This window comes from Bradyrhizobium liaoningense (assembly GCF_018130785.1).
Classification (GTDB): domain Bacteria; phylum Pseudomonadota; class Alphaproteobacteria; order Rhizobiales; family Xanthobacteraceae; genus Bradyrhizobium; species Bradyrhizobium liaoningense_A.
In genome coordinates this window covers 1-45,101 of the sequence record NZ_JAFCJT010000039.1, presented here as the reverse complement: position 1 = coordinate 45,101, position 45,101 = coordinate 1, and the positions used below count along the sequence as shown (strand labels likewise).

The 45,101-nt window shown below is 59.9% G+C and carries 41 protein-coding genes, 8 pseudogenes and 1 riboswitch; of the genes and pseudogenes, 23 read left to right on the top strand and 26 right to left on the bottom strand.

Going from position 1 to position 45,101, the window contains the following annotated elements:
• On the bottom strand, positions 1-167 hold a 167-nt coding region (locus JQ627_RS37515; RefSeq protein WP_212489354.1), incomplete at its 3' end, for a LysR family transcriptional regulator.
• A 472-nt stretch (positions 168-639) separates the two neighbouring features.
• On the opposite strand from JQ627_RS37515, the gene JQ627_RS37510 reads away from it, so the two are divergent.
• Entirely contained in the window at positions 640-1,596 is a 957-nt protein-coding gene (locus JQ627_RS37510) for an AraC family transcriptional regulator (protein ID WP_212489346.1), read from the top strand.
• A 129-nt stretch (positions 1,597-1,725) separates the two neighbouring features.
• On the opposite strand, the pseudogene JQ627_RS37505 reads toward JQ627_RS37510, so the two are convergent.
• Both JQ627_RS37505 and JQ627_RS37500 read right to left on the bottom strand, forming a co-directional pair.
• Positions 1,726-1,902: pseudogene (locus JQ627_RS37505) on the bottom strand (NADP-dependent oxidoreductase); the annotation flags it as partial.
• Between the two features lie 96 nt (positions 1,903-1,998).
• On the bottom strand, positions 1,999-2,925 hold the full coding sequence (locus JQ627_RS37500) for a hypothetical protein (RefSeq protein ID WP_212489345.1): 927 nt from the start codon (positions 2,923-2,925) through the stop codon (positions 1,999-2,001).
• Between the two features lie 148 nt (positions 2,926-3,073).
• Positions 3,074-3,154, top strand: a riboswitch (ZMP/ZTP riboswitch).
• A gap of 18 nt (positions 3,155-3,172) precedes the next feature.
• On the opposite strand from JQ627_RS37500, the pseudogene JQ627_RS39485 reads away from it, so the two are divergent.
• From JQ627_RS39485 to JQ627_RS37465, 8 genes and pseudogenes are all read left to right on the top strand, one after another.
• Positions 3,173-3,321, top strand: a pseudogene (locus JQ627_RS39485) (LysE family translocator); the annotation flags it as partial.
• Between the two features lie 539 nt (positions 3,322-3,860).
• Entirely contained in the window at positions 3,861-4,592 is a 732-nt protein-coding gene (locus JQ627_RS37490; protein ID WP_249143721.1) for a heme ABC transporter permease, read from the top strand.
• A gap of 7 nt (positions 4,593-4,599) precedes the next feature.
• Positions 4,600-4,755 carry a heme exporter protein CcmD gene (gene ccmD / locus JQ627_RS39570; protein WP_283817170.1) on the top strand — a complete coding sequence of 52 codons (156 nt, stop codon included), beginning with the start codon at positions 4,600-4,602 and terminating at the stop codon, positions 4,753-4,755.
• Positions 4,752-5,372 carry a DsbE family thiol:disulfide interchange protein gene (locus JQ627_RS37485; protein ID WP_212489342.1) on the top strand — a complete coding sequence of 207 codons (621 nt, stop codon included), beginning with the start codon at positions 4,752-4,754 and terminating at the stop codon, positions 5,370-5,372. The genes ccmD and JQ627_RS37485 overlap by 4 nt, the downstream gene beginning before the upstream one ends.
• A 214-nt stretch (positions 5,373-5,586) precedes the next feature.
• Positions 5,587-6,705, top strand: a complete 1,119-nt coding sequence (gene ccmI / locus JQ627_RS37480) for a c-type cytochrome biogenesis protein CcmI (protein ID WP_312015857.1) — start codon at positions 5,587-5,589, stop codon at positions 6,703-6,705.
• Between the two features lie 3 nt (positions 6,706-6,708).
• On the top strand, positions 6,709-7,161 hold the full coding sequence (gene ccmE, locus JQ627_RS37475) for a cytochrome c maturation protein CcmE (protein WP_212489341.1): 453 nt from the start codon (positions 6,709-6,711) through the stop codon (positions 7,159-7,161).
• A gap of 43 nt (positions 7,162-7,204) precedes the next feature.
• Complete coding sequence (locus tag JQ627_RS37470; protein WP_212489340.1) at positions 7,205-9,202, top strand: heme lyase CcmF/NrfE family subunit; 1,998 nt, start codon at positions 7,205-7,207, stop codon at positions 9,200-9,202.
• On the top strand, positions 9,199-9,675 hold the full coding sequence (locus JQ627_RS37465) for a cytochrome c-type biogenesis protein (RefSeq protein WP_212489339.1): 477 nt from the start codon (positions 9,199-9,201) through the stop codon (positions 9,673-9,675). The genes JQ627_RS37470 and JQ627_RS37465 overlap by 4 nt, the downstream gene beginning before the upstream one ends.
• 98 nt (positions 9,676-9,773) lie before the next feature.
• On the opposite strand, the gene ccmB is transcribed toward JQ627_RS37465, so the two are convergent.
• From ccmB to JQ627_RS37435, 6 genes and pseudogenes are all read right to left on the bottom strand, one after another.
• Positions 9,774-10,436, bottom strand: a complete 663-nt coding sequence (gene ccmB, locus JQ627_RS37460) for a heme exporter protein CcmB (protein WP_212489338.1) — start codon at positions 10,434-10,436, stop codon at positions 9,774-9,776.
• 124 nt (positions 10,437-10,560) lie between these two features.
• Positions 10,561-11,187 (bottom strand): heme ABC exporter ATP-binding protein CcmA, encoded by a 627-nt coding sequence (ccmA, locus tag JQ627_RS37455; RefSeq protein ID WP_212489337.1) that lies wholly within the window; start codon positions 11,185-11,187, stop codon positions 10,561-10,563.
• Positions 11,188-11,667: 480 nt separating this feature from the next.
• Positions 11,668-13,026 carry a 5-aminolevulinate synthase gene (gene hemA / locus JQ627_RS37450; RefSeq protein ID WP_212489336.1) on the bottom strand — a complete coding sequence of 453 codons (1,359 nt, stop codon included), beginning with the start codon at positions 13,024-13,026 and terminating at the stop codon, positions 11,668-11,670.
• A gap of 394 nt (positions 13,027-13,420) precedes the next feature.
• Positions 13,421-14,009: pseudogene (locus JQ627_RS37445) on the bottom strand (HAD family hydrolase); the annotation flags it as partial.
• Positions 14,000-14,887 carry an oxygen-dependent coproporphyrinogen oxidase gene (hemF, locus tag JQ627_RS37440; RefSeq protein ID WP_212489352.1) on the bottom strand — a complete coding sequence of 296 codons (888 nt, stop codon included), beginning with the start codon at positions 14,885-14,887 and terminating at the stop codon, positions 14,000-14,002. The gene hemF and the pseudogene JQ627_RS37445, both read right to left, overlap by 10 nt.
• A 25-nt stretch (positions 14,888-14,912) precedes the next feature.
• On the bottom strand, positions 14,913-15,146 hold the full coding sequence (locus JQ627_RS37435) for a hypothetical protein (protein WP_409363843.1): 234 nt from the start codon (positions 15,144-15,146) through the stop codon (positions 14,913-14,915).
• 557 nt (positions 15,147-15,703) lie between these two features.
• Here JQ627_RS37435 and JQ627_RS37430 point away from each other — a divergent pair.
• From JQ627_RS37430 to JQ627_RS37420, 3 genes are all read left to right on the top strand, one after another.
• A complete protein-coding gene (locus JQ627_RS37430; RefSeq protein ID WP_212102326.1) occupies positions 15,704-16,342 on the top strand; it encodes a cytochrome P460 family protein in 639 nt (212 codons plus the stop codon).
• An 11-nt stretch (positions 16,343-16,353) separates the two neighbouring features.
• Positions 16,354-16,923, top strand: coding sequence for a cytochrome P460 family protein (locus tag JQ627_RS37425; protein WP_212489335.1), 570 nt, complete (start codon positions 16,354-16,356; stop codon positions 16,921-16,923).
• 124 nt (positions 16,924-17,047) lie between these two features.
• Complete coding sequence (locus JQ627_RS37420; RefSeq protein WP_249143719.1) at positions 17,048-18,142, top strand: hypothetical protein; 1,095 nt, start codon at positions 17,048-17,050, stop codon at positions 18,140-18,142.
• A 696-nt stretch (positions 18,143-18,838) separates the two neighbouring features.
• Here JQ627_RS37420 and JQ627_RS39475 read toward each other — a convergent pair.
• Positions 18,839-18,922 (bottom strand): annotated as a pseudogene (locus tag JQ627_RS39475) (class II aldolase); the annotation flags it as partial.
• Positions 18,923-18,942: 20 nt separating this feature from the next.
• Between JQ627_RS39475 and JQ627_RS39470 the strand changes: the two are divergent.
• Positions 18,943-19,150: pseudogene (locus tag JQ627_RS39470) on the top strand (pyridoxamine 5'-phosphate oxidase family protein); the annotation flags it as partial.
• 19 nt (positions 19,151-19,169) lie between these two features.
• On the opposite strand, the pseudogene JQ627_RS37415 reads toward JQ627_RS39470, so the two are convergent.
• The 14 genes and pseudogenes from JQ627_RS37415 to JQ627_RS37350 form a co-directional block, all read right to left on the bottom strand.
• Positions 19,170-19,522 (bottom strand): annotated as a pseudogene (locus JQ627_RS37415) (bacterioferritin); the annotation flags it as partial.
• A gap of 98 nt (positions 19,523-19,620) precedes the next feature.
• Positions 19,621-19,872, bottom strand: a complete 252-nt coding sequence (locus JQ627_RS37410; protein ID WP_212489334.1) for a bacterioferritin-associated ferredoxin — start codon at positions 19,870-19,872, stop codon at positions 19,621-19,623.
• A 138-nt stretch (positions 19,873-20,010) separates the two neighbouring features.
• Positions 20,011-20,898, bottom strand: a complete 888-nt coding sequence (locus tag JQ627_RS37405) for a caspase family protein (RefSeq protein WP_212489333.1) — start codon at positions 20,896-20,898, stop codon at positions 20,011-20,013.
• A gap of 637 nt (positions 20,899-21,535) precedes the next feature.
• Positions 21,536-21,847 (bottom strand): hypothetical protein, encoded by a 312-nt coding sequence (locus JQ627_RS37400; protein WP_212489332.1) that lies wholly within the window; start codon positions 21,845-21,847, stop codon positions 21,536-21,538.
• Positions 21,848-22,262: 415 nt separating this feature from the next.
• A complete protein-coding gene (locus JQ627_RS37395) occupies positions 22,263-22,793 on the bottom strand; it encodes a hypothetical protein (RefSeq protein WP_212489331.1) in 531 nt (176 codons plus the stop codon).
• Positions 22,794-23,027: 234 nt separating this feature from the next.
• On the bottom strand, positions 23,028-23,183 hold the full coding sequence (gene ccoS / locus JQ627_RS37390) for a cbb3-type cytochrome oxidase assembly protein CcoS (protein WP_212489330.1): 156 nt from the start codon (positions 23,181-23,183) through the stop codon (positions 23,028-23,030).
• Entirely contained in the window at positions 23,180-25,459 is a 2,280-nt protein-coding gene (locus JQ627_RS37385; protein WP_212489350.1) for a cation-translocating P-type ATPase, read from the bottom strand. The genes ccoS and JQ627_RS37385 overlap by 4 nt, the downstream gene beginning before the upstream one ends.
• Before the next feature lie 47 nt (positions 25,460-25,506).
• Positions 25,507-26,304 (bottom strand): DUF2189 domain-containing protein, encoded by a 798-nt coding sequence (locus JQ627_RS37380; protein WP_212489329.1) that lies wholly within the window; start codon positions 26,302-26,304, stop codon positions 25,507-25,509.
• The gene (locus tag JQ627_RS37375) at positions 26,301-26,555 is read right to left on the bottom strand and encodes a hypothetical protein (RefSeq protein ID WP_249143718.1); all 255 of its coding nucleotides are present in this window, start codon (positions 26,553-26,555) and stop codon (positions 26,301-26,303) included. Before JQ627_RS37375 ends, JQ627_RS37380 begins: the two co-directional genes overlap by 4 nt.
• On the bottom strand, positions 26,552-27,433 hold the full coding sequence (ccoP, locus tag JQ627_RS37370) for a cytochrome-c oxidase, cbb3-type subunit III (RefSeq protein ID WP_212489328.1): 882 nt from the start codon (positions 27,431-27,433) through the stop codon (positions 26,552-26,554). The genes JQ627_RS37375 and ccoP overlap by 4 nt, the downstream gene beginning before the upstream one ends.
• On the bottom strand, positions 27,424-27,594 hold the full coding sequence (locus tag JQ627_RS37365) for a cbb3-type cytochrome c oxidase subunit 3 (protein ID WP_212489327.1): 171 nt from the start codon (positions 27,592-27,594) through the stop codon (positions 27,424-27,426). The genes ccoP and JQ627_RS37365 overlap by 10 nt, the downstream gene beginning before the upstream one ends.
• Before the next feature lie 2 nt (positions 27,595-27,596).
• The gene (ccoO, locus tag JQ627_RS37360) at positions 27,597-28,328 is read right to left on the bottom strand and encodes a cytochrome-c oxidase, cbb3-type subunit II (protein ID WP_212489326.1); all 732 of its coding nucleotides are present in this window, start codon (positions 28,326-28,328) and stop codon (positions 27,597-27,599) included.
• Positions 28,329-28,333: 5 nt separating this feature from the next.
• Entirely contained in the window at positions 28,334-29,992 is a 1,659-nt protein-coding gene (ccoN, locus tag JQ627_RS37355; RefSeq protein WP_212489348.1) for a cytochrome-c oxidase, cbb3-type subunit I, read from the bottom strand.
• Between the two features lie 372 nt (positions 29,993-30,364).
• The gene (locus JQ627_RS37350) at positions 30,365-30,742 is read right to left on the bottom strand and encodes a cytochrome c family protein (RefSeq protein ID WP_212489325.1); all 378 of its coding nucleotides are present in this window, start codon (positions 30,740-30,742) and stop codon (positions 30,365-30,367) included.
• 977 nt (positions 30,743-31,719) lie between these two features.
• Between JQ627_RS37350 and JQ627_RS37345 the strand changes: the two genes are divergently transcribed.
• From JQ627_RS37345 to hemA (JQ627_RS37310), 7 genes and pseudogenes are all read left to right on the top strand, one after another.
• Positions 31,720-32,787: a sensor histidine kinase gene (locus tag JQ627_RS37345; protein ID WP_212489324.1), complete on the top strand. Its 1,068-nt coding sequence runs from the start codon at positions 31,720-31,722 to the stop codon at positions 32,785-32,787.
• A gap of 31 nt (positions 32,788-32,818) precedes the next feature.
• On the top strand, positions 32,819-34,687 hold the full coding sequence (gene nhaA, locus JQ627_RS37340) for a Na+/H+ antiporter NhaA (RefSeq protein WP_212489323.1): 1,869 nt from the start codon (positions 32,819-32,821) through the stop codon (positions 34,685-34,687).
• 178 nt (positions 34,688-34,865) lie between these two features.
• Positions 34,866-35,033, top strand: a pseudogene (locus JQ627_RS39880) (host cell attachment protein); the annotation flags it as partial.
• A 64-nt stretch (positions 35,034-35,097) separates the two neighbouring features.
• Positions 35,098-35,619, top strand: coding sequence for a redoxin domain-containing protein (locus JQ627_RS37330; protein WP_249143717.1), 522 nt, complete (start codon positions 35,098-35,100; stop codon positions 35,617-35,619).
• A 140-nt stretch (positions 35,620-35,759) separates the two neighbouring features.
• Entirely contained in the window at positions 35,760-35,993 is a 234-nt protein-coding gene (locus JQ627_RS37325) for a DUF6894 family protein (RefSeq protein WP_212489322.1), read from the top strand.
• 7 nt (positions 35,994-36,000) lie between these two features.
• Positions 36,001-36,675, top strand: coding sequence for a hypothetical protein (locus JQ627_RS39465; RefSeq protein ID WP_249143716.1), 675 nt, complete (start codon positions 36,001-36,003; stop codon positions 36,673-36,675).
• Between the two features lie 305 nt (positions 36,676-36,980).
• Positions 36,981-38,210 (top strand): 5-aminolevulinate synthase, encoded by a 1,230-nt coding sequence (gene hemA / locus JQ627_RS37310; RefSeq protein WP_212489320.1) that lies wholly within the window; start codon positions 36,981-36,983, stop codon positions 38,208-38,210.
• A gap of 1,899 nt (positions 38,211-40,109) precedes the next feature.
• Here the strand turns inward: hemA (JQ627_RS37310) and hemC are convergent.
• Complete coding sequence (hemC, locus tag JQ627_RS37305; RefSeq protein ID WP_212489347.1) at positions 40,110-41,045, bottom strand: hydroxymethylbilane synthase; 936 nt, start codon at positions 41,043-41,045, stop codon at positions 40,110-40,112.
• 1,413 nt (positions 41,046-42,458) lie between these two features.
• Between hemC and JQ627_RS39455 the strand changes: the two are divergent.
• The 3 genes and pseudogenes from JQ627_RS39455 to JQ627_RS37295 all read left to right on the top strand — a co-directional run.
• Positions 42,459-42,709, top strand: a pseudogene (locus JQ627_RS39455) (IS110 family transposase); the annotation flags it as partial.
• 1,016 nt (positions 42,710-43,725) lie between these two features.
• On the top strand, positions 43,726-43,950 hold the full coding sequence (locus JQ627_RS37300; RefSeq protein ID WP_212489319.1) for a hypothetical protein: 225 nt from the start codon (positions 43,726-43,728) through the stop codon (positions 43,948-43,950).
• Positions 43,947-44,156 carry a hypothetical protein gene (locus JQ627_RS37295; RefSeq protein WP_212102307.1) on the top strand — a complete coding sequence of 70 codons (210 nt, stop codon included), beginning with the start codon at positions 43,947-43,949 and terminating at the stop codon, positions 44,154-44,156. The genes JQ627_RS37300 and JQ627_RS37295 overlap by 4 nt, the downstream gene beginning before the upstream one ends.
• Positions 44,157-44,600: 444 nt before the next feature.
• Here JQ627_RS37295 and JQ627_RS37290 read toward each other — a convergent pair.
• A partial coding sequence (locus JQ627_RS37290; protein ID WP_283817169.1) for a TCP-1/cpn60 chaperonin family protein occupies positions 44,601-45,101 on the bottom strand: 501 nt, incomplete at its 5' end.

Genomic DNA, 45,101 nt, shown 5'->3' with positions numbered 1-45,101 from the left:
AAGTGACGTTCACGGTGAATCAGCGCGCCACCGAGTTCTTGCTCCAGCTTGTGAACGGCCTTTGTCAGCGCCGGCTGGGTCACATTGCATTGCTTCGCCGCCCGCGTAAAATTGAGTGTCCTTGCTAGGGCTAGGAAATATCGCACCTGATAAAACTGCAGCTGCATACTCATACTCGAAAGATTTGCCGCGGTTCGGACCGTTCTGGTTTTTTGCCATAGTAGGCACGGGCGATGGCTAAGCGGCTTGTCGCGGAGTTTCCGCGGAAACAGATATTGTGGGCCAGCTCAGAACTGTCGACCCGCGTCTTGCGGATAGTGTTCTTACCGATGCTGTCGCCTATTAACGTCGCCGTTGCGTAGAACATCATAGGCGCGACCAGTTAAGTGTAAGGGTTTGCAGCGGGATCGGCTCGACCATCTTCATCAGACGTTGTTTTCTGCTCACTTAGGATCTCCTGAGGGCTTAGTTCTGGACCGCTGGAATGGGGGCCGCTGCGAGCGCGGCATGCTCACGCTCGTCAGGGAGATTCCCAGCTTCTGCCCAGGCCGCACCATCCCAGCTATAAAGCAGTACCAAGATTTGCAATTATCCTGTCCCACGACTAGGACACCAGCTCAATTCGAGGGTCCGAAACACATGTCCGACCGTCCGAATCTTGCATTGCCTCGATCCGATCTCGATGTGCTGATGGCAACCTTGGATGTCGACGTCATTGGGCTCATTGAGTGTTTGGTCAGTCCAGGTTGGCGCCTATCATTTGGGAGCGCAGTCGCACCGGCTATCCACTACAATCTTTCCGGGACCGGACGAATGGTCGTGAGTGGTTTCTCCGCATTTCCTCTGGTGCCTCACACCCTTGTCATCACACCGGCCAAGAAGCCGTTTCACATCGAGGTCGATGACCCGACAGCGGCCAGGACAGTGAATGTGGTGGACGCGCAATGGGATCCGCGGTTCGGCGAGCGTGTCCAGCGATTCGTCGCCGGGGACGTGGATCCGATGCTCATGCTGATCTGCGGGTACTTTCGCGCCAGTTACGGCTCGTCGATCGACCTCTTTGCAAGCCTTTCCACGCCGATTGTCGAGCGCTTCGAACCCGCCGATGACTTGGGGCCAAAGTTGCAGGCTGCGTTGGCAGAAATCAGCGGCCGGCAGGTTGGAATGCAGGCAATGACGACCGCCATCCTGAAGCAGGTACTCGTCACTCTTCTCCGTCGGAGTCTGAATTCAACCAGCATTTGGCTCGAACGCTTTTCAATCTTACGCGACCGTCAAATCGCTCTTTCGTTCGCCGATATGCTGGCGCGGCCATCGGCCGATCACTCCGTCCTGTCCTTGGCGCAGAAGGCCTGCTTGAGCCGATCCGCATTCATGGCGCGCTTTGTGCGCGCGATGGGATGTTCGCCAATGGTCGCGCTCCGGCGAATACGGATGAAGCGTGCGGCCGATATGCTCGCGGCGAGGACATTTTCAGCTGAGCAGATTGCGCGGGCAGTCGGCTATAGGAGCTACAGCAGCTTTCTCCGCGCCTTTCGTCAAGTGCATGGATACGTTCCGGCGGACTCTGAGGGAGATGGACCGAACTCCGATTGAAGATACGGCGAGGTGCCCGCGGCAGACAAGCCCGCCGCGACGCGATCGGGTCTAAATTACTCATCGCTCGAAAATTAAGGAAAAGACTATTGATATCGCCGCCAGGCCACGATTCAAGGCGCATGTCGTTCACGGACGAATGCGGATGATCGTCTTCCCGCTGATCCGCTTGGTCGGATTGAAAACAGCGATGGCATCATCGAGGGTCGTAATGTTGCCGATGTTCGTCCGCAACCGTCCGTACCGCACCCGCTGGACGATCTTAGTCAGTTTGGCGCGATCGGGCACGAGAACAAAATCGATCGCCGCGGTGCAAGCGTGGGCGGTTGAGCGAGCCGCAGTTGCTCGTCTCAAGCCTGCACCCGGGCTGATCCGGTCATTCTTTAGAGCGCCGAGTGTCGCCTATATTACCGGCTGATGAGTAATAAAGCTGTATACTCTGGTAGAGGCGATGAGCGCAGCGGCGCCCGAGAACACCGAGATCGGATACCAAAAGGTGGGATGGTCGATGACGAACGGTATCAAACCAACGGCGAGGGCAGGCGGCATATGGACTTTAAACATCCGTAAAATAGCAATCGAGCAAAGCATGGTAACCGTCACGCCCAAAAATTCTGTGTGAAAGCCCGTGCTCAAGAGTAAGCCAACGGATGCGGTCAGAAAACATACGAGAGGAAACAATACCGGCCGTGACATCCAGCCAGGAAGGTCCGGGTGACCAAATAACTCATAGGCCACAACGATCAGCGGAGGGAATAACAGGAAGCGCAATCCCGTTGTTTGAGCCACCGCTCCCAGCGCGAAGACGAATGCCGTCAGTGCGAAGATCCAGAACCGATCTCTCGGCGGAGTTTCGGCGGTCTCAATAATCCGGCTCTCCTTGCCCCCCTCAGATAGGTAACTATCGGGATCAAGGCGCTTCCAGAACGTCAACGCAATGGCGAGTACGGCGAGTCCCGCGAGAATGGCGGCGGGGTAACCCCAACTCATCACGCCGAGGGCCATTGGAAGCACACCGGCAGAGATCGCAGCTCCGATGTTCGATCGGAGCAGTTTAATAACAACTAGGCTCAGGAGGGCAACAACAGTTACCGCGAGGCCGCTGTATTCCCAGTGGCGAGTAATCATCACCCCCAGGATCGCGGTGATCGTAGGGGTAGCAATCAGTCTGATTGGTTGGCTTGCCCATTTTCCGCGGGGGCGCGTGAATACATCATACGCTAAAGCGGCCATCTCGGGAAACAGGATAAGAGATATACCCGTGGTATCGACCGCAAGCCCAATTCCTCCCACGAAGGTAACCGCAAGAAATTCGGCAAATAATCTCATTGTGTATTTCACAATAGTCTAATCTTCCGAATTCCTTTGCAGACGAGACGAAAATAGGAACGCGAAACTCGACGTCTAATGACCATCGGTTATTGAATCGATGCCATCGACGCGGTTTACCACGTCGGGCTTGCTGGTCTATTCTGTGCCTGCCTCGCGCGACTGACGCTGAAGAAGGATAACCGTCGGGAAGCGCGAAGGCTTTGAGCCGCGCGTCTGGGTTTCCTGGTCGTAGCGGAGATAGCAGATGCCACCAATCACCAGCTTGCTCACCTTCGCGGCGATTACGCCGGGCGTGGTCCCGACGCCAGGGCCTAACATGGTCTATCTTGTCTCGAGATCGATCTGCCAAGGCGGACCGCCGGCCCGATTTCCCTGGGCGGGTCGCGCTCAGGTTCTAGTCCTCCCTTGCTCGCCGCGGGCGCAATGGACCTCAGGATCAGACGTAGCCGACGAAACTAGAAATTCTCTTTGGACATGCATTCTTTCGGTAGACTGCGGGAGCGTACGCATCGCGTACGGAGGGGGCGCCTCACGCTGATTGCGGCCATCGTATAAAGCCTGCAGATCAGTGGGGACGACGCTTTACCGCTCGCCCAGACCCAACGAGAGAAGGCCTTGCCGACGACGTCCCGGGAGATTGTAGGCGAGCAGTCATCGAGGGTAGCCGCCGCGATGAGTGTGTTGCAATCGGCCTGACCACGCGATGGAGATATCGAATCTCTGAGCGCCTACTTGGCATCGAAACGATAACTGACGGCAATTTGCGAGGTCGTCTCCGGTGTGATGCAATACTCATCGGCTCGCAGACCCCCCCAATGGCACGGTCGCGAGCCGCAATCGGAAGCGAGCGAATTCCCTGCGCGCGAGTTGGCTGTGAGGAGATCGTAAAGTTGAAGCTGAGCTTCACCGCCTACAGTAATCCTGGTAATTTCATGCGTATCGCCGCAAAGCTGCTGCCTTGGCTTTGGGGGTCGACAACCTTCGCCTTCGCGCTCGGTCTATTTGGAGCATTCGCCGCGCCACCCGACTACCAGCAGGGCGAGACGGTGCGCATCATGTACATCCACGTCCCTGCCGCATGGATAGCGATGCTTGCCTACACGTTCATGGTGGCGTCTGCGCTCGGATCCTTAGTTTGGCGTCATCCGCTTGCCGATGCGGCCCAAAAGGCGGCTGCGCCGCTTGGCGCAACTTTCACCTTCATCTGCCTCGTCACAGGCTCCCTTTGGGGCAAACCGATGTGGGGCACATATTGGGTCTGGGACGCCCGGCTCACCTCGATGTTGGTTCTCTTTCTCATCTATCTCGGTCTGATCGCGCTTTGGCAGACGATCGAGGAGCCGAGTAGAGCAGCACGAGCAGTTTCTATCATGACCTTGGTGGGATTCATCAACATCCCGATCGTGAAGTTCTCGGTTGATTGGTGGAACACTCTCCACCAGCCGGCCTCGGTATTTCGAATGGAGGGCTCGGCGATCGCGAGCTCGATGTTGTGGCCGCTAATCGTTATGGGGCTCGCATATACGCTGTTGTTCATGACTCTCCACGTAATGGCGGTCCGTAACGAGATCATGCGACGCCGAGCCCGGCGGCTTAGGGGCACGCTAGCGGCTGCGGGCGAACCCGCGATTGCTCGCATGCTGCCTGCCGAAATGGCGTCCTGAGCAGATCATGGTGCAGCATAGCGGATTCATCACGGCGGCATTTCTGGTGGCGGGCTCCGCCTTGGCCGGGATGATCGCGGCGGTCCTCATCGACTATCGCGTTCAGCTCCGTGCCTTGCGTCGCCTGCTACTTGACCACTCGGATCCACGTGGACGCGTATGAGCAACATCCCAGCCTCGCATTTCCCAGCGAGCCCCGCGGCCCCTCGACGCGCACTGGCCCGCCTGTGCGTGATTATACCGCTTCTGATCTTCTTCGGAATTGCGGTGCTACTGCTAGTGCGGCTTGGCGCGGGAGACCCGTCGCGTGTGCCCTCGGCTCTGATCGGCAAGCCTGCGCCGCACTTTGTGCTGGAGCCACTCGATGGGCTTTCGACGTCCGGTCTACCCGGCTTGTCGAGTGCCGATCTTCAGAGGGGGCACGTGACCATCGTGAACGTGTTCGCGTCGTGGTGCGTCGAGTGCCAGGAAGAACAAGGGGCGTTGATGGCGTTGGCGAACGACCGGGCGCTGCAGCAACAGGGGGTGAAGCTTACCGGCATCGCCTACAAGGACGACCCCAAAAACGCGCTGGCCTATCTGGCCGCCAACGGGAACCCCTTCGCACAGGTCGGCACCGACCGGTCAGGTCGAACGGGGATCGATTTCGGCGTCTATGGCGTCCCCGAGACCTATGTGATCAAGGGCGATGGCACGATCGCCTACAAGCTGATTGGTGGCATCTCCGACGCGAGCCGACCTGCTTTGATGGCCGCAATTGCCGAGGCGGAGCACCCATGACGACTGCCTTGCGAGTTCCCCATCCCAGCGCGACGGATGCCAAAAGGGTTTTTCTAGCCTCGGCGGCGCGGGATTCCGTCCACTTACATTATTCAGGAGTGACCGATCAGACCAAGCAAGCGGCACACTCAGAAGCAGTCCGATTTTCAAGAGCGGCGGATGTCGGACACGTGGCGCGTTGCATAATGGCGACAACGGACGGAGGCTTTGAAACGTGACCTGGGCCGTCTTCGCAATGATGACCTTAGCGGTCGTACTAGCACTGGCCCGGTCGCTCTCTGAGCGGCGCGAGGGCTTTGGCGTTGACGATTCCGACGTTGCCTTCTACCGCGGGCTTCTAGCCGAGGCGAATGATGACGTCCGCTGCGGACTCGTAGCGCCCGAGGATGCCATGTCGACGCGTGCCGAGATCGGGCGCCGACTGCTCGCGTCACTCGACTCCGCGTCGGGGAACCTGCTGCGTGTTTCGCGACGCCGGCGGCCGAGACGCGCTTCCGCGGTCTTGGCGATCGTCCTGGTACTACCGCTCGTCGCGCTCGCGTCGTATCTTAAGGTCGGCGCTCCCAGCCAGCCTGATATGCCGACCGCATCGAGGCGCGCGGGCGGAAACTTCACCCCCGCTGCCGCGATTTCCGAAGTCGAAACGCGTCTCGCGGCTGACCCCGACGATGGCCGCGGATTCCAGGCAATCGCGCCAATTTACCTGCGCATGGGAAGGTTTCAGGACGCTGCGCGTGCGTATAGGGCGGCGCTACGGCTGCTCGGCGAGAATGCGCAGGAGCGCGCGGCTCTTGGGCAGGCCCTGACGATGGCCGCCGACGGCGTTGTGACTGCAGAAGCACGCGCCGCCATTGACCAAGCGCTTGCAGACGATCCAAAGCAGCCCGTAGCGCGATACTTCCATGCGGCCGCAATAGAGCAAGACGGCGACAAAGATCGGGCAAGACAACTCTGGGAGGCGCTGGAGGCGGATACGCCGGCCGGTGCCCCGTGGATGGATGCTGTCCGCGAACATCTGGATGGGCTTTCTGGGGCGACGCAATCAAACGTGGAACCCCGCCACTCCAGCCAAACCCGGGATGACATCGCAGCGCTTTCTCCGGAGCAGCGAAGCGACGCGATCCGAGGGATGGTGGAAGGACTCGCCGAGAAGCTCTCGAAAGACGGCCTGAACCTTCAGGGATGGCTGCAACTGATAAGGTCTTACGTCTTCTTGGGTGAACGTCAGAAGGCCGAGGCGGCAGCTGCAAGCGCGCGTGCCCACCTCGCGGGTGATGCGCAAGCGCTGGCACGCATCGATGAACTTGTTGGGCAGCTTGGTTTGAAGGGATAGATCTTGACTAGAAAGCGCAGGCGCCTCGCGATCATCAGCGCAGCAGGGTTCACTTTGGCCATCGCGGTAGGGCTCATCCTGTTTGCACTGCGCGACAGCGTCGTCTTCTTCTACGGCCCGACCGAGATGGCCGAAGAGGCGCCGGCGCAAGGAACCCGTCTGCGCATCGGCGGCCTGGTGAAGCGTGGCTCACTTACCTATGGTGGATCGTCGACTGTCGTCTTCGCGGTGACCGACCTGAAGCACGACATCAAGGTCAGGTACACTGGATTGCTGCCGGATCTGTTCCGTGAAGGACAGGGCGTCGTGGCCGAGGGTACGGTGGAGGGGCCAGGCCTTTTTCAAGCCGATACCGTGCTCGCCAAACACGACGAGCGATACATGCCGAAGGACGTAGCCGACAAACTCAAGCAACAGGACACTCGGCGCAGCGAGATATCCGCGCGAGCGCAATAACGCCGCCTTCACGAAACATCGCAGCCGATGGGATCGAAAAAGGATGATCGTCGAAACCGGACATTACGCGCTCGCTCTGGCTCTCGCCGTCGCGTTGCTTCAGTCAATTCTGCCGCTCTGGGGAACCCGCAGTCGTGATTCCGGACTCGCTTCCATTGCGGTCCCGGCCGCAATCACTCAGTTCCTATTGTTGGGCTATGCCTTCACGGCACTGACTTACGCCCACGTGGTGTCCGACTTCAGTCTCGTAACAGTCGCCGAGAACTCGCTGACCACCAAACCACTCGTATACAAAATCGCCGGCGTCTGGGGCAATCACGAAGGATCTATGCTGCTTTGGGTTCTTATCCTCGCGACTTTCGGAGCGACAGTGGCGATTCTCGGGCACGGCATGGCGAGCGAACTTCGCGCCAATACGTTAGCGGTCCAAGGCTGGATATCCCTTGCCTTCCTCTGCTTCATCCTGTTCACGTCCGATCCCTTCATGCGGCGGTTTCCGGCGCCCATCGAAGGTCAGGACCTCAATCCGCTGCTTCAAGACCCGGGCCTTGCGATTCATCCGCCGCTTCTTTACCTCGGTTATGTCGGTTCTTCGATCGTGTTCTCGTTCGCGGTGGCGGCGCTGATCAGCGGCAGGCTGGACGCCGCTTGGGCGCGCTACGTTCGGCCTTGGGTACTGATTGCCTGGATCTTTCTGACGCTTGGTATCGCCATGGGCTCATACTGGGCCTATTACACCCTAGGCTGGGGCGGGTTCTGGTTCTGGGATCCGGTCGAGAACGCATCGCTCATGCCCTGGCTTGCGGGTACGGCGCTCCTGCATTCGGCTGCCGTCATGGAGAAGCGCGAAGCCCTCAAGATCTGGACGCTGTTCCTGGCGATAGTTACGTTTTCACTATCGTTGCTGGGCACCTTCCTGGTGCGCTCAGGGGTGCTGACTTCCGTCCACTCCTTCGCCAGCGACCCGGCGCGCGGCGTCTTCATCCTGGTCATCCTGACGGTGTTCATCGGCGGGTCCCTTGCGCTTTATGCTTGGCGCGCGCCTTCCCTGAGCCAGCGTGGTCTGTTCGCGCCCGTGTCACGTGAGAGCGCGCTCGCAGTCAACAACGTGCTGCTTGCCGCCTGCTGCGCTACGGTGCTGACCGGCACGCTCTACCCCCTCGCGCTCGAGGCCCTGACCGGGCACAAGATCTCGGTCGGCGCACCGTTTTTCAATTTGACGCTCGGTCCGCTCCTGGCGCTGATCGTTCTGCTGATGCCGCTTGGTCAGTCGCTCGCCTGGAAGCGTGGCGACCTCCTCGGCGCGGCGCAACGGGTGACGGTCGCAGCCTTGGGAGGCCTCGTGGCAGCCCTCTTGCTCGTCGCTGTCGTCCGAGGCGGCCCCGTCCTCGCCGCGGTCGGCCTTGGACTCGCGGTTTACCTCATCGTGGGTTCGTTCACCGATGTGGCATCGCGTATCTGGGCGCGTAGGCAGCCCGCTCGGGTGATGCTGGCCCGAGCAGTAGGGCTACCGCGCTCAGCCTGGGGTGCTGCGATCGCTCACGCAGGCCTCGGCCTAGCACTCATGGGCTTGGCGGCGACCGGTTGGGGCGTGGAGCGGATCGCGACCGTCAAGCTGGGCCAGGCGATCAATCTAGGCCCCTATCAAGCCACCGTCGAGAATCTTCGATCGCAACAGGGCCCGAACTATTCTGAAGTCCTGGCCCATACGGTCATCAGCAGGGGCGGCGCGGCCGTGGCCACCGTCGAGCCCGCCAAGCGCACCTTTCCTGCACGACAGATCACTGTCACCGAGGCAGGCATCGTGACGCTGGGGTTTGGCCAGATCTACATTTCGCTCGGGGAGCAGCACGCCGATGGTTCGATCGATGCACGCATGTTCTGGAAACCGCTGGTGACGGCCATCTGGATCGGCGCCGTCATCATGGCGTTCGGAGGAATCGTGTCGTTGTCCGATAGACGCCTCAGAATCGGCTTCGCACGCCGCGCGGCGCGCGTCCGTGCCGCCGCCAACCCCGCAGCGCCGCAGCCCGCCGAATGATTTCGCTTCGTGGCATTCTTCTGCTTTCGATCTTGCTTGCGGGCCTCGCGCCGAGCTTGGCAAGGGCAGTACAGCCAGACGAGGTCCTGTCCGACCCGAAACTTGAGGCACGCGCGCGGGCCATTTCCGACGGGCTGCGCTGCCTCGTCTGTCAAAACCAGTCGATCGACGATTCCAAAGCAGAGTTCGCGCGAGATCTCCGGCTGCTGGTGCGCGAACGCCTTAATCTCGGCGAGAGCGACGAGCAGGTCCGCGCCTTTCTGGTGAATCGTTATGGGAACTTCATCCTGCTGAAACCACCATTCGAGTGGGAAACCGCCCTCCTATGGGGAATGCCGGCTTTGGTGCTCGCAGCGGGCGGCATTGCGCTCCTGTTCGGGTTGCGCCGCCTGCAGTCCACGCCGATAGCGCCCTTGAGCCAAGCCGAGCGGGATCGGCTCGCGGCGGTGTTAGACTCAGATACTTCGCCATAGGCATTTCGTGACGGTCAAGCCGTCTTAGTTTCGGAGGCGTGCGGAGTCATTCAGCGGCGGTGATCCACGAAGCAAACCTTTTTCGCTGCAGGCGCTCGTCATTCTCCCGCTCCGCGAAGTGCTGCGGCTGCGGCGATTGGGGCGAGGGCGACGGATGCTAGTCCGAGCGCGCAGAGGACCAGAAAGGGCGTCAGAAAGGGCACTGTGCCGCTCTGCGCCGCGGAGACACCGAAGATCAGCACCGGTACGGTTAGTGGCACGACGAGGATCGACAGCAAAAGACCGCCGCGCCGCATCGTGACGGTAAGGGCTGCACCGATTGCTCCCAGAAAAGTCAAAGTCGGCGTACCAACCAGCAACGTTGCTGCCACGGACCCGAGCGCCGGCCCGTCCAAGTTCAACATCAGGCCAAACAAAGGCGAGAGCATCACGAGGGGCAGCCCCGTGACAAACCAGTGGGCTACGCACTTCACCAGAACAACGAGTTCCAGGGGCGCCGGCGATAGCAACATCTGGTCCACTGAACCGTCCTCGTGATCCGCCTGGAACAGACGGTCAAGGCCCAATAGACTCGCGAGGAGCGCCGCTATCCACAGAATGGCTGGACCGATGCGCGACAGCAAGCGCAGGTCAGGTCCGATCGCGAAAGGCACGATCGTCACGAGACTGAGGAAAAAGACCAGGCCGAGAACTCCGCCTCCGCCGATGCGGCGCGCCAGCATGAGGTCGCGAAGAAAAACAACAAGGAGAGTACGGATCATAGCCCACGTCCGGCGTCGCCATCGTGCCGAGACCGCACCCGAGAAACCGGAAGAGGGGCGAGACCTCTACTCTCCCGAGCTCGACGCTTACGAGCATGCCGGCCGCGCCCCAACAGGACGATCCTCACCTCGCGCCCAGCCTGACTTGGATTGTCCCTGGTAGACCGAGTGGTTCGTGGGTCGCGGCGAGCATCAATCCTCCGCTGCCGAGATGGTCGGCGACAATAGGCTTCAGCAAGGCGCGTGCGTGCCGGTCGAGCGCGGTTAGCGGCTCGTCGAGCAGCCATAGAGGGCGATCGGCAATCAAGAGCCGTGCCAATGCGACACGGCGACGTTGCCCCGCGGAAAGATACCCGACAGGCAGATCGAGAACGTGGGCTAACTCCATACGGTCCAGCGCCTCTAACGGGGTTAGCCGACTTCGTCCCAAAATTCCCACGCCGATCTCGAGGTTTTCGCGGGCGGTCAATGCCGATTTCAGCCCATCGAGATGGCCCACGTAGTGGAGGCGCTCCGTCAGTGGCGCTGAATCCGTGGCTTCGGATTCGGCCCATGACATGCGGCCGGATCTCAGTGGCAAGAACCCGGCGATCGCGCGCAAAAGTGTGGATTTGCCCACGCCATTGGGACCGGTCACTTCGGCGATTTCGCCCGAGTCCAGTCGCAAAGAGACCCCGCCAAACACCACGCGCTCGCCGCGCGCGACGGATAGATCTTCGATCAGGAGATGGCGCCGCTGCGTGACATCCATTGTCATTTCCGGTTACCCGTTGTCTCGTTCTGGTTGTTTTCGAACACCCGGTTGGACGGCTTATCGAAATGAACGATTCTGGATCAGCGTGTTTGAGCGACAGTCGCGGTCGTTGGGGAGAACCGCCCAAGAGGATGAGGAAGTTCAGTTCTTCGGGGGGGCCCACTATTTCAAGCCATCATCATGATCGGGAGCCGCTTTGCCGACGCGACAGCAAACATCATCCCGCTCGCTGCCTGCTTACGAGGGGCTGACCGTTTTACTGAAGGCCGCATGCAAACTGGCCTGGTGATAGAAGAACTGGATTGGGCCGCATCACATCTTTAATCCGGAAGCGTGTCGAAAAGGGGTGGCTATGCTCTCAAACGTCTTTCTTTGAAAGGGCCATCAACCTGCCTGCCTCAGCCGCAACCCGGGACACCCATTCGGGCCATATTCCGGGGAAGGCGGTTGCGATGCGGACCAACCCCAGTACGGCTCTCAGGCAAGGGAGAGGGCGTCCCAGGTCTCAGCGAGCGCGGCTGTGAGTTCCGCTATGTGGGTATCCCCATGATATGGCGACGGCGTGATGCGCAGACGCTCCGTCCCGCGCGGAACGGTCGGATAATTGATCGGCTGGATATAGATGGCGTGGCGCTTCAGAAGGCGATCGGCTGCCGCCTTGCACAATTCCGCATCGCCGACAATTACAGGTACGATGTGGGTTTCGGTCGGGAGGATCGGAAGTCCGGCGGCTCGGAGCGCCCGTTTCGTTGCGGCGGCTTGCCGCTGGTGTGCCTCGCGCTCGGTAGACGAGTGCTTCAGGTAACGAACGGACGCACGGGCTGCGGCAGCAATTGGCGGAGGGAGTGCCGTCGTGAAGATGAACCCGGGCGCGAAGCTGCGCACCGCGTCGCAGATCGATCGTGACGCCGAAATATAGCCGCCAATACAGCCGAATCCCTTGGCGAGGGTGCCCTCGATCACGGTCACGCGCTGCATCACGCCGTCACGCTCGCTGATTCCGCCCCCGCGAGGTCCGTAGAGACCGACCGCGTGCACCTCATCGAGGTATGTCATCGCGCCATACCGGTCCGCAAGGTCGCAGATAGCGCTGATCGGGGCCACATCGCCGTCCATCGAGTATACGGACTCGAACACGACAAGCTTGGGGCGGTCTCCTGCCTCGCGCAGCAACGTCTCAAGGTGACCAAGATCGTTGTGGCGGAAAATCCGCTTTTCGCAACCTGACTGACGGATGCCTTCGATGATCGAGTTGTGGTTGAAGGCATCAGATAAGATCAAGCAGTCCGGGATCAGCTTACCGATCGTCGAGATGCCGGCCTGGTTCGATATGTAGCCGGAGGTGAAGACGAGGCTTGCTTCCTTGCCATGTAGATCAGCAAGCTCACCCTCTAAATCAACCAAGGGCGAATTGTTTCCGGCGATGTTGCGTGTTCCACCCGCTCCAGCGCCACAGCGGTGTGCCGTTGCTGTCAGCGCGCTCACGACCTCCGGATGTTGTCCCATGCCGAGATAGTCATTCGAGCACCAAACCGTGATTTCTGTAACCGTTCCGTCAGACCGGCGCCATTTGGCGGCTGGGAAACGGCCGGAGATGCGTTCGATGTCGGTGAAGACGCGATAACGCTGCTCCTTGTGCAGTTGCTTAAGAGAATCGTGGAAATGACGTTCGTACGCTTCGGCCGCACAGCTGTTGTCGTCCGTAGCAATCGTCCCGTTGGCCGATGTCAACTCTCTTTGCCCCGGCACTATATCCGTCCAAAAATGTCTACTACCGACGCTTCCGTGCGTCGGATGCCTTGCTTGCCACTTTGTCGATATGTCCAGATCGTCCATCTCAATCTTCCTGACCGTCGCTCGACTGTAGCTCACTACGCAGAGCACTTCGCGCCTGTCTCAGTTATAATTTGCAAAACCCTCGGTTATGGTCGGACGCAGCCGCCTGAGGCAGCTCACATATGGCCTACGTCTGGGTCCGTTTCCGGAAACCTACGCCCGTTTCGGTGTAACTATTAGCAATCAGATTTTAAGGAACGAGGGCGAACTGTCGCTTGAGATTGGCGGGATCGAGCGGTCGCGGCGAAGCGCGTCGCTTAAGAACTCGTTGCGAGCGAATCGCTTTTTTGTCACGGCCTCGGCTTCAAAGGCTTGAATGGTGCACACGGCGTGCCCAGTCACAAACGTCATCGTGAGACACCCGCCGGATCAGCAAGATTGGCGATGGTTCGTCGCCGCGGCGACGCGGCGTCACGACTTCCCATTCCAGATTGTAGTCGACTATCCTGGCGGCGACGCCGAGCGCGTCGATCGCGTGCAGATAAGCGCACTCCCCGGGCTTGCCGAAATCGTGCTCGCCCTCGATCTGGATGTGGTCGAGCGGTGGGGCAACTCGAAACGCTCGATTTTGGCGCGCTGCATGTCGGCCGCGCCGTTGGTGACTAGCGCGAGCTTGACACCGAGCGCCTTCACCGGTCGACCTTCTCATGCGCGCCGGGAAGGCAACACTTCATCCTCGCGGTAGGTGGTGAAGCGGCGGCGAGATCGTCGGGCAGGGCGCGATGACCTCTTGCGGCGAGCGCTGCGAAGCCGTCTTTCACCGTCAGTCGCCACGCCTCGCCGAGCCTGAGCCGCCAGGCCGCCTCCGCATTGGCCTAGTAGTTTCGAGCAAACGCCAGCTCCGGTGGCAGCGGTGCAAGCCCGGATGCGAACTCGGTTGCGATCGTGCTCCGGGTGATCTCGGGACGGCCATAGCGCGACAGGATGGTGTTATCCATGTCGATTAGCATGGCGCGGGGGAGGTGCTTTGCGGTCATGGCCATTTCACTTCCGGCGGCAACGACGACAAGATCGAATCCACATTGCCGCCGGTCTTCAGCCCGAAGATTGTGCCGCGGTCGTAGAACAGGTTGAACTCGACATAACGCCCGCGCCGGATCAATTGCTCCTCGCGATCCTGTGCGGTCCAGGCATCAGCGAAATTGCGCCGTACCAGTTTCAGATAGACCTTCAGGAGGGCGCGGCCGACTTCTTTGGTGAAAGCGAGGTCAGCTTCCCAGTCCCCGCTGTCATGCCAGTCATAGAAGATTCCGCCGATGCCACGGGCCTCTTTGCGGTGCGGTAGATAGAAATACTCGTCGCACCATTTCTTGTACTTGTCGTAGTCGGCGACGCCGTTCGGACCGCTGCAGGCCTCCTGCATCGCGGCGTGGAAGGCGATCGTGTCCGCGTCCTGTTGCGTGCGCCGCCGGTCGAGCGCGGGCGTAAGGTCGGCACCGCCGCCGAACCAGGTCTTCGTCGTGACGACGAATCGCGTGTTCATATGCACCGCGGGTACGTTCGGATTGCGCATATGCGCGATCAGCGAGATGCCGGACGCCCAGAATCGCGGATCGTCCGCCGTGCCCGGGATCTGCGCGCGAAACTCGGGGGCGAACTCGCCATGAACGGTCGAGCAGTGCACGCCGACCTTCTCGAACAGGCGGCCGCACATCATCGACATCACGCCGCCGCCGCCCGCCGCGCCTGAGTGGTCAGTGCGCTGCCAGGGCGTACTGACGAAGCGGCCGGCCGTACCCGAATAGAGCTCTTGCGGCGCGTCATCCTCGAGCCGCTCGAAGCTTGCGCAGATGTCGTCGCGCAGCGATTCAAACCAGCTCCGCGTTCGTGCCTTGCGCTCCTCGATCAGCGTCACATCCATGGTCGACATTCCAATAGTCTCGCCATTAGCCGTGCGGACCACGATAGGTGCGGCTCGCGTTGCAACTGTCGTGATGGATGCTGGCGCGGGTCAGCCCGCCGAGATGCGCAGGGCGTTCCCAGACGAAACGCGAGAGGTCTTTCAGCGTCGGGGTGCCCAGCGCCTCGATCTTGTTGAGGTCGAGCGTCAGCCGCTCGACTTCGATCGCATGCTGGAGGAGGTCGAAATCGGCCACCATGCAGGTCAAGGGATCCGGCATGCCGCGGAACTCGGATTGGAAGAAATGGCCGTGGATCTCTCCTTGGCGCGCCAGAGGGCGTTCTCGACAGCGTATGGGCCGCCTTGAAGCAGAATGATTTCGTCAATTTCCACATCTTGTGAATGTCATTCCGATCTAGTGCCGCGAGTCTTGTTTGTGCGTAACATTGGTGTTGCCTCTTCGTGAGGACGCTGCCGGAAAACTGGACTGGCCGTTTTCGAATGATCGGTTGCCAATTTGCAACTAAGAAAGTCAATGGCCCCATCCGCAGATCGCAAGGATACCGGCGCATCAGTGAATACCGGAAATGGCATTCACGCCGGCAATCCCTAAGTCAGTGCGCATGCGCTGCGAGGGCCAGAGGCGTCCCGTGATCAAACATCGATAGTTAGAGAGAACGTCATTCCAGGCGGGTATTGATTTCATGATCCTTCGTTGCTTTTGCATCAAGGCACCCACGTCTAATCTAACCTGTGCGCAGTTAGCGAGACCACCTGCTGCACGAATGCCTTCGTTGCCTTGTTCGGCGACACACAGCTGGTCAGAGGAGAGAGATCATGAGACGTACAGTACTCGCACTTTCCGCCGTCCTCGGCGCTAGCGCTTTGGCAACTGCAGTCTTCGCGCAGCAACCGCAGCTTCCACCACCCGACGATTGGCATGCCACCGGTCGCTATCTTCCTGAATACACAAAAGATGGAGACCTCATTCTGCCGAAGAACTTTCACGAATGGGTCTATGTTGGTTCGCCGCTAACGCCCAATTTTCTAAACCCTCCCCAGGCAAACTTCCCTGAATTTCATAACGTATATATCGAACCTGGCTCCTACGAGATCTACAAGAAAACGGGCGAATTTCCCGAAGGAACGATCTTCGTGAAGGAGCTGCAGCTCATGTTGCCCGCGACTGAAAAGGACGGTTCGAGAGCCGAGCCATCGGGGCACGGATTCTTCCCCGGTCCCTTCAACGGGGCGGATGTGACTGTCAAGGACTCCAAGAGATATCAGGCCACCAATGGCTGGGGCTACTACAACTTCAACCACCATGAGCCCAAGGCGGCGACTGCCAAAGTTCGACCGATCGAGGAATGCGCCTACTGCCACATCGCGAGCGCGAAACGAGATGACGTATGGACGCAGTTCTACGTATTGCTCGACCAGGTACCGGTACCGCCAGGTCCGTCTAAGAAAAAATGAGGAAACTTGCGATGAAATTCCTCGGAAGTGCGGCCGTAGCGTCCGCATCGTTCATCGTCGTGATCGTCGGGTGTCTTGTCTCGCAGTCCGCAAATAGCCAGCCCGCTGCTACGCAAGAACAACTCGTTGATGCGGCGGGCAACATGCATATCCCGAAGAACTATCGAGCCACTTACGAATTCCTCGGGAGCTGGTCCGTTGCAGGTGACAAGGGGGCCAAAGAGATGCACGTCGTCTACGCGTCGCCAGGATCTGTCGCTGACTATCGCACCACCGGCAAGTTCTCCGATGGTTCGATACTCGTGAAGGAAGTCTACGACGCGGCCACTTCGGATATGACGACTGGAACGGTCAGCCATCAAGACCTTCTCAAAGGCTGGTTCATGATGGTGAAGGACAGTAAGAACAGCCACCCCGATAATAAGCTATGGGGGAACGGTTGGGCTTGGTCGTGGTTCGACGCGAATAACCCGGTGAAAACGACCTCAACGAACTTTCGATCAGATTGTCTAGGCTGCCACATCCCTGCCAAGGAGACAGACTGGATCTATGTGCAAGGCTATCCCGTACTGAAGAAGTAACGGGCAGTGCGTTACGGCTAGGGACGCGCCCGACGACCAGGCGTGTCCCTAGTGATCGATAGCCAACTTCGTTTGAATGTTACCGGTCGCGGGTAAGGCGGGATGCGGAAGAAAGGGTAGAGTCATGAAGTCTGGCAGAAAGCTCGACAGACGTGTTTGTGGTTCAATGATGATCCTTGCGGCGGCGTTTTTGGCACCACAAGGAAGCCTGGCGGCCGATCCAGCTGCCGGAAAAAAAATCACAAAGCTATTTCTTGAGTCGGGCCAAGTGGACCTCGAACGAGAAGTGGTGACGCTGCCGCTCCGTCGTGGGCGTCTTTCTTCGGGAGAAGCCGTTTGGTTCGTGCTTACAGACGTAAGTAATTTTGATACTTCGAAAAAGATGGGGCTCACATGGGCGCCTAGTCTCACGAACGCCAAAGACCTGACGAGCACACGGGTTGCGGAAATGGACGACTCGGGCAATTTCACGTTCAAATCGGGCCGGGTTGATTTCTCGCCGTCCCAAAGCTTGGTAGGCGGAGAAGCGCCCAAATTTTTTCCTCCTAAAACGGCCCGAGCCGGGTCTGTCGGGGATGCGCACTACAGCCCATTGGTTCGTGTGACGAACAAGGAGGACATTGTCTTCAATGCCCCGGTCATCGCGTTCAATGTCGGGCCCGAGAAAATCTCATTCTGCAACGGCAGTCCTGATTATTCTGTCGTGACCGACTCCGTGGCAAGCATCTGTCCTCATAAGGGCACCGTTGACTTGAAACTGCGGTTTGGCTTCGCGGACGGTAAACACCTGCGTTATCTTAGTTTTGACGCCAACTCCGAGGAGTCAGCGACGCTGGAGTCGTCCACTTTTGCGCCAGCGGAAAGCGACATTCTTCAGAGCGGCGCGACCGAGGTGATCTATACGATTGTGAACGGCAAGATGGGTGTGAAAGATCCGGACCGCCAGGGGATCGAGAGCGCCCTCAACGGAGAGGGGCCCTCACTCGACATCCTCGCGCACTTCACGGAGATCAGCGCCGGATACTCTCCGATGTGGGATGTGCGATTGGCCGAGTGGACCAAGGAGGCTATCTCGAAGGATCAACGGAAACTGATTACTGACGGTGACGATCTCGAAGCCAAAAGTGCGTCAGGCTTACTGGTGAGCCCTGCGGGGGGGGCAGTGAAGACGACGGGGAACCTGGTGAATTGTCCGGTCGTAGGATTCACCAATGAATAATCTCCTGGCCACACAATTGCGCTTCCCTTGTTCATGGGGGGCGCAATCGGTGTCTCGGCCACTGACGCTCCGCTCCCACGTTGATGCGAGTTTGATGAGCACCCGCTCGGGCCCGACGCCTCTCAGTCTGTAGGCGTCGATGATCTGGTCAGCCCTCGCGATCGATGCTGCGACATTGAAGGACAGGTTGGGGTACTACAAGGCCGAGCGACTCGGCCGCCGCAGGGGCGCATCGTGTAGCCTATAGCGTTGAAGAGCGCTTCCGGGCTGTCTGCAGAGTATCCTCGATGATTGAGGGCTTTGAGGTTCGCGCGCCGTCCTGCGAGCGCCGTTGGTCTCCGTCCGGCGACCTCGGATATTGGCGGCTCACTTGCCAATGCTAGAGCTTCGAAGTCCGCGCGTCGGCGTCAATTGCAGACCGTGCTTCGTTCGTCGGTCCAGGATGTCTGCAGTGGTTCTCGCCCACGCGGCTTCGCGGAGATAGGACGCTTCATCGTTGATAGAGATCGCCGCCGAAATGCTGCTCGAGATCGGCGCGGCCGCTTACAGGCCCCAGCAGATCCCGCGCACACGTTCCATAGAGCCGGCGTAGTGAACCCGCAGCGAGTTCGGAAGCCCAGCATGTCGCGCTGCAAACGTGCTACGAAATCGACGAACGTGCTGCCGATCTCCGCCGAGCAGCGGCGCGCCCGCGTTGCGGGCCGAAATGTTGCCCGACGCACTCTGATTGAGACCCGACGAGTTCATCCATCGGCACTTGGCGATGATCGCTTCACGCAATTGTCGTGCCTTGCCACGGTTCGGAGGGCGGCTGGCCTTATGTGCAGCACAGAGGCGGGTCGCCCGGATTCCTTAAGATGCTCGACGACACGAAGCTCGGCTTCGCAGACTTCGGGGGCAACAGACACTACATCAGCGTCGACAATGTCGGCGTCAAACGACCGTGCCGCACTCATGCTGATGGACTACCCGAGCCGCCGCCGTCTCAAGATCTACGCGCACGCGGAATTGAGAGAGCCGAAGGAGGACGGGTGACATAATCCTTCACGGAATGACAATGCGTCGCCGCGTCTTGGTACAGCGCACGCGCGCTTATCTCGGCGGCGAGGTCGCAATCGATAACTTCCTTGACGTTATGACCGATCTGCAAGGGGTCGAGCATCTGCATTTGTGAAGGCCTTCGAGGAAGATTACTCGGTCGGTGATGCGGTCAGCGTACTGCATCTCCTCGATCGTCTCTTTGCGCCAGACCTTGGCCATGTCCGAGAGGTCCCAGTTGGCCAGCAGCCGGTAGTGCAGCCAGTACTGGTTGACGGCGGTGAGCTCGTGACGCAGTCCCTTGCTAAGATGCTCGATGACTTTGGGGGCGCCTTTGCGGATGAACTCCAACGCTTGAGGGACGCTGCTGAAGAAGAAACAAGCAAGCAGGCATCCCGGGCACGAAACCGAGAGGCACCTATCCAGCAAATCTAGGGAAACTAGGGCGCTGCGGGCGCGACTTTGAGCTCATCCAGGACCCCGCGATGCGGGCAGCCAGCCTGACAATCTAGTGCACATTTCCCGCACGCCTCGTTGATCATCGTCTTGATGGTGCGCGCGCAGCGGCCGCATTCGGCGCTGCAGCCAAGGCAATCATAGATCTGCTTGGCGTTGCGTAGCGTGTCATCGGCCGTGTTCACGGCATGGCGAACATCGTGGTCGCTGAGGACATTGCAGGAACAGACGATCATGAAACGCGAAAATGAGCTTCAGTGAGGCGGTGTAATCGATATGGGACAGCGCCAGGCGCGTTGGAGGCTCCGGACAAGGCGGAGATGATTGAGTGGGGCACTCTATGGGAAGTCAGCTTTGACTTTGATTCATGGAGATCAACAGAAATCTGTATGATCACTCGCGACGACCGCTAGCCGCAGAGCCGACGGAGGACAGGGAACGCCGTTCCGTGCCGGCCAAAGATTGACGCTCTCGGTTAGCGTAGATGACACATCTGGAATCTGTCGACCTTGAGTAGCAGCCACCACTGCGTTCCGGGTATTATTGAAGGCCTCCTCGATCCCCTTCGAAGAATCGATCTGCGTAAGTAGAGCAGTCATCAGCTGACTATGCATTTCATCCGGTTCTTCGACGACTTGGCCAGGCGCTGCTGAGCTGATGATCAGCGCGTTCTCACTCGTTTGAATGGGTGCAAGTCCGTGTGAATAAGCCCTGAAACGTCGCTCGTAAGGATTGCGGCGCGAGGCCTCAATGACTGCGGCCCTGACGCGTACGCCAGAAGTCTGGAGTTGCGAAAGGAGACGGTCAATGCTTACGCCTTGTCGACGGACATCGTTTTCACTCCAGATCTTCGCATCGACCGGGATCAAATAATTTTGTCCGTCGGATTGTATGCCGAAGCCTCCAAAATAGACTAATGCAATTGAGTGCAAATGTGCTCTTGCCCTTAGATGATCGATTGCGAGGGTCATGTCGAGGCGCGTCGCATTGTCAATGGCGTCGACCAAAAAGCCGTCCTTGCGAAGAGCACTTGTCAAACTTTCCGCATCACGTGTCACTTGGGGAAGAGGGGAGCCGGCATCGGGATAGGCTGAATTGCCAATTACCAGAGCTAGCCGATTAGTATCGAGTGGTGCGGATTCACCCGGCCGGCTGGGCGCGCTCATGGGTCGAGGCTTCTCCAACCGCATTATCTTGTCGAGACCGGGCGAGAACAAGCCGAGCAGGACTACAGCGCCGAGTAGCATTTTGGGAACGGTCATTTCATTATAGTCTCCAGTGCAACGAGGAAATGCTGCTCTCCGGTAGGATGGCTTGGCGGCGCCAGCATCCGCGCCACGGTCGCACCGGCTTGCCGCCGTTGCGTCCTTCAGTTGCGCCGCGCCGTCCAGTAGCCTGAGCATCGCGCCGGTCCCGAGTGACCGCTCCAGGTCCCCTGACCGGACGTCGCGAACAACTTGCCCGCACCCGTGGCATATTTGTCTTGGACTGTCACGGAAGCGCGAACCGCGCCGGATTTTTCGACGTGACCTCGAAATCTCACGAGATTGGGATGCGTTACAATTCCGTTGGTCACATCGACAGTAAAGCTATAACTGGAATCGCAGGTTCCTCTTTGCGTCACGAAGACGAGGTCCCAAGAGCCGTCGTAGGCAGAGCGTCCGTATGCTGCTGGCCCAAAGACAATGAAGCAGCTCGACGCTGCAATAAGAAGGGAACGTTTTGTCACGGTAGTTCTCCTAACTAGTTGAAGTGCACATCCAGCGGGCGATGCCCCTTGCCGAATCCGTCGAAAAAGACCCGAGAATGACATGCGTATGACCGAAGAACGCTAAAATCTCTCAAGTACATGTTGGCTAGCGGCGACTTGAGGGAGCCGCAAGCCGCGAAGCTTTGGCGTCACCACCAGTCATAAGAGAAATCGGGACGGTAATAGGCGGGATAGCTCGAATATGATTTATGGATCGGATAGCCCAAGTACGAATTATAGGTGGGATAGCCCCGGTACATATTATAGGTGGGATAGTCCCAGTACGGAGGGTACGGATAATGCCGTCGCACCCGATAGCGCACGTCCGTCGTCACGGCTGGTACTGCCGCCTTGATCGACGTGCCATTGATCGGCGTGGCAGACGATGCGGCCGTCGCGGCCACCGCGCTAGGAACAGCAATTGCGAGCGCGATCGCCAGGCTGGCGACTTCAACCTTCATGATAGCTCCGTTCGCGTTAAACCACCCGAAGATGATGCCCTTGCAGCGCCGGCCAGGGAAATCACCTCTCGCCATAGAGTCGATAGACGATCATTATTGCCGTCGCGCCGCGTGATGCTGCAGTGAGAAATGCCACCAGCCGCATCCGCAGAGACTGGCTGGAATCTGGAAATTGTGATGCGCGTCGCCGCCGCTCGGCTGCCTTCGCTGGAGATCGCCGCCAGGTCGGCGGCGTGTCCGAGGTCTCCGGCAATCTCATGCCCGGCATCAAAGCGGCTTGTTCGATTTCGGCGACGTTTCTTCGTCTCGCGATTGAGCTGCGATATCGGGAAACAAGCCGAGGTTAGCTTTGGCATGGGTCGGTGACGCGTAACTGCCGAAAGCGAAAGTGGAAGAGCGCGTTGCCATTGGAGCATCATAGTAAAGAGTCGACGGTCCATCGATTCGAGCCGGCGAAGCCCAGAAACAGGGCGCAGCACAGCGCGGCGAACACGGAGTAGTCGAATGGCGACTTGATCCCAAACGAAATCGCCATGGCTGAACCAAACAGGAGGAGCAGGCCCGCGCTGCCGAAAGCCGCCCATCGCACCGCGAGTCCGAGTACCAGCGTAACGCCAAATAGAAATTCCAGAACCGTCGCGGTCGCGCCGAGAAAGGGGATCATCCATGCTGGCGCGAACGAATTGACCTTGGCCGCGTAGCCCAGAAACCGTTCGAATGTTCCCCAGGAAACTCCGCGCTCGCCCGGATTGCCGTAGAACCCGAGCCGGTCGCTGACCGACAATAGGAAGGAGATCCCGAGCGCCGCGCGGCTTCCCAGCGAAAGAAGATCGAGGGCAAGAGATGCTCGTTGCTCGGCGGATCGCAGCTTGAGGATGGGTTGGCCAGTGCGCACGACGCTGTGAAGCGGTCCGGACGACATCTTTCTAAGCGTGCGCCATGCCATCGGCGTTACTCAACGAAATCTGCGACAGTGGTACCGATTGATCGCAGCACAGGACGAAAGTTTCCAATAGCCGGCGCGTATAGTTTCCATAGCGGCGCGGAATGGCGCGCTGAAGAGGCGAACTGCAAAGTGTTGGACGGCCACCCCCAAGCGATTCAGATTTAATCCGGTCCACCTCACATCGGGACTAAACAACTAGCTGCGGTGACTCGGCTTGTCTCCGTGCGCCGATGCCTAATCGTCGGGCCGATCGCCGTTTTCGAACAGGATTCGTTCGGCCGCGCCCGCAAGATCGTCATATTGGCCGCTTTGCAGCGACCACATAAACGCGCCTAGTGCAACGGCACCGAGCGCGAGCGCAACGGGAATCAGGAAGAAGTAACCCGTCATCGGGCTTTCTCCGTCGCGAGCGTCTGCGCGGATATATCGAAAGCCGGCGGGCCCGAGTGCGGCTCCTTCCACGAGCGCCAGCCATGCAGCCGCAGGGCATTGGCGATCACCAGCAGTGACGAGGCTGACATCGTAACCGCCGCCACCAATGGTGTCACATGGCCAAGGATCGCGACGGGTACTGCAATGGCATTGTAGCCGACGGCGAGGATGAGATTTTGGCGCACGAGTCTCTGCGTATCGCGCGCAATTGCAATGGCTTGCGGTACCGCCAGCAGGCTCTCGCGCAGAAAGACGAGATCGGCGGCATTGCGTCCGACATCGGCGGCGGTGGCCGGAGCCATGGAGGCATGGGCAGCGACGAGGGCCGGCGTATCGTTGAGGCCGTCACCGACCATCAGCACGCGCTGTCCCGCTTCCGACAGGTCGACGATGTGTTTCGTTTTGTCAGCGGGGGAGACGCCCGCACGATAGGGAAGCCCGAGATCAGATGCGAGATGGCGCACCGGTTCGTCGCGATCGCCGGACATGATCTCGACGCGGCATCCTTGATTGGAAATGGCGAGCACGGCCTCGCGGACATCCGGGCGAAGATCGCTGTCGAATTGGAAGGTCGCGCGCAGTTGCCCGTTCTCGGAGAGTACAACGCCGGCTGCGCTTGACTGTTTGGCTCCATCCGTCAGCGCCCAGTCGGCCCGGCCGAGCCTGTAGATCGTCTTGCCGATGGTGGCCTGCATTCCGGAGCCCGGCTGCTCTGAAATATCGTTCAGTGCCGCCGGCGTGATAGTGTTGTCGCGTCGTGCGGCGGCGAGCGCACGGGAGTAAGGATGGCGTGAATGGGTCGCGATGGATGCGGCGATCGCAATCGCTGCTGGATTGATGGCTTTGCGATTGATGAGCCGCAGGCGATCCATGGTCAGCGTTCCGGTCTTGTCGAAAATCACGGTGTCGACTTCCGCGAAGCGCTCCAGCGCGCCGCCGTCCTTGACCATCACACCGCTTTCGAACAGACGCCGCGCGGCGACGATCTGTACCATAGGTACGGCAAGGCCGAGCGCGCAAGGGCAAGTGATGATCAGCACCGCGACGGCAATGGTGGCCGCGCGATGCAGGTCGCCTTCCACAATCATCCAGCCGATGAACGTCAACAGCGTCGTGAGATGCACGACCGGCGCATAGAGCCGCGAGGCGCGGTCCGCGACACGCCGGTAGACCGAGCGCCCAGCTTCGGCCGCTTCCATCATTCGCACCATTTCGGCGAGGAATGAATCCTTCGAGGCAGCCGTGGCGACGATGATAAGGGGGGCGGTTAAGTTCAGCGTTCCCGCGGACAGCATCGTGCCCGGTGAGACCGGTTGCGGCAGGCTCTCGCCGGACACCAGCGCGCAGTCAATCTCGGATTGTCCTGTTTCGACCCGGGCATCGACCGGCACGCGTTCGCCCGCCGCCAGCAGGATGTGCATATTCGGCTGGATCTCGTTCACCGGCAGATAGGCATGCGTGCTGTCGTCCTGCACGACAAGTGCGCCGCGGGAGGACAGGCGGGCCAGTCCTCGGACGGCGGTTCGTGCGCGCTCGCGCATCATGTGATCGAGCGTGCGGCCGATCAGCAGGAAGAACAGCAGCGAGGTCGCCGCGTCGAAATAGGCGTGTGATTCGTGATTGAACGTTTCGTAAAGGCTCATGCCAAAGGCAAGCAGCACGCCGATGGAAACGGGAACGTCCATGTTGGTATGGCCATGGCGCAGAGCGCGCCAAGCGGAAGAAAAGAATACGCGGCCCGAATAGATCAGCGCTGGAAAGGCGATCAGCGCGGAGATCCAGTGAAAGATGTCGCGGGTTGGAGCTTCCGCACCGGACCATATCGACACCGACAGCAGCATGATGTTGCTGCCCGCGAAGCCAGCCACGGCGAGCGCGCGGATCAACTCTTTCAGCGTCTCGTCCGTCTGGTCCGGGCCGGCATCGTGAAGATGTGCGTCGTAGCCGATCTTGCTGAGTGTCTCGATGAATGGTGAGGGCGGCTTGTCGGCCTGCCAGCGGATCGCGACGCGCTTGGTGGAGAGATTGACGCGCGCCTTTTCTACACCGGGAAGCGCGCCGAGCGCGGCTTCGACTTTCTGGATGCAGCCGCCGCAGTGAATGCCCGGCACCGAGAGATCGGTCTGGCGAAAACCGTCGCCGACAAAGCGGCTCGCGAGCAGAACTTCCTCATTCGCGGTGTGAGGATCAGACGTGGCAAGAGCCAGCTCAGCGCCAGGCGCGCAACAACTCATCGGCACTCCGTTTCTGCACGCCGCCGGCAATCCGCCGGCGGTTGTCGTTATATCGCGGCTTCGTCCACCGCCGCGCGATAGGCATGCCAGCTGCCGTGCCCGAGCACGGGAAACACGATGATCAGGCCCAGCATTCCAGTGGCGAGAGAGACCAAGAACAGTGCAAGCACGATGACTCCCCAGGTCAGCATCACGGGCAGGTTGTTCCAGACCAGCGCCATGCTCGAGCCCATGGCAGTGAAGGCGTCAACGCGCCTGTCGAGCATCATGGGAATCGAGAACGCGCTGATCGCAAACGAGAACGCCGCGAACAATCCGCCGACGGCCCCGCCGACAATGAGCGTCGCCCAGCCAACCGGCGTGGCGAATAGCATCGGTGCGATGTGTTCGAGACCGGGAAACGGCACCAGGCCAAAGAACAGGGCGTAGATAATCACCGCCGCGCGTATCCATGTGATCATCAAAAGGCATAGGAGTACGCCCGCGAACAGAATCTGGCCGCCGCATTGCGGCTTGACGAAAATCATGGTCGAGAGGCTGACGGGCAAGCCTGCGGCAAGGCGGCGGCTTTTTTCATACAGGCCGATTGCGAGGATCGGGCCTACCACCATAAAACCCGCGAATGCGGGAAACAGGATGTAGTCCCAGCCTAGGCGAAACAAACCACCGACGATGGCGACGGATGCGAGAAAGATCATCAGGCCGTAGCAGAGGCTCGTCATCGGCTGCACGGTCAGGTCATACCAGCCGTTCGCAAGCCATATGAAAGCATCGGCGGGAGCAAGCAAGCGATGCCAACGGTTTTTCGTGGGAAGTGGAGGCATGACGGTCGGGATCATGGTCATGTCGATCGGTCTATCCGTGCTTTGGCTGTTGTGGTCGGTTTGGATGAACACGACGAGGTCGCCGCGCTGAAGCTATTGGTGCCGTTGCCTTCGCCGTGCTGGAGATGAGCGACGCAGTCCGGCTGAGAGGAGACAGCCACGTAAAGCAGATGCGCATTGGCGGCGACCAGCACAATCAGACCGAGACAGATCGACAGCCAGACGATGGATTTCGCCTTCCATCTGTCAGGCGATGCCGCCATCCCATTCATTGGTTGGGCATCCTCTGATCGACCAAGTATAGCGCGAGGATCTTGCGATCGATCGGCGTCAGGCGGCCTTCCCATGACGGCATGTGGCCCTGCCGTCCGTTCCATAGTGTGTTCGCGATCGTCTGCTGGTCGCCCCCATAGATCCAGAACTTGTCGGTCAGGTTGGGTGCGCCCACGTCGCTGTTGCCTTTGGCGTCCTCACCATGACATGCGGTGCAATTGGCAACGAAGATCTCCTTGCCGGCGTCCACATCGTCGGGCCTTGCCGTCTTCGCGGCGGATGGATCGGAGAGCGAGCGCACAAAGGCCACCACCTTGTCGACATCGGCCTGCTGAAGGATATGGTCATGACCAAAGGCAGGCATCTGCGAAGTGCGGCTGTCGAGATGCGACGAGTTGATGCCAACGCGGATGGTTTCGGCAATGGCTTCGGGAGCGCCACCCCACAGCCATGAGGTCGTAGTCAGGTTTGGGAAGCCGTGGCCGCCCTTTGCGTTGCGCCCGTGGCACACGGCGCAATTGTCACCGAACAGGGTACGGCCGGTCTGGCGCACGATCTGCATCAGCGCCTTGTCAGCCTGAATATCCTGATAGCTTTTGGCCTCAATCTGCTGGGTCCATGCGCTGCGGCCTAGCGCCGCCCGCTTCAGCGAGTCCTGCACGATGTTGCGCTGGTCAAGGCCGAGCAGGCCTTTTGTGTAGCTGACGCCGAGTGGCCATGCGGGCATCAGCACCCAGCAGCCGACGGAAAAGAGAAAAGCGATCAGCAGGAAAAAGTACACCGCGCGCGGAACGGGCGTGTTCAATTCCTTGATGCCGTTCCACTCGTGTCCGGTGGTCAGATAACCGGTGTAGTTGTCGCGTTCTTCTACCGCCATGGCCCATCCTCATTGCGCAGGACCGACTTCGCAGCGCGATCGAACGCCTTTCTGTTCGACGGCCAATAGGCATAGACAACTGTGATGATTGAGAGTGCGATCAGATAGAACAATCCGAACGACTTCGAGAGCCGCACCAGTGTAGCGTGTTCGAGATCCATGATCACCTCACAGCGTTCGTGACGGATTTATGCGCCGCGTCGGTCAGGTGGCCTAGCACCTGGAGATAGGCGACCAACGCGTCCATCTCGGTGAGCTCGCCAGGCTTGCCGTCGAACGCGCGGACGTTCGTGGCCTTGCCATAGCGTTGCGTGACGCCATCAACATAGGGGGATTCCGGAGCGGCTTGGCCGTAAGCGTCTCTGCTCGCATTCGCAATCATCTCGTCGGTGTAGGGCACGCCGACGGTGCGCTGGGCCTTCAGGTGCGCGCCGAGATCATCGGTGCGCAACGTCGTTTTCAGCAACCACGAATAAGCGGGCATGACGGAAACTGAAAGAACGTCGCGCGGGTTGTTAAGGTGGGCGACGTGCCATTCGTCGGAATACTTGTCGCCGATGCGCGCGAGGTCCGGTCCCGTACGCTTCGAACCCCACAACATCGGATGGTCGTATTTCGATTCGACGGCGAGCGAGTAGGGCCCGTAGCGTTCGATTTCATCGCGCAAGGTGCGGATCATCTGCGAGTGACAGGCGTAGCAGCCTTCGCGGATGTAGATGTTGCGGCCCGCCAGTTCGAGCGGGGTGTAGACACGCATGTCGGGCGCGTCTTCCACCGTCTGGTGGATGGTGAAGAGCGGCGCGATTTCCACGAGACCGCCGATGCTCGCCACAAGAATGATGCCGAGCGTGAGTCCGATGGCTTTGCGTTCGAGCCGATAGTGCAGTCCGAACATGCGGCTTACTCTCCCGATTCAAGGACGGTCGTGCCGCCGAGCATCGGCGATGGCATGTCGGTCGCCGAATCACGCACGTCGCGGATACCGGTTCTGATCGTCATCCAGATGTTGTAGGCGCCAATAATCGCGCCGATCAGGAAGAGCAGGCCCCCGATGGCGCGCGCGATGTAGTAGGGATGCATCGCAATCAGCGAGTCGACGAAGGTATACGCGAGCGTGCCGCTCTCATTGTAGGTCCGCCACATCAGCCCCTGGATGATGCCGGAATTCCACATGGCGAAGACATAAACGACAGCGCCAGCCAGCGCGAGCCAGAAATGCACCTCGACGAGTCGCGGGGAATACATGCGCTCGGTCTTCCAGAGCCACGGCACGATAGCGTAGATCGATCCGAACGTGATCATCGCTACCCATCCGAGCGCGCCGGCATGGACGTGGCCAACGGTCCAGTCGGTGTAGTGGGAGAGCGAGTTCACCGGGCGGATCGCAAGGAATGATCCTTCAAAGGTGGTGATGCCGTAGAACACCGCGGCCACCATCATGAAGCGCAGCGTCGCATCGTCTCGCACCTTGTCCCATGCGCCGTTTAGCGTCAGCAGCGCATTACCAGCTGACGCCCACGAGGGGATCAGCAGCATCAGCGAGAACGTCATGCCCAGCGTCTGCACCCATTGCGGCAACGCCGTGTAGTGCAGGTGGTGTGAGCCCGCCCACATGTAGAAGAAGGTGATGCCCCAGAAGCTGATGATTGACATCCGGTAGGAATAGATCGGCCGTCCGGCCCGTACCGGCAAGAAGTAGTACATCATGCCGAGGAAGCCGGCGGTGAGGAAGAAGGCGACGGCGTTGTGACCGTACCACCATTCGGTCATCGCGTCCTGCACGCCGGAGAACAGCGAGTAGCTCTTGGCGCTGCCGAACGAGACGGGGACGGCGAGGTTATTGACGATGTGCAGGATCGCGATAACCAAGATGAAGGCCATGTAGTACCAGTTGGCCACATAGATGTGTGGTTCCTTGCGTCGCGCGAGCGTGCGCAGATAGATGGTAAAGTATACGACCCAGACCACCAACAGCCAGATATCTGCGTACCATTCCGGCTCCGCGTATTCCTTGGACTGGGTGATACCCATCATGTAGCCGGTAACGGCGAGCACGCAGAACAGATTGTAGCCGAGCAGCACGAACCACGGGCTGAGCTGATCGGCTAGGCGCGCGCGCGAGGTCCGCTGCAATACGTAGTAGGATGTAGCGATCAGTGCGTTGCCGCCGAAGCCGAAGAGTACGCTGGTGGTGTGAACAGGACGCAGCCGCCCGAAGCTGGCCCAGCCGGCATCAAGAGTGAAGTCGGGCTTCACCAGGAGCCACGCCACCCAATCGCCGATCAAGAGGCCGAACACAGCCCAGATCATTGTGAGGATGATGCCGAATTTCGTCGGATCGTCATAATAGCGGTTGAGGCGTTCATCGCCGGGTTCGGGATCGTAGTAAACCGAAATGACTTTGAAGATTCCGACAAGTGCCGCGACTCCGATAAGCGCGCCGTGAACGCCGAGTGGATCGTGGTTGCCTGCTATGCCAAACATCAATCCGCATAATGCGAGCCCGAGCAGGATCAATAGCGCGTACTGACGTTCAGTCTTGGTCAGTTGGCCGATCATTGTCTTGCTGCCCTCCAAAACGGGAATTGCGTTTCAGTCCGCGTGGAAAAATCAAAAGTCAGGAAGTGTTACAGGACGGAAATCCGGTTCGACATCCAATGGCAGGAGCCATGACTAGTTTGCTAACTGGCTTTCAACGTTACTCGGTAAGATCTGCGACAAAGCTAATCAGTTGTCGCAGTACACGACGAACTTTTCCAATGACTGGCATGCATAGTTTCCATCGCAGCAGGTGCATTGGGGAGCGAGCCGGGATCGAGTTGATAGGTTGGCATCTCAAAAGCCAAGCCGTTCAAATGACCAACAAGCCTATCCGCTATTTCTTAGAGTTGCTGGCGGAGTCGTCTCGCTCACGTCTCGTTCGACGTGCCGCTACTTCAACGTAGCAAGATAAGCAACGAGGTCCGTCCGATCCGTCGCATCCTTCAGCCCTGCATAGGGCATACTGTTTCCTGGGACGACCTTCTGCGGTGATTCCAGATACGCGTCGAGAGTCTTCGCGTCCCAGACGATTGCGGAATTCTTCATGGCGTTGCTATAGCGGAAGCCCGGAACCGTACCCGCTTTCCTACCGACAACCTCTTCCAGACCCGGCCCGACACGATTGGCGTGGTCAGTTGCATGGCATGTCGCACAAGCCTTGAAGACGGCCTTGCCGTGCTGGGCGTCCTGAGCATGGCCCGGGCCAGCGACTGTGCACGCAAGCATGAGCACTGCGATAATCGCGCCGACAGTTTCCGTGTCCTTCATTGTTGAACTCCTTCTTTAAGATGTGGATCAATGCTGGCGCCGCCGCGCAAGGTAATCGTTGAGGTCGTGGTCGAGTGTAAGCGCGAGTATCCTGTGCGGAGCTCAGTGCGCCTGACGCCCGGTCGCGGTCGGGCCCGCCGGAGTCGCTCCATTGACCTAAGCGACTGTCGCCACGGTGCTAGCGACCAGCGAGACGGCGACAGCCAGGCCGACGGTCTTCGGTGATTTCATCGGGGGCTCCTTTGCTGCCCGTACTCGGCAAGTTGGCTCGGCGGAATGGCTTCAAGCAATCTTGAGCAGCACGTCCTCGGCCGACCCAATGCATGTTAGTATCGGGCATAGTCGACGAAACTGGAAATTCCCTTTGGACATGCATTCGATAGTCCTGAGATATTGTCGCCTAAGAACGTTGTGCCGCCGGCGAGCGAGCCTTTGCGACTTGGCGCCAGATCTCCACGACCGCCGCTATCGCTTGATCTCGAACCTCTGGGAATCAATTTCTTTCGGCTCAGAGGTCAATCAAATTTACGAGGCCGGACCGCGAGTTCGGAGTCGACTGTCCTGCGATGCCCTGCGTCATGGCTATACTCGCAATTCTGATCGCGGCGGGGCGTTCGCCGGCGCTTCTGCCTCACGACCGCGCTAGCGGCACTAGCGGTATTGCCGCGGAAGCCGCTGGTGAAGCTCTCATCTCGATAACCGCCCCTAATGCTGCGCGGCCGGCAGGATAACCAAGGGGAGGGACGTCTTCTCGGCCGCCAAGAGTGCCGTTTCGCAAGTCCTCGCAGCGAGACGCGGCGTACCCCGGGGCAGCGTCCCAGGCACCCTCAGAAATTCCTATAACGATCGGCTATCGACTTCATGGCGAGAGGTGATTTTCCTTTCGACCGTCAAAGACGCAATCTTCATCGTCGCTCGTCCTCGTGTACGGGCCGGATTCGGCATTCCGTGAACGATCGCAGTCCAGGAGGTCCGACATGCAAATCGAAGAGGCAATCGTCGTTTCATTTCCGGGCTTTGTCGAAAGCCCACCGCTGGAGGATGTCGTCGTGCTCGCGGACGGCGCCGGCGTCACGCTTGGAGTGCAACGTGCGTTGAGCGCAACGGTACAGGGCGTCCGCGATGGCGGTAGCAGCCTCATTGCGTCCAAGTGCGTGGAGATCTCGCTCGTCGGGTCCAGCGGCGAGGTCTCGGGGGTTGTGCGTCACACCTGCGTGCGGTCCGACAGGCGTCACGCGGTCGCCCCTCGCAGACGGGAAAGAGTGAGCGCAATAGCGGACGTTGCACCGTTCGTCGTCTGTGATATCAACAACAATCTCGCCGTGATCGGTAGCGGCCGGCGGCTGCTCGAGTGCCAGGATGATGCCGCCTACGGAAAGGCCATCGTCGGCAAAATGCAGGAGGCGATCACGCGAGCCGCGTTACTCGCCCGGCAGGTCCTCGACGCTGCGCGGCCGGGCTCCAAGTCGATCGACGGACTTATCGAAGGCAGCCGCCTCGCAGCGACGGAGGGCTCGCTTGACCGGGTTTTGCGTCCGGACATCACGGTCCACGCCGAGATCGCCCCTGACTTATGGTCTTTCAATGCCGACCCGGAGGAGTTGTACTTCGCTTTGTTGGGCCTCTGCCGCAATTCGGCTGATGCTATGCCGGACGGTGGCGCGATCACCATCGCGGCGCGGAACGTCGAGTCTCTCGCTGGCGCCGCCCGGGAGTTCATCGAGATCATCGTCGCCGACGATGGAGAGGGCCTGCTCGAGGAGGTCCTCTCGCGGGCATTCACTCCGTACTTTACGACAAAGGCTCCGGGCAGCGGAACCGGTCTCGGGCTCTCGCAGGTCGAGCGGTTCGCCGAAGGACGAGGCGGCGCGGTCTTTATAGAGAGCGAGCGGGGTGCCGGCACGCTCGTGCGCCTCTTGCTCCCGCGCGCGCACGCAGTTGAGGTCCCCAGCAGTATCGAGGGTACGGAGATCGCGTACCCAGCGGCTTCCAACGGCAGCGAATTCCACGTTGTAAACCCAGTGGCAGCTACGCCGACGTCTTAGCCAGCGCGAACACCTGGAGACCGGTTCAGCGATGGAACTCATGATCCCGCCCGGCCGCCTCGACCGTCCGGTCGACCAAGAGACGGACCACGTGCTCGGGCCCGCCGATGCCGAGATCTCGCTCGTCGAGTACGGCAGCTACGCCTGCTCGCACTGCAGAGCTGCCAACGGGCGCATTGCGCAAGCACGCGACCAACTTGGCGATCGCGTCTGCTATGCCTTCCGCCACCGGCCTCTCACGGACAACAGCATATCCTTTCGGGCCGCCGAGCTCGCTGAGCTTGCTCGGACGCCCGAGGCGTTCTGGTCCGCGCACATCAAGCTGATGACGAGGTCGATGCAGCTCACAGAGGACGACCTCGTCGCGGTGGCCGCCGACCTCGGCGTGAACGCCGACTTCGAGCACGACGACAGCGACGCCATGCGGCGTGCGAGGGCGAGAGTGGAGGCGGACATCGCAAGCTCACGCGCAAGCGGCGTGAGACTCACGCCAACCTTCTACATCAACCGGCGGCGCTACGACGGGCCCTGGGATGAGAGCTCTCTCGTCGATGCGATGCTGGGCACGCTCGGCCACCGTGTTCGTACGGCAGCCCTGGACTTCGCTAGCTGGGGTCCGTCCGCCGGCATTTTACTCGTCCTCGCGACCGTGGCGGCGATCGTCTTGACGAACTCGCCGATCGGGCCGGCGTTCGAGGCGCTTTGGCGCCAGGAGTTCGGCGTGAGCTTGGGCAACGCAGCCTTTCGGATGCTAATCGTTCATTGGGTCAACGATGGCCTCCTGACGGTGTTCTTCCTCGTCGTCGGCCTGGAAGTGAAGCGCGAGATGACAGTTGGCCACCTCGCGAGCCGCCGCTCCGCCGCGCTTCCGATCGCGGCCGCGCTCGGCGGCATGGTCGTGCCGGCGCTTCTGTATGCGCTGGTCATCCCTATAGGGACGTGGTCGTACGGATGGGGCGTCCCGATGGCAACGGACACTGCGTTCGCTATTGCCTTGATCGCTGTGATGGGGGACCGCGTCCCCGTCGAGCTGCGTATCTTCCTCACCGCGGCGGCCATCGTTGACGACATCGGTGCGATCATCGTCGTCGCTGTATTCTACTCTGGCGAGATCCACCCGGCCTACCTTGCCGCGGCCGCGGCGGTCGGGATTGCGCTGGCGCTGCTGAGCCGATCGAAGGTCTACCTTCTCTCGCCTTACATCCTGCTGGGCGTTGGGCTGTGGGCTTTCGTCTACGCGGGCGGCCTTCATCCTACGCTGGCCGGCCTGGTTCTCGCGCTGTTCATTCCGACGCGACCGCCCGCCAACCTGGCTGCCCTGATGACGCAGGCCAGCACGATCATCGCCTCTGAGGCCCGGCACGACGGTGAAGTTCTCAGGCACGGCCCCTCCACCCCGGCGCTGCGCGCGCTCGACTCAATCTATGACAGACTTGAATCGCCCGCCGACCGTCTGCTGCGACACGCCGGCGCACGGTCGAGCTACGCTGTTCTCCCGATCTTCGCACTGGCGAATGCGGGCGTGGCAATCAATCTGAGCGTCTTTGTTGGGCATGGCTCGCTCATGGCTGCGATCGCCGCCGGCCTTGCCATAGGAAAGCCGCTCGGCGTCTTCCTCGCAGCCGCCGCGGCCGTGCGCACAGGCATAGCTGTCAAGCCGGCGGAGTATACGTGGCGGCAGTTGGCCGGGGCAGGAGCCCTCGCTGGCATCGGTTTCACGATGTCGCTTTTCATCGCCGGGCAGGCGTTTCCAAGCGCCACCGACTTCTCAGCCGCCAAGATTGCCGTGTTCGCCGCGTCGATTCTTTCCGCCGTCGTTGGGACTGCCCTGCTCTGGGGAGCTTCGCGCGAGGAGCTGATCGAAGAGACGCCGCAGAGCGCCGGCATGCAAGTATCATAGTCCGCCGATGTTAATGCGAATCGCGAATGGGAGTTCTTTCGATGATTCTGCCTACCGGTACGACAATAGCAGTCGCTGACGGCGACACGGTCCCCCTGTTCCACAACACAGGCTTGAACCCTGGGGTGAACTTGGTCGAGATCACGGCGGCTTCGGGTGCGCGCCATCACACCGGCTCTGCCGACCCGATGGCAGGCGGCTCGTCGAGGACAACTTCGCGACAGTGACGGCCGCGTTCCTGAACAAGTTCAGCCTGGACGGGACCACGGAACACCTGGTCGTCAACTCCGACACCAGGACCCTGGGGGAGATGCGCAGGCACTTCGACAGCGACGCCCAGTCATAACCCGCGCAGATAACTCAAAGTTACCGGCGACGATTACTGCTCTCGACAGAACTGAAGACTGGACATGAGGAAAAGCGAGAACGCGGCTGCGGCGACTTCCCGTCCGGCGGCGAAGCCAAGCAAACGCGACGCTGCGGTTGCGATGAGAAGCGCGACCGAATACCTGATCGCGACACGACAGGCCGATCGCGCGCTCAAGGCAGGCAATTGCGCGCCGTCCTTTCGATTGCGGGACCAGCACGGCCCTGAGGTTGCGTCGGAAACACTGCTCAGGCACAGCCCGCTGTTCTTTACCTTCTACACTGACTCGTGGTGCCCGGCGTGCGACCGCGACTCGCAGGCATTCGAGTCCCTCCCGCCATCGGTCGAGGCGCGGGGCGCGTCTCTTGTGAGTGCCTCGCAGCAGACAGTCGCCGAGAACGCAAAAGCACGCGCGCACTTGAAGCTGGCTTCTACGGTTATCTGGGACCGAGGCGGCCGGATTGCACAGCTGTTGGTGTGCGCTGGCGCGTTCCTAAGCCACGAAGTGTGGGGATTAAGCCTCACTACTGCTCGGCAGCGCGCAATCTGCAAGGTGCGCAGATGACCTTATTTCCACTCATAATGACCTGGATGTGGTTTGAAATCTTCAAGCCAGCGCTGATTCCTTCTTTGGATTCCCGCCGTCGAGGAGACCTGCAACGCCGGGGTTTCGTGGCGAAGCGTCGCATTTGAAGGAGGTTGAAGATGACCCACGTATATTTCCACTGCTCGAACATGAAGAACGTTTTCGTCGATCGCCGCGGCGCCGTAGTGGACGATCTTGCTGAGGCGCGCGATCACGCTACCCGTGTCGTGCAATCCCTCACCAGCGAGCGCAGCCTCGAGGATTGGCGTGACTGGGTCCTGCATGTCAGCGACGACCAGGGCGATGAGCTCTTCGTTGTGCCCTTCACTTCCGTGCTCGGAAAGCCGAATTGAGGTCGCCATGCTCCTGGCGGTTCTTTGGACCAAAGCGACGCACACACGCGAAGGCTCTCTTCAGCCTCGGCGCCGCAAGGTCGATGAGCGTGCGCATCTCGATCGGCCGAAACCGGTTGGTCGCAAACGGGAGTGGGACGGCCAGCGGTGCAGGCTAGAAATCTTTAAGCGATCTCGGCCGATCCAGACAAAGGTCCGCCCTTCCAACATTCGGACCGTCACGCGTTCCTTATTCCTTCGTGATCACCTGGGTGGCCTCAACGTCGGCGTCAACAATCCCACGGGAGCGATCATGGGCGAGATTATCCGACTTGTCTCAAAGTTCGAGCGCGAGCACATCCTTATCATTCTAGAAGCGCGCGATATACGACAGCGTGCTCCCGCCTATCGATCCCATCGGCGAGCAGCGGGACAAGGGGCCGCAACTCTTGGGGACCAGTGGCGCCAATGCTCAATGTGGCGAGGCTTTCTCGTGATCAAGATTATTGCCGTGCTCTGCAGTCCATTTTATCCGACGAATTTCCACGAGCAGACCGTCACCACCTCCGGCCTCACTGATATCTCCATGCAGTCCTGCTTGGAAGGTGTGCCGCAACTTGCGGAATGGATGAAGCAACTTCCGGCGGAGCGCCTCACGAGATGGCGCGTCATGATCGGAAATCAGGATCGCGGGGGAGCATAGGTGAAAAGCGGAACACTTCACGCAGCGAACGTGCTCGATGCATTTGCGCATACAGTCGCCACGATTTGCCGAGATTTGGATTACTTCACTCGCGCTGTGCTCCTTGTCGACACTGCTAAGTGCCGGGCGCTCGGCGCTCCCTCCCTTCGCCGTGGCCTTCGCGGCCGGTCCTTTCCCCCCCCGGGGTCTGGCCGCCCCGTTCGCAGGGCCTGATAGGCGACGGTGTTGGATCGGAAGGGCATGGGGGAAATTTGGATCGGCGAAATCCCAATCGTTGACCACAACCGGAAAGGAGGTTTTGCTCTATGACCTATGATCATTTCTTCGCCGCGGCGGTTGCTCGCCTGCACGCCGAACGGCGCTACCGCGTGTTTGCCGACCTCGAGCGCATGGCCGGGCGTTTCCCCCACGCAACATGGCATTCGCCGGACGGCCCGCGCCCGGTCGTGATTTGGTGTTCGAACGACTATCTCGGCATGGGTCAGCACCCGAGGGTGGTCGGCGCCATGGTAGGAACCGCCATCCGCATGGGCGCTGGCGCGGGGGGCACTCGCAACATTTCCGGCACCAACCATCCGCTGGTTGAGTTGGAACGCGAGCTCGCCGGCCTGCACAACAAGGAAGCGGCGCTAGTCTTCACCTCGGGGTACGTCTCTAACGAAACCGGCATCGCGACCATCGCCGGCCTCCTGCCAAACTGCGTGATCCTATCGGACGCCTTTAACCACAATTCGATGATCGAGGGCGTGCGGCGCGCCGGCGTGGAAAAGAAGATCTGGCGCCACAACGACGTGGGCCACCTCGAGGAATTACTAGCGGCGGAGGCGCGGGAGCGGCCGAAGCTGATCGTGTTCGAGGCGCTCTACTCAATGGACGCCGACATCGCGCCGGTGAGCCGCATTTGCGACCTGGCGGAGCGCTACGGCGCCATGACATATATCGACGAGGTCCATTCGGCCGGCATGTACGGACCGGCCGGCGCGGGCATTGCGGCGCGTGAGGGCGCCTTGCACCGCATCGACGTGGTCGAGGGTACCCTGGCGAAGGCGTTCGGCTGCCTTGGCGGTTACATCGCGGCGAGTGCCGATGTCATCGATGCGGTGCGCTCTTGCGCCCCCGGATTCATTTTCACGACCGCATTGCCCCCAGCAGTCTGTGCGGCTGCCACAACGGCGATCAGGCACCTGAAGGCCTCGCAATGGGAGCGCGACCGCCATCAGGACCGCGCCTCGCGGGTAAAGACCGTACTGAATGCCGCGGGCCTGCCGCTGATAACAACCGACACGCACATTGTGCCGGTAATGGTGGGAGATCCAGAGAAATGCAGGGAAGCGAGCGAACTCCTGCTCGCCGAGCACGGCATCTATATCCAGCCGATCAACTATCCGACGGTCCCGCGCGGCACCGAGCGGCTGCGTATTACGCCGACGCCGTATCACGATGACGCGCTGATTGACGCGCTCGCTCAAGCATTGGTCAGTGTGTGGAAGCGCCTCGGTTTGCCGCTACAATATCGGGAGCTTGCAGCGAAGTAGGTTGCCAGCACATGGCAGCATCGCAGAGAAGCGCTCAGGCTAGCAAGCTTTTCCGACGGTTGGTGCGCCCCTCGGCGAGCAAAATTACCTTTTTGTCGCTCAAGATAGCCACCGAGTCTTCAAAGCAAGGGCGGAAAGCATCTGCCGGAAAGCGGCTCCGAGAGAGCAACCTTGCTGATGTCGACGGAGTCCATCAGCAAGTGAGCGGAGATCGCGCCTGCGAAGGGTTTAGTGTAGAAGCCGCGTTCACCGCCTTATCGAGCTGGCCGTCAGTGCGATATGAGGCGCGCGCATAGCATCTAATTAGATCCAGCTTCTGACAGGATTAGCAACCTCCGATTTATCCAAAAGGCCCACGAATTAGACCGAGGACACCGAGGCTTAACTGCTGACACTGCTCAGAAGGGCACCGCGTCGCGGGCTGGGAACAAACCAACGTATAATCAGACCATTCCGATTGTGGGATGCGATCCTCCCTCCGTACGATAACGCGATACAAGCGTGCCATGGCCTCGGTTGTCGTTCTGAGATAGCAATAGTTAAACGGCTGAGTACTGAGAGTCGCAGCGGAACCGCATCCGCGAACCGGAAGTTGCAACAAGAGGCCGGAGGCGTAACGCCCGTCGACGTTTTCCCAGCTCCCCTTCGGATCATTGCGCGAGCAGAAGGGTCCTATGTCGGATAGCAGCGACCGCGTAAGAGGAGGGTCTCTTGAATCACAGGCACTGAATAGCGCCGTTTCCCCGAGGTCGCCATGGATCAGATCTACCTCAGCATTAGTGTAATCGGTCTCACGCTGCTCGTCGGCATGTATGTGCTCGGCGTCGCGCTTGTGTAAAAAGGTCGCGATTCGGAATTGCGGCTGGCAGGTCATATCTGCCGGGTCACTAGGGCGTCATTCCTTAAGAGCGACAGGTCCCTGGATCCGCAAGGGCCGAGCTGTTCAAACATCGATCGTCGCAGCATGTAGGCTGCCATCGACCGCACGGCGCCAAAAGCCTCTGTCGTGGATACTATCGACGTGCAACGGTGGAACGGCTCCGGCGCATCTCATCGCGCCAAAAAATCGAGATCCTGAGAGTAAGGGCAAACAAAGCTTCTACCGGAAAAAAGATGAACAGGGTCATCTGTCATCTGGTCCTCCTGTGCAAGGAAATGTTGCGGCGAAGAGTCCGCGAGTATCGGCGCCGTTCAGCTGTCTTCATTGGTAGTTGGGATCTCGGCGATGGGACGACAGTTTTCCAGCGGATGCTCTGGGGCTTGGCAGCCGCAACCACCGATAGGACTGTGATGGAGGATATGTCGAAGCCGCGGCAAAGGCCGTGCCGCACGCGGTACAGGTCGCAGCTCGTTGGCATCTGATGGAGAACGCCAATCGGTCCTTCCTCGACGCCGTCCGCAAATCGAAGTGCCAGATCCGCAGCGCAAATGGCGCGATAGCAATCGATCCCAAACTGCGCACCGCGCCTGAACACCTGCGTATGAAGGGCACCTTCTGCCTGCGGCGTCATCATTACTGACGCGATCCGCGTGCGTTTTTTGCTGGCCTCCGCAAGTAGCTCCGGCCGGTTGTTTAGGGATTAAGCTTTGGTTCCGGGGCACCAGCCCGCATGTATCAAGGCCAAGCCCTGCGGGCGCTGCGCGGCCTTGACCCATCCGGCTTGGCGGATGAGGGTTTACCATGCGCTTAAGCCGAGATACGACTTGACGCGCTCGACACGAATTGCGGATGAGTGCTCGCGCGCTGGGCGGCAAACGCGGCCGATAGCTTTGCGTTTCGGGCGGTTGGGCAGGTTTCGCGCCTTGCAACTGTCTCGCTGAAACCGATGCGGCGTTCTGGCGGTCTGCCGGTTATATTGGCTTCCCAAGAACATAAAGTCGTCATGCCAGGAAGCGAATTCAGATTGGCCTTTGCTCCTCCACGGTACGAGGCACAGCCTTCAATATCTCCTCCGCACCTTGCTGAAGAAGTTTATGCCCGAGACTTCTGCCTATTGCGTCCGCTTGATCGGCCCGACCCACGCTTTCATTGGCAATCTTCGTTTGGCCATCCGGATGAGTCACCTGTCCTCGAAGCATTAATGTCCCGGCAAGCCATGTGGCAGAGACCCCGATGGGTAGGCTGCAACCCGCATCGAGGCTTCTCATCAATGCGCGCTCTGCATCCACTTCGGTGCGCGATTGCCGGTCTTCAATCTTTTGAAGCAGCGCTATAAGTGCCGTATCCCCCTCGCGAGCTTCGGCCGCGAGGGCGCCTTGGCCGACTGCATACGGGAAAATATGCGCGTCTACAATCTGTGAGGCCTCATGTAGCAATCCTAGCCGGGACAACCCGGCCGCTGCCAATAGAGTCGCATCTATTCCCTCTCGGTTCTTTGCCTTACGCAGCCTTGGAGAAACGTTCCCACGGATGGGTCGAATATCCAGACCACTGCATAGAGCGAGAAGTTGAGCTTTGCGACGAATTGATCCGGTGCCGACGCGCAGCCCCGGTCGTAGCTGGTCTAGTGTGACGCCACAAATCGCGTCGCGAGGATCCTCTCTTTTGGGAACGGCCGCCAATACCAAGCCGGGCTGCAATTTTGTCGGAAGATCTTTGAGGGAATGAACGACCAGGTCAACTTCGTTGCGTAGAAGCGAGTCTTCGCTCTCCTTCGTGAATGCTCCGATGCCGCCAATCTGCTGAAACTCCGACCGTCGATCCTTGTCGCCAACGGAACTAACGAAGACCATTCGTACCTCAGCGGCCGGCTCGACGCTACGAATAAGATCGGCGACGTGATTGGCTTGCCAGCGGGCCAAATCACTTCGCCTGCTACCCAGCCGAATTTCCACGATCAAACCTCTTGCTTCTTGAGTAGTTCGCCTACTTCTATTGCTGCGTAAGTGGCTATAAAATCGGCGCCTGCTCGTTTCGCCGCACGGCAGAACTCTGGTGTGGTGGTCTGGTGATGGCATAACCGAGAGCGAGAGGACAGACAGGAAATTCCGCATGACGAACATGTCGGAACCTTGGCCCGGCTATCGGACCGGGTTAGCCGAGTCGCAAGGGCGTATATACACCGGCTGCGGCTGTTGCCGCTCGGGCGGTGGCACGGCTTCAGAATCAAGTCGTAGCCAGGTCTGATGCTTGGCGCGCCATCTGGGGCCGGGACCACGCATGTAGTGCAGCCCGGGTCGGTAACAGTCGCGCACGTCCATGATGAGATTGTGAAAGCCTGCGGCGAAGTCGGAGGCTGGCTTAGCCGTCTTGCGAGCAAGACCTGACAACACGGTCGCATCTATGAATCTCATCGGTGAACTCTTGCTCTTGTCTCGTGTCCGACACATCGGCGCGGTTAGACCCAAGTGTAGTCACAGAGAAATGGTCCTAACCATTGCACAGAGGGGTGATCCCTATGGTACTTCGGTTGAGAAGAGCACACCTAGGTTTAGGATAAGCGCACCCTAAGCCTTGCTACTGATAGGAACGTCGTACCTCGACCGAGCGACATCGATCAATCAGTAAGTGGCGCGTCGCAACTTCCAAAGACACGCGCGCGGGCTCGCGGACGCTATCGATATCCCGTTGATGAAGCTGGCTGTGTTTTATCGCTAGGGCGATCGGCTCCGGGGACAGGCGCGCTATCAAGCGCGAGTTACCTCGCATAACGTGAAGCGTCATAAACCTTGGTCTCGGTCCCGCAGTCCCTTTGGATGCCTGACTCGTCCCTACGTTCAATTGAGTCGCGGATTGCGATGCTCTTATGTGTAGCCCATGCGGTAGCGCCCCCCGCCAAACCCCCAGGCCTCCACCGCTATCGCTGCCCTCCTTGGGCGTCTTCCTCCCTAGACTTGGGTCCGCTTGTGGAGACACGGGCGGGCCCCTTTCTTTCGGTGAAGGTTCGTGTGCCGGTATGCGGCACATCTCAGACTGGAGAGAGCAGTCGTTCCCGATACAAGAGATCTACGTCAGCGCCGCCGTGGTCGGCGCGATGCGAAAAGCAGCTCTCACTATTCTCCGTGCGTTTCTGATTACCGGATCAGCGGTCCAAATGGCCGCTGCGTCGGAGCATCGTGTGCGCACCGGTCGAGGCCATCACCAGTCGGGTCGCGCTTATAACGATGCAACCCCACCCGAGCTCGATGCGTACGGGCGTTGCCAGCTAGTTAGTCAGGCACAACGCGCGGCCGCGCCGGTGGGATTGTTCGAAAATAACTCAGACAACATGAGGTCGCCATTCAGCAGTAGCGGCGGTCGGTGACGGTTTTTTTCAGAAGCTACCGCCCTGTCTTGTGAGGATCGAGACTTGCGCGTCATCGCACTATTCGTCCCGTGAGCTGGAGACATTGGGGCACTGGCGCGGTTGATGCCTCCGGCCTATGTGAAGCCCTACGTCAAGCGGCAGAAGAACGACACAACGTATGCGGAAGCGATTTGCGAGGCGGTCAGGAGACCCACCATGCGGTTCGTGCCGACCAAGACGATCGAGCAATGGAGCCGTCTGATACTTCATCGAGCGTGGGGATCAGCGCGATCCTGCGCCTAGCCGTGTTCTTCACACTCGCGGATAGCGCCGGTCTCCTGAGGGGCACTTTGCGCCCATCCTTCCAGCGCGAGGATCGTTGGCCGTTGTTGCTTCGTCATCAGCATTCGAAAGGTTCCTGCCGGGACGAATTCTTGCTCCGGCTTGTAGTTCCGAGCGCTTAGCACAGAGGGGAGATTCGCAATCGGTCCTGGCCAATCTCACGCGGGTCATGAACATCGGCGGGGCCAAGCCACTGATGGCTACGATCGTTGGCTGAGACTGAGCCGGTGCTGGCTTCTCACCGACTTCCGCGAAGGCGTTTTTACACAACCAAGATCCATTGCGGAAGTGGTCGGCTTTAACGGGGAGCGCCCTAAACCTTCGTATCGTTCCGTCACCCCCACTAGATGCCGGACGATTACCTACGTTCAATTGAGCTGCTGATCGTAATCGTCTTAGGCTGCATGCGTTGGAAAGGCGCACAGGCTCATCAAGTGCGACAGTGAAAAAGGGTGATCGACAACAGCTTCGATAAAGCCAAGAGGAGACTACAATGCTTAACTGCTCCGAAAGCATTAAATCTGGCCGTGCCGCGCGATGCGCAGTTTGTCAAGGCAAGTTTGGTCTCGTCCGGCACTACTCGTGGCGAACACCTCTTTGTTCCAAGAAGTGCGTCGATCGCTTCAGAGCTCGCAGGGAAAGTGACCGCAATTGGGCGGGCTGGCTCCAGGTCATCTTCAAACAGCTGCCAGAGCACCGCGCGAGGTCTTTGTGATGGTCCATATCTCACAACGAGGCAAGGCATATTTAGAGACAGCGCGGACGTTGCTCCGCGCAGCCCAAACCATGACCGACTCAGCGATTGCGGGTCAGCTGAAGGCCCTTGCCGACGACTACGAGCGGCGAGCTGAGAAAGCTTCGCATGCTGATGCGGCCAAAGCATTCGCTTCATCGGTTGCTAGCGCCGAACGCGAATGGTGTGCATGACCGGGTGGGGAGCTTCAAACATGTTCCTCGAATTCAGTACTATTGAAGCGCTGAACCTGCGCTCCGGCTCCAAGGAGCTGGAGGCATTCAACCTCGAGCGTGTGCGCGGCTACCTCAAGTGGAATCTCGGCTGCAGGAAGAAGGAAGTGATTCACGTGCTAGGCCTGCATCCGCGCACGGTGGCCAAGGCCATCAAGATCATCCGTGCAAATGCTCATCGCAGCGATGGGGCTCTCCAGCCGTGATCAAGATCATCGCCGTACTCTGTAGTCTCTCCTCTCCGGCAAATTGCCACGAGCAGACCGTCACCACCTCGGACCTCGCCGACGTCTCGATGCAGTCCTGCCTGATGGGTGCGCCGCAGCTCGCCGAGTGGATGAACCTGCACCCGGCAGAACGCCTGGCGGGCTGGCGCTGTGTGATCGGCAAACAGGATGGCAGGGGAGCTTAGGGTGGAAAGCCGGTTCCCCGGTTGCGTTGAACCGCTTAAAGGCTGCAACTACTGACTGGGACCGTTCGATAGCCACCAAGTCTTGCCGATCGAGTAAGTCATTGTTTGCGGTGCATGAGTCCGGTAGTGACCCCTCTCGGATCTTCGCCCCGTCACCGCATTGCACCGCTCTAGGCCGTGTGCCGGACATGCAGCGAACGAGCACGAAGCTCGCCATCGCAGCGTCGCTGTGCCCCGCCGTTCTGCGTCACGGGATGTCGCCCTGGAGGCATCCGCGCCGCATCCCGGTCAAGCCCGGTAGGTCCGTCGACTTCGGGGCGCGGCCGCGCTGAGGAGAAATGGTCCCCGGTGCGCCAGCGCTAGGGCCCGGCTGACGGCCGGGAAACCAGCAAAGGCCCGGCATCGCTGCCGCGCCTTTCTATTGTTGGTCTCCGAATGTCGGACCTAAAAGTCCATACCACCCATGCCACCCATGCCGCCTCCGCCCGGAGGCATGCCGCCCGCACCGGTGTTCTTCTTTGGCAGTTCGGCCACCATGGCTTCGGTGGTGATCAGGAGCGCGGCGACGGACGCCGCGTTCTGGATCGCCACTCGAACCACCTTGGTCGGATCGATGATGCCCTTGGAGACCAGATTGCCGTATTCGCCGGTCTGCGAATCGAAGCCGTAGGCGTACTGATCCTTTTCGAGGATCTTGCCGACGATGACCGAGCCATCCTCGCCGGCGTTGATTGCGATCTGGCGGGCCGGGTAAGACAGCGCCTTGCGCACGATCTCGACGCCGGTCTTCTGGTCATCATTTTTGGTGCGAATGCCCTTGAGGTGCTCGGAAGCACGGAGCAGCGCAACGCCGCCGCCCGGCAGAATCCCTTCCTCGACAGCCGCGCGGGTCGCATGCATCGCGTCATCAACGCGATCCTTGCGCTCCTTCACCTCGACCTCGGT

What these genes read in the sequence shown, in the direction of transcription:
- JQ627_RS37510 (WP_212489346.1), top strand. Translation starts at nt 640, where the DNA reads ATGTCCGACCGTCCGAATCTTGCATTGCCTCGATCCGATCTCGATGTG.
- JQ627_RS37500 (WP_212489345.1), bottom strand. Translation starts at nt 2,925, where the DNA reads ATGAGATTATTTGCCGAATTTCTTGCGGTTACCTTCGTGGGAGGAATT.
- JQ627_RS37490 (WP_249143721.1), top strand. Translation starts at nt 3,861, where the DNA reads ATGCGTATCGCCGCAAAGCTGCTGCCTTGGCTTTGGGGGTCGACAACC.
- ccmD (WP_283817170.1), top strand. Translation starts at nt 4,600, where the DNA reads ATGGTGCAGCATAGCGGATTCATCACGGCGGCATTTCTGGTGGCGGGC.
- JQ627_RS37485 (WP_212489342.1), top strand. Translation starts at nt 4,752, where the DNA reads ATGAGCAACATCCCAGCCTCGCATTTCCCAGCGAGCCCCGCGGCCCCT.
- JQ627_RS37470 (WP_212489340.1), top strand. Translation starts at nt 7,205, where the DNA reads ATGATCGTCGAAACCGGACATTACGCGCTCGCTCTGGCTCTCGCCGTC.
- JQ627_RS37465 (WP_212489339.1), top strand. Translation starts at nt 9,199, where the DNA reads ATGATTTCGCTTCGTGGCATTCTTCTGCTTTCGATCTTGCTTGCGGGC.
- ccmB (WP_212489338.1), bottom strand. Translation starts at nt 10,436, where the DNA reads ATGATCCGTACTCTCCTTGTTGTTTTTCTTCGCGACCTCATGCTGGCG.
- ccmA (WP_212489337.1), bottom strand. Translation starts at nt 11,187, where the DNA reads ATGGATGTCACGCAGCGGCGCCATCTCCTGATCGAAGATCTATCCGTC.
- hemA (WP_212489336.1), bottom strand. Translation starts at nt 13,026, where the DNA reads ATGGACGATCTGGACATATCGACAAAGTGGCAAGCAAGGCATCCGACG.
- hemF (WP_212489352.1), bottom strand. Translation starts at nt 14,887, where the DNA reads ATGGATGTGACGCTGATCGAGGAGCGCAAGGCACGAACGCGGAGCTGG.
- JQ627_RS37435 (WP_409363843.1), bottom strand. Translation starts at nt 15,146, where the DNA reads ATGCCGGATCCCTTGACCTGCATGGTGGCCGATTTCGACCTCCTCCAG.
- JQ627_RS37430 (WP_212102326.1), top strand. Translation starts at nt 15,704, where the DNA reads ATGAGACGTACAGTACTCGCACTTTCCGCCGTCCTCGGCGCTAGCGCT.
- JQ627_RS37425 (WP_212489335.1), top strand. Translation starts at nt 16,354, where the DNA reads ATGAAATTCCTCGGAAGTGCGGCCGTAGCGTCCGCATCGTTCATCGTC.
- JQ627_RS37420 (WP_249143719.1), top strand. Translation starts at nt 17,048, where the DNA reads ATGAAGTCTGGCAGAAAGCTCGACAGACGTGTTTGTGGTTCAATGATG.
- JQ627_RS37410 (WP_212489334.1), bottom strand. Translation starts at nt 19,872, where the DNA reads ATGATCGTCTGTTCCTGCAATGTCCTCAGCGACCACGATGTTCGCCAT.
- JQ627_RS37405 (WP_212489333.1), bottom strand. Translation starts at nt 20,898, where the DNA reads ATGACCGTTCCCAAAATGCTACTCGGCGCTGTAGTCCTGCTCGGCTTG.
- JQ627_RS37400 (WP_212489332.1), bottom strand. Translation starts at nt 21,847, where the DNA reads ATGAAGGTTGAAGTCGCCAGCCTGGCGATCGCGCTCGCAATTGCTGTT.
- JQ627_RS37395 (WP_212489331.1), bottom strand. Translation starts at nt 22,793, where the DNA reads ATGGCATGGCGCACGCTTAGAAAGATGTCGTCCGGACCGCTTCACAGC.
- ccoS (WP_212489330.1), bottom strand. Translation starts at nt 23,183, where the DNA reads ATGACGGGTTACTTCTTCCTGATTCCCGTTGCGCTCGCGCTCGGTGCC.
- JQ627_RS37385 (WP_212489350.1), bottom strand. Translation starts at nt 25,459, where the DNA reads ATGAGTTGTTGCGCGCCTGGCGCTGAGCTGGCTCTTGCCACGTCTGAT.
- JQ627_RS37380 (WP_212489329.1), bottom strand. Translation starts at nt 26,304, where the DNA reads ATGACCATGATCCCGACCGTCATGCCTCCACTTCCCACGAAAAACCGT.
- JQ627_RS37375 (WP_249143718.1), bottom strand. Translation starts at nt 26,555, where the DNA reads ATGAATGGGATGGCGGCATCGCCTGACAGATGGAAGGCGAAATCCATC.
- ccoP (WP_212489328.1), bottom strand. Translation starts at nt 27,433, where the DNA reads ATGGCGGTAGAAGAACGCGACAACTACACCGGTTATCTGACCACCGGA.
- JQ627_RS37365 (WP_212489327.1), bottom strand. Translation starts at nt 27,594, where the DNA reads ATGGATCTCGAACACGCTACACTGGTGCGGCTCTCGAAGTCGTTCGGA.
- ccoO (WP_212489326.1), bottom strand. Translation starts at nt 28,328, where the DNA reads ATGTTCGGACTGCACTATCGGCTCGAACGCAAAGCCATCGGACTCACG.
- ccoN (WP_212489348.1), bottom strand. Translation starts at nt 29,992, where the DNA reads ATGATCGGCCAACTGACCAAGACTGAACGTCAGTACGCGCTATTGATC.
- JQ627_RS37350 (WP_212489325.1), bottom strand. Translation starts at nt 30,742, where the DNA reads ATGAAGGACACGGAAACTGTCGGCGCGATTATCGCAGTGCTCATGCTT.
- JQ627_RS37345 (WP_212489324.1), top strand. Translation starts at nt 31,720, where the DNA reads ATGCAAATCGAAGAGGCAATCGTCGTTTCATTTCCGGGCTTTGTCGAA.
- nhaA (WP_212489323.1), top strand. Translation starts at nt 32,819, where the DNA reads ATGGAACTCATGATCCCGCCCGGCCGCCTCGACCGTCCGGTCGACCAA.
- JQ627_RS37330 (WP_249143717.1), top strand. Translation starts at nt 35,098, where the DNA reads ATGAGGAAAAGCGAGAACGCGGCTGCGGCGACTTCCCGTCCGGCGGCG.
- JQ627_RS37325 (WP_212489322.1), top strand. Translation starts at nt 35,760, where the DNA reads ATGACCCACGTATATTTCCACTGCTCGAACATGAAGAACGTTTTCGTC.
- JQ627_RS39465 (WP_249143716.1), top strand. Translation starts at nt 36,001, where the DNA reads ATGCTCCTGGCGGTTCTTTGGACCAAAGCGACGCACACACGCGAAGGC.
- hemA (WP_212489320.1), top strand. Translation starts at nt 36,981, where the DNA reads ATGACCTATGATCATTTCTTCGCCGCGGCGGTTGCTCGCCTGCACGCC.
- JQ627_RS37300 (WP_212489319.1), top strand. Translation starts at nt 43,726, where the DNA reads ATGTTCCTCGAATTCAGTACTATTGAAGCGCTGAACCTGCGCTCCGGC.